This window comes from Nocardia sp. NPDC051750 (assembly GCF_044453135.1).
In the GTDB taxonomy this organism is placed as follows: Bacteria; Actinomycetota; Actinomycetes; order Mycobacteriales; family Mycobacteriaceae; genus Nocardia.
On sequence record NZ_JBITCK010000003.1, the window covers coordinates 1,085,854 to 1,142,790 of the forward strand.

The 56,937-nt window shown below is 67.4% G+C and carries 50 protein-coding genes, 1 tRNA gene and 4 pseudogenes (2 of these 55 cut by a window edge); 26 read left to right on the forward strand and 29 right to left on the reverse strand.

Going from position 1 to position 56,937, the window contains the following annotated elements:
- Positions 1-59 carry the 3' portion of an amidohydrolase family protein gene (locus ACIA75_RS18185; RefSeq protein WP_397105188.1) on the forward strand. 1,156 nt of this gene lie to the left of the window's left edge, so the window shows 59 of its 1,215 coding nt (coding positions 1,157-1,215); the start codon falls outside the window, past its left edge; it ends in the stop codon at positions 57-59.
- A 134-nt stretch (positions 60-193) separates the two neighbouring features.
- On the opposite strand, the gene ACIA75_RS18190 is transcribed toward ACIA75_RS18185, so the two are convergent.
- Positions 194-1,432 carry an amidohydrolase family protein gene (locus tag ACIA75_RS18190; RefSeq protein ID WP_397105190.1) on the reverse strand — a complete coding sequence of 413 codons (1,239 nt, stop codon included), beginning with the start codon at positions 1,430-1,432 and terminating at the stop codon, positions 194-196.
- 23 nt (positions 1,433-1,455) lie between these two features.
- Positions 1,456-1,848 carry a pyridoxamine 5'-phosphate oxidase family protein gene (locus ACIA75_RS18195; RefSeq protein ID WP_397105192.1) on the reverse strand — a complete coding sequence of 131 codons (393 nt, stop codon included), beginning with the start codon at positions 1,846-1,848 and terminating at the stop codon, positions 1,456-1,458.
- A gap of 114 nt (positions 1,849-1,962) precedes the next feature.
- Here ACIA75_RS18195 and ACIA75_RS18200 point away from each other — a divergent pair.
- Positions 1,963-2,290 (forward strand): annotated as a pseudogene (locus ACIA75_RS18200) (thiolase family protein); the annotation flags it as partial.
- A gap of 176 nt (positions 2,291-2,466) precedes the next feature.
- Here the strand turns inward: ACIA75_RS18200 and ACIA75_RS18205 are convergent.
- From ACIA75_RS18205 to ACIA75_RS18245, 9 genes and pseudogenes are all read right to left on the reverse strand, one after another.
- Positions 2,467-2,607: pseudogene (locus tag ACIA75_RS18205) on the reverse strand (SDR family oxidoreductase); the annotation flags it as partial.
- Between the two features lie 84 nt (positions 2,608-2,691).
- Positions 2,692-3,870 (reverse strand): acyl-CoA dehydrogenase family protein, encoded by a 1,179-nt coding sequence (locus ACIA75_RS18210; protein WP_397105194.1) that lies wholly within the window; start codon positions 3,868-3,870, stop codon positions 2,692-2,694.
- A 143-nt stretch (positions 3,871-4,013) separates the two neighbouring features.
- Positions 4,014-4,253, reverse strand: coding sequence for a hypothetical protein (locus ACIA75_RS18215; RefSeq protein ID WP_397105196.1), 240 nt, complete (start codon positions 4,251-4,253; stop codon positions 4,014-4,016).
- Entirely contained in the window at positions 4,250-5,833 is a 1,584-nt protein-coding gene (locus ACIA75_RS18220) for a class I adenylate-forming enzyme family protein (protein ID WP_397105198.1), read from the reverse strand. The genes ACIA75_RS18215 and ACIA75_RS18220 overlap by 4 nt, the downstream gene beginning before the upstream one ends.
- Complete coding sequence (locus tag ACIA75_RS18225; RefSeq protein ID WP_397105401.1) at positions 5,826-7,394, reverse strand: class I adenylate-forming enzyme family protein; 1,569 nt, start codon at positions 7,392-7,394, stop codon at positions 5,826-5,828. The genes ACIA75_RS18220 and ACIA75_RS18225 overlap by 8 nt, the downstream gene beginning before the upstream one ends.
- A gap of 222 nt (positions 7,395-7,616) precedes the next feature.
- Positions 7,617-9,071 (reverse strand): annotated as a pseudogene (locus tag ACIA75_RS18230) (class I adenylate-forming enzyme family protein); the annotation flags it as partial.
- A complete protein-coding gene (locus ACIA75_RS18235) occupies positions 9,071-9,892 on the reverse strand; it encodes an enoyl-CoA hydratase/isomerase family protein (protein WP_397105403.1) in 822 nt (273 codons plus the stop codon). The gene ACIA75_RS18235 and the pseudogene ACIA75_RS18230, both read right to left, overlap by 1 nt.
- Positions 9,893-9,918: 26 nt before the next feature.
- On the reverse strand, positions 9,919-10,722 hold the full coding sequence (locus ACIA75_RS18240) for an enoyl-CoA hydratase/isomerase family protein (protein ID WP_397105200.1): 804 nt from the start codon (positions 10,720-10,722) through the stop codon (positions 9,919-9,921).
- Positions 10,723-10,758: 36 nt separating this feature from the next.
- The gene (locus tag ACIA75_RS18245) at positions 10,759-11,589 is read right to left on the reverse strand and encodes an enoyl-CoA hydratase/isomerase family protein (protein WP_397105201.1); all 831 of its coding nucleotides are present in this window, start codon (positions 11,587-11,589) and stop codon (positions 10,759-10,761) included.
- 91 nt (positions 11,590-11,680) lie between these two features.
- On the opposite strand from ACIA75_RS18245, the gene ACIA75_RS18250 reads away from it, so the two are divergent.
- On the forward strand, positions 11,681-12,361 hold the full coding sequence (locus ACIA75_RS18250) for a hypothetical protein (protein ID WP_397105203.1): 681 nt from the start codon (positions 11,681-11,683) through the stop codon (positions 12,359-12,361).
- A complete protein-coding gene (locus ACIA75_RS18255; RefSeq protein ID WP_397105204.1) occupies positions 12,358-13,245 on the forward strand; it encodes an enoyl-CoA hydratase/isomerase family protein in 888 nt (295 codons plus the stop codon). The genes ACIA75_RS18250 and ACIA75_RS18255 overlap by 4 nt, the downstream gene beginning before the upstream one ends.
- A 76-nt stretch (positions 13,246-13,321) precedes the next feature.
- Here ACIA75_RS18255 and ACIA75_RS18260 read toward each other — a convergent pair whose 3' ends face one another.
- The 3 genes from ACIA75_RS18260 to ACIA75_RS18270 form a co-directional block, all read right to left on the reverse strand.
- Positions 13,322-14,143, reverse strand: a complete 822-nt coding sequence (locus tag ACIA75_RS18260; protein WP_397105206.1) for a TetR/AcrR family transcriptional regulator — start codon at positions 14,141-14,143, stop codon at positions 13,322-13,324.
- A gap of 205 nt (positions 14,144-14,348) precedes the next feature.
- The gene (locus ACIA75_RS18265) at positions 14,349-15,170 is read right to left on the reverse strand and encodes an enoyl-CoA hydratase/isomerase family protein (RefSeq protein WP_397105208.1); all 822 of its coding nucleotides are present in this window, start codon (positions 15,168-15,170) and stop codon (positions 14,349-14,351) included.
- Between the two features lie 62 nt (positions 15,171-15,232).
- Entirely contained in the window at positions 15,233-16,444 is a 1,212-nt protein-coding gene (locus ACIA75_RS18270) for a cytochrome P450 (protein ID WP_397105210.1), read from the reverse strand.
- Positions 16,445-16,679: 235 nt separating this feature from the next.
- Between ACIA75_RS18270 and ACIA75_RS18275 the strand changes: the two genes are divergently transcribed.
- From ACIA75_RS18275 to ACIA75_RS18310, 8 genes and pseudogenes are all read left to right on the forward strand, one after another.
- Positions 16,680-18,176, forward strand: coding sequence for an acyl-CoA carboxylase subunit beta (locus ACIA75_RS18275; protein ID WP_397105212.1), 1,497 nt, complete (start codon positions 16,680-16,682; stop codon positions 18,174-18,176).
- 201 nt (positions 18,177-18,377) lie between these two features.
- The gene (locus tag ACIA75_RS18280) at positions 18,378-20,012 is read left to right on the forward strand and encodes an AMP-binding protein (RefSeq protein ID WP_397105214.1); all 1,635 of its coding nucleotides are present in this window, start codon (positions 18,378-18,380) and stop codon (positions 20,010-20,012) included.
- Between the two features lie 3 nt (positions 20,013-20,015).
- On the forward strand, positions 20,016-20,852 hold the full coding sequence (locus tag ACIA75_RS18285; RefSeq protein WP_397105216.1) for an amidohydrolase family protein: 837 nt from the start codon (positions 20,016-20,018) through the stop codon (positions 20,850-20,852).
- A gap of 24 nt (positions 20,853-20,876) precedes the next feature.
- On the forward strand, positions 20,877-21,944 hold the full coding sequence (locus ACIA75_RS18290) for an acyl-CoA dehydrogenase family protein (RefSeq protein WP_397105218.1): 1,068 nt from the start codon (positions 20,877-20,879) through the stop codon (positions 21,942-21,944).
- Positions 21,945-21,958: 14 nt separating this feature from the next.
- The gene (locus ACIA75_RS18295; RefSeq protein ID WP_397105220.1) at positions 21,959-23,158 is read left to right on the forward strand and encodes an acyl-CoA dehydrogenase family protein; all 1,200 of its coding nucleotides are present in this window, start codon (positions 21,959-21,961) and stop codon (positions 23,156-23,158) included.
- A 72-nt stretch (positions 23,159-23,230) separates the two neighbouring features.
- Positions 23,231-24,232, forward strand: a complete 1,002-nt coding sequence (locus tag ACIA75_RS18300) for an aromatic ring-hydroxylating dioxygenase subunit alpha (RefSeq protein ID WP_397105222.1) — start codon at positions 23,231-23,233, stop codon at positions 24,230-24,232.
- Positions 24,187-24,593 (forward strand): annotated as a pseudogene (locus ACIA75_RS18305) (isochorismatase family protein); the annotation flags it as partial. The gene ACIA75_RS18300 and the pseudogene ACIA75_RS18305, both read left to right, overlap by 46 nt.
- A gap of 218 nt (positions 24,594-24,811) precedes the next feature.
- Positions 24,812-24,967 (forward strand): DUF6131 family protein, encoded by a 156-nt coding sequence (locus ACIA75_RS18310; protein ID WP_397105405.1) that lies wholly within the window; start codon positions 24,812-24,814, stop codon positions 24,965-24,967.
- A 492-nt stretch (positions 24,968-25,459) separates the two neighbouring features.
- Here the strand turns inward: ACIA75_RS18310 and ACIA75_RS18315 are convergent, their stop codons facing one another.
- The gene (locus ACIA75_RS18315; RefSeq protein WP_397105224.1) at positions 25,460-26,680 is read right to left on the reverse strand and encodes a CaiB/BaiF CoA transferase family protein; all 1,221 of its coding nucleotides are present in this window, start codon (positions 26,678-26,680) and stop codon (positions 25,460-25,462) included.
- Positions 26,681-26,885: 205 nt separating this feature from the next.
- On the opposite strand from ACIA75_RS18315, the gene ACIA75_RS18320 reads away from it, so the two are divergent.
- The 4 genes from ACIA75_RS18320 to ACIA75_RS18335 all read left to right on the forward strand — a co-directional run bounded on the left by ACIA75_RS18320 (position 26,886) and on the right by ACIA75_RS18335 (position 30,406).
- Complete coding sequence (locus ACIA75_RS18320; RefSeq protein ID WP_397105407.1) at positions 26,886-28,349, forward strand: aldehyde dehydrogenase family protein; 1,464 nt, start codon at positions 26,886-26,888, stop codon at positions 28,347-28,349.
- A gap of 46 nt (positions 28,350-28,395) precedes the next feature.
- Positions 28,396-28,611, forward strand: a complete 216-nt coding sequence (locus ACIA75_RS18325) for a hypothetical protein (protein WP_397105226.1) — start codon at positions 28,396-28,398, stop codon at positions 28,609-28,611.
- A 382-nt stretch (positions 28,612-28,993) separates the two neighbouring features.
- A complete protein-coding gene (locus ACIA75_RS18330) occupies positions 28,994-29,452 on the forward strand; it encodes a hypothetical protein (RefSeq protein ID WP_397105228.1) in 459 nt (152 codons plus the stop codon).
- An 880-nt stretch (positions 29,453-30,332) separates the two neighbouring features.
- Positions 30,333-30,406, forward strand: a tRNA-Pro gene (locus tag ACIA75_RS18335).
- A gap of 43 nt (positions 30,407-30,449) precedes the next feature.
- Here the strand turns inward: ACIA75_RS18335 and ACIA75_RS18340 are convergent.
- Positions 30,450-31,049 carry a tyrosine-type recombinase/integrase gene (locus ACIA75_RS18340; RefSeq protein WP_397105230.1) on the reverse strand — a complete coding sequence of 200 codons (600 nt, stop codon included), beginning with the start codon at positions 31,047-31,049 and terminating at the stop codon, positions 30,450-30,452.
- Positions 31,050-31,181: 132 nt separating this feature from the next.
- On the opposite strand from ACIA75_RS18340, the gene ACIA75_RS18345 reads away from it, so the two are divergent.
- The 3 genes from ACIA75_RS18345 to ACIA75_RS18355 all read left to right on the forward strand — a co-directional run bounded on the left by ACIA75_RS18345 (position 31,182) and on the right by ACIA75_RS18355 (position 33,656).
- Positions 31,182-32,021 (forward strand): IS3 family transposase, encoded by an 840-nt coding sequence (locus ACIA75_RS18345; protein ID WP_397105409.1) that lies wholly within the window; start codon positions 31,182-31,184, stop codon positions 32,019-32,021.
- A gap of 42 nt (positions 32,022-32,063) precedes the next feature.
- A complete protein-coding gene (locus ACIA75_RS18350) occupies positions 32,064-32,672 on the forward strand; it encodes an IS30 family transposase (RefSeq protein ID WP_397105411.1) in 609 nt (202 codons plus the stop codon).
- 333 nt (positions 32,673-33,005) lie between these two features.
- Complete coding sequence (locus ACIA75_RS18355) at positions 33,006-33,656, forward strand: hypothetical protein (RefSeq protein WP_397105232.1); 651 nt, start codon at positions 33,006-33,008, stop codon at positions 33,654-33,656.
- A 3-nt stretch (positions 33,657-33,659) separates the two neighbouring features.
- On the opposite strand, the gene ACIA75_RS18360 is transcribed toward ACIA75_RS18355, so the two are convergent.
- Positions 33,660-34,568 (reverse strand): LysR family transcriptional regulator, encoded by a 909-nt coding sequence (locus ACIA75_RS18360; protein WP_397105234.1) that lies wholly within the window; start codon positions 34,566-34,568, stop codon positions 33,660-33,662.
- Between the two features lie 145 nt (positions 34,569-34,713).
- On the opposite strand from ACIA75_RS18360, the gene ACIA75_RS18365 reads away from it, so the two are divergent.
- From ACIA75_RS18365 to ACIA75_RS18375, 3 genes are all read left to right on the forward strand, one after another.
- Complete coding sequence (locus ACIA75_RS18365; RefSeq protein ID WP_397105236.1) at positions 34,714-36,075, forward strand: MFS transporter; 1,362 nt, start codon at positions 34,714-34,716, stop codon at positions 36,073-36,075.
- Positions 35,961-37,697 carry an amidohydrolase gene (locus tag ACIA75_RS18370; protein WP_397105238.1) on the forward strand — a complete coding sequence of 579 codons (1,737 nt, stop codon included), beginning with the start codon at positions 35,961-35,963 and terminating at the stop codon, positions 37,695-37,697. The genes ACIA75_RS18365 and ACIA75_RS18370 overlap by 115 nt, the downstream gene beginning before the upstream one ends.
- A 310-nt stretch (positions 37,698-38,007) precedes the next feature.
- Positions 38,008-39,681 (forward strand): ABC transporter substrate-binding protein, encoded by a 1,674-nt coding sequence (locus ACIA75_RS18375; protein ID WP_397105240.1) that lies wholly within the window; start codon positions 38,008-38,010, stop codon positions 39,679-39,681.
- On the opposite strand, the gene ACIA75_RS18380 is transcribed toward ACIA75_RS18375, so the two are convergent.
- Genes ACIA75_RS18380 through ACIA75_RS18400 form a run of 5 tightly spaced genes read right to left on the reverse strand, consistent with a single transcriptional unit; the run spans position 39,674 to position 44,451 of the window.
- Positions 39,674-40,384, reverse strand: a complete 711-nt coding sequence (locus ACIA75_RS18380) for an SDR family NAD(P)-dependent oxidoreductase (RefSeq protein ID WP_397105242.1) — start codon at positions 40,382-40,384, stop codon at positions 39,674-39,676. The genes ACIA75_RS18375 and ACIA75_RS18380 overlap by 8 nt on opposite strands.
- A 2-nt stretch (positions 40,385-40,386) precedes the next feature.
- Complete coding sequence (locus tag ACIA75_RS18385; protein ID WP_397105244.1) at positions 40,387-41,223, reverse strand: polysaccharide deacetylase; 837 nt, start codon at positions 41,221-41,223, stop codon at positions 40,387-40,389.
- A complete protein-coding gene (locus ACIA75_RS18390) occupies positions 41,220-42,383 on the reverse strand; it encodes a C45 family autoproteolytic acyltransferase/hydolase (protein ID WP_397105246.1) in 1,164 nt (387 codons plus the stop codon). Before ACIA75_RS18390 ends, ACIA75_RS18385 begins: the two co-directional genes overlap by 4 nt.
- A gap of 11 nt (positions 42,384-42,394) precedes the next feature.
- Positions 42,395-43,696, reverse strand: coding sequence for an MFS transporter (locus tag ACIA75_RS18395; protein ID WP_397105248.1), 1,302 nt, complete (start codon positions 43,694-43,696; stop codon positions 42,395-42,397).
- Positions 43,697-43,728: 32 nt separating this feature from the next.
- Positions 43,729-44,451, reverse strand: coding sequence for an SDR family NAD(P)-dependent oxidoreductase (locus ACIA75_RS18400; protein ID WP_397105251.1), 723 nt, complete (start codon positions 44,449-44,451; stop codon positions 43,729-43,731).
- Positions 44,452-44,819: 368 nt separating this feature from the next.
- On the opposite strand from ACIA75_RS18400, the gene ACIA75_RS18405 reads away from it, so the two are divergent.
- A complete protein-coding gene (locus ACIA75_RS18405) occupies positions 44,820-45,167 on the forward strand; it encodes a transposase (protein ID WP_397105253.1) in 348 nt (115 codons plus the stop codon).
- A gap of 546 nt (positions 45,168-45,713) precedes the next feature.
- Here the strand turns inward: ACIA75_RS18405 and ACIA75_RS18410 are convergent.
- Together ACIA75_RS18410 and ACIA75_RS18415 are read right to left on the reverse strand one after the other, a co-directional pair.
- Positions 45,714-46,382 (reverse strand): MspA family porin, encoded by a 669-nt coding sequence (locus tag ACIA75_RS18410; RefSeq protein WP_397105254.1) that lies wholly within the window; start codon positions 46,380-46,382, stop codon positions 45,714-45,716.
- Between the two features lie 58 nt (positions 46,383-46,440).
- A complete protein-coding gene (locus ACIA75_RS18415) occupies positions 46,441-47,115 on the reverse strand; it encodes an MspA family porin (RefSeq protein WP_397105255.1) in 675 nt (224 codons plus the stop codon).
- Positions 47,116-47,408: 293 nt separating this feature from the next.
- On the opposite strand from ACIA75_RS18415, the gene ACIA75_RS18420 reads away from it, so the two are divergent.
- On the forward strand, positions 47,409-48,911 hold the full coding sequence (locus ACIA75_RS18420; RefSeq protein WP_397105257.1) for a PucR family transcriptional regulator: 1,503 nt from the start codon (positions 47,409-47,411) through the stop codon (positions 48,909-48,911).
- Between the two features lie 715 nt (positions 48,912-49,626).
- Positions 49,627-50,523 carry a dihydrodipicolinate synthase family protein gene (locus ACIA75_RS18425; protein ID WP_397105259.1) on the forward strand — a complete coding sequence of 299 codons (897 nt, stop codon included), beginning with the start codon at positions 49,627-49,629 and terminating at the stop codon, positions 50,521-50,523.
- Positions 50,524-50,787: 264 nt separating this feature from the next.
- Here ACIA75_RS18425 and ACIA75_RS18430 read toward each other — a convergent pair whose 3' ends face one another.
- From ACIA75_RS18430 to gabT, 5 genes are all read right to left on the reverse strand, one after another.
- Positions 50,788-51,639, reverse strand: a complete 852-nt coding sequence (locus ACIA75_RS18430; protein WP_397105413.1) for an HpcH/HpaI aldolase/citrate lyase family protein — start codon at positions 51,637-51,639, stop codon at positions 50,788-50,790.
- 171 nt (positions 51,640-51,810) lie between these two features.
- Complete coding sequence (locus ACIA75_RS18435; RefSeq protein WP_397105261.1) at positions 51,811-53,280, reverse strand: NAD-dependent succinate-semialdehyde dehydrogenase; 1,470 nt, start codon at positions 53,278-53,280, stop codon at positions 51,811-51,813.
- On the reverse strand, positions 53,277-53,441 hold the full coding sequence (locus ACIA75_RS18440; protein ID WP_397105263.1) for a hypothetical protein: 165 nt from the start codon (positions 53,439-53,441) through the stop codon (positions 53,277-53,279). Before ACIA75_RS18440 ends, ACIA75_RS18435 begins: the two co-directional genes overlap by 4 nt.
- The gene (locus tag ACIA75_RS18445; protein WP_397105265.1) at positions 53,438-54,691 is read right to left on the reverse strand and encodes a Glu/Leu/Phe/Val dehydrogenase; all 1,254 of its coding nucleotides are present in this window, start codon (positions 54,689-54,691) and stop codon (positions 53,438-53,440) included. The genes ACIA75_RS18440 and ACIA75_RS18445 overlap by 4 nt, the downstream gene beginning before the upstream one ends.
- Positions 54,688-56,010: a 4-aminobutyrate--2-oxoglutarate transaminase gene (gabT, locus tag ACIA75_RS18450; RefSeq protein WP_397105415.1), complete on the reverse strand. Its 1,323-nt coding sequence runs from the start codon at positions 56,008-56,010 to the stop codon at positions 54,688-54,690. Before gabT ends, ACIA75_RS18445 begins: the two co-directional genes overlap by 4 nt.
- A gap of 72 nt (positions 56,011-56,082) precedes the next feature.
- Here gabT and ACIA75_RS18455 point away from each other — a divergent pair, with 72 nt between their 5' ends.
- On the forward strand, positions 56,083-56,937 hold the 5' portion of the coding sequence (locus ACIA75_RS18455) for a LysR family transcriptional regulator (RefSeq protein ID WP_397105267.1). The gene runs 48 nt beyond the window's last position; 855 of the gene's 903 nt are visible here — the first part of the coding sequence; it begins with the start codon at positions 56,083-56,085; its stop codon lies off the right edge, out of view.

The window sequence follows — 56,937 nt, forward strand, 5'->3', positions numbered from 1 at the left end:
TGATGCGCGACAATGCCCTCGAACTGCTCGGCACCAAGGTACCGGCGCAGGCGCACTGATCAGCGAACTACGTCCGTCGGCCGGCGGATCCGGGCCCGCCGGCCAAATTCCGGCACCGGACTACCGTCGCCGCGCTGTTGCGAACACCACCCGCAGAGGGGTGGCGTAAGGAACCGGAAACCCGGTCCCGGCATCACGCCGGGGCCGACGCCGCCGGCGCCGGCGGGTTCTGGGCCGCCGGGTCGGGATTCCGGGTGGGCAGGCCCATGAACCGGCGGGCGTTGTCGCCCATGAAATCCCAGGTCCGGCGGGTGTCCATATCCTCGGCGTATTTCCAGAACCCTTTCGGTTCGGGCAGTCCTTCCGGGTGCGGGTAGTCGGATCCGAACATCACCTTGTCCCAGCCGACGGTTCCGACGACGTCGGCGACCGATCCCTCCCAGAACGGGCTTACCCAGATATTGCGCCGGAACACCTCGAGTGGATCCTCGGGGAAGTTCTGCGGCATCTTCTTGGTCAGGTCCGCCAGATCGCGGAAGAGCGGATGAATCCACGAACTGCCGTTCTCCACGCTGGCGATGCGCAGTTTCGGGAATCTGGTGAGGGTGCCGTGGCAGATGAGGCTGCCGATCATATCCGAGATCTCCCGGTGACCGAGTGCCAGCCAGCGGAAGGAACTCATGGCCATGAAGTTCGCGGTGGCCGGCGGTTCCCACTTGTTCACGTACTCGTCCAGCGGGGGCCGGCTCGCGTGCAGCACGATCGGCAGGCCGGCGTTCTCCACATCCCGCCAGAACGGATCGAATTCGGGCAGGGCGGGCGAGCGCCAGCCGTGCACGCCTTTCACCGGGGCCGGTTTGACGAGCGCCACCCTGGCGCCGTTCTCCAGGATGTAGTCGAGTTCGCGGCGGGCGCCGTCGACCTCCGCGCAGTTGATGATCGGGGTACTGAAAATGCGGTCCCGGTAGGCGTAGGTCCAGTGCTCGAGCATCCACCGGTTGAGTGCGTGGATGATCGCCAGGGTCAGCTGCGGATCGTCGGCCGCGGAATGCTCGACGAGACTGGCCAGGGTCGGATAGTTCAGCGTTTCGCGGACGCCCTGGCGGTCGAGTTCGATGATCCGGTCTTCCGGATTGCGCGTGGCGGCGGGCGCTTCGATGGCCTTGCCCTGCATCTCCCGCAGAGTCAGGCCCTCGGTGTTCTCGCCCGCGAAGAATTTCTCGTGCGCGCCCGGAGCGGCGACCCGGTCGAAGGTCGGGTTCGGGATGAAGTCGGTGATGTGGCCGTTGATGGCGATGCGCGTGCGGCGCCCGACCTCGACGTACTGGACGGCCTCCCGGTACTGCTCGGGCAGATATTTGGTCAGGGCGTCGGCCGTTTCGTACATATGCGAGTCGGCGTCGAAGATCGGAGCCTCGGGAAGCTGGGGCATGTCCGGGTTTTCCTCTCGGCGGGCTATTTGGCGACGAACCTGGTCGCGTCGAGAATCAGGACGACCCGATCATCGATATCGGCGGGCAGTCCGGCGTCGGTATCTCCGTAGCGCTCGTTCAGCTCGGACCAGAACGTCCCGTCCTGGTCGCCTTCCACGGTGACCAGCCACCCCCGCGTCTCCAGGCATCGCGACGGTGCGTCCGGATCGGTGACGAGGAAGGAGTAGTTCGGATTCGCCTGCAGGCTCGTGAATTTCTTGCGCGGGATCGTATGGCTCATGCGCAGGTGCGCGCCGTCCCAGGTGAAGCGCATCGGTGACTGGTCGGGGGAGCCGTCGGGGGCCACGGTCGCGAGGATTCCGACCAGCGGCCGGTGCAGGAGATCGGAGAGTCCGGCGGGAATTTTCGAGTTCACGACACCACCTCGTGGTAATTACCGTTGACCTTACCGTAAGGTACCATCCATCGTGCAGTGACGGTGTGCCGCGCGGTGCTCTACCGTGCCGATTCCGGTAGCGATCGTGTCGGTATGCACCCGTTCGGCCGATTCGAGGCAAAGACGGCGATGCAGATGGGAGCCGACGCCATCCGCGCCGCGCTCGCCGCCGCCGGACTGTGCTGGGCGGATATCCAGTTCGCGGTGGGAGGTGGCGAACCCGGACGCCATCGTGAGCCTCATGGGGCTCACCGGTATCCCGTTCACCAATGTCTTCAACGCCTGCGCCACCGCCGCGAGCGCGACCGAGGCCTGCGCCGACGCCATCCGGCTCGGCCGGCGCCACGATCATCACCACCTGAACCACCGCGGACCGGGGCCGTCGCGCGTCGGTGCTCCAGGGTGTCGGGCTGCCCGCGGGGCGGGCAATGCCGGGTGCCGGCGGTCTGCCGAAGTGCGTGGGCGAAACGGTGGAAGCCGAGGACGCGCATCCGCCCGGGCTCGTCGCGTCTTTCGCGGGTGACGGCGGCGGGTAGCGGGATCGCCGACCCATCGGGACACGAGTCCTCTCCCGGCGTCTCGTGTGTGGCCCGGGGGTCAAACAAAATCGGTCCCGCCGTCTACGTTCACGTCGGCTCCGGTCATATAGGAGTTGCGGCGCGAGGCGAGGAAGGCGGCGACCGGGCCTATCTCCTCGGGGAGCCCGGCGCGCGCGAGGTGAGAGGAATGTCCGTGCTCGGGGGCAGGGCAGCGCGGTCAGTGGCCCGGGGCTCCACAGCCCGTGACGTACGGCCTCGGTCGGCAGGTTCAGCACGGCACCGTTCAGCCGGACCTGCGGGCGGCGCGGACCAGTCCGCCGCCGATGATGAGCCGCTGGATTTCGCTGGTGCCCTCGTAGAGACGCAGCAGCCGCACATCGCGGTAGATGCGCTCCACCGCGACATCGCGCATATAGCCGGTGCCGCCGTGCACCTGCACCGCCAGATCGGCCACCGTGCCCGCCATCTCGGTGCAGTACAGCTTGGCCACCGAGGGCGCGGTACGCCTGTCCTCGTCCGAGACCCACAACCGGGCGGCATCACGGACCAGCGCCCGTCCGGCCATCACACCGGTCTGCATATCCGCGAGCATGGCTTGGACCAGCTGGAACTCCCCGATCGGGGTCCCGCCCTGGGTGGCGCTCGCGGCGTAGGCGACGGATTCGTCCAGCGCGCGCTGGGCGGTGCCGACGGCGAGCGCCGCGATATGGACCCGCCCGCGCGCGAGCGAACTCATGGCCGCCCGGTAACCGATGTCCTCGCTTTCGCCCACCAGAGCGTCGTCACCGACCCGCACGCCGGAGAACCGGACCTCGGCGGTCCAGGCGCCCTCCTGGCCCATCTTGCGGTCCTTCGGCCCGACCTGTACTCCGGGAGTATCGGCGGGGACCAGGAAGACGGCGATACCGGCTCCCTGCGCGTCGGCGGGCCGGGTCCGCGCGAACACCACGAAGAGATCCGCGACCGGCGCGTTGGTGATGAACCGTTTAGTGCCCTCGATCTCCCACGCCCCCTCGACGCGACGGGCCGTGGTGCGCAGCGAGGCCGGGTTCGAGCCCGCGCCTTCCTCGGTGAGAGCGAAGGACGCGATGACCCGGCCCGCCGCGATACCGTCCAGCCACCGGGCCTTCTGCTCCTCGGTACCGAAGCCGACCAGGACCTGCCCCGCGATGCCGTTGTTGGTGCCGAACATCGAGCGCAGCGACAGTGTGGTGTAACCGAACTCCATCGCGAGCTCGACATCGTGGACCAGGTTCAGGCCGAGTCCGCCCCACTCCTGTGGCAGGGCATAGCCGAAGAGTCCCATCTCCTTGGCCTGGTCGGCGATCCGGTCGGGCACGCGATCGGCCTCGGCGATCTCGCGTTCCCGGGGCACCACCACCTCCCGCACGAACTTCCGGGTCTGGGCGAGGATCTCGCGGAACTCGTCCTCGGTCACCGCGTCGCCGGCCGCACTCGTCATATCCGATCCTCTCGTCGAGGGCTTGCTGTAGGTACGGCGGCCGCGCCCGATCCATCAGGTTCGGACCGGTGAATCCGCCGCACCGGCCGGGCCGATGTGGGCGAAGTTCACGGTGGCGGTCGCGGCCGGCTCGTCCGCGGGCATCATACGGATGTCGACGGCGACCACGGTGGAACGCCGGCCGTCATCACCCCGCCGCCCGGCGGGCGCTGTTCGAGGGCGGCGGTGCCCGCCGCGATATCGACCAGCGTGGCGAGCAGGCCGCCGGTCAGGTTGACGGCGTGCGGTGCGACCGGCAGTTCCCGGACGACCCCGTCCGGGTCCGCGGTTTTCCGGAAACCGATCCGGTCGGGCAGATCGCCGATCCCTTCGATCGATGTCATGAGGTCGTCCTCGCTGGAGAAGCGGTGATGCCGCGCGCGGAGAGTAGGGCACGCAGCGCGGGAAGGTCGATCTTGCCGGTGCCGCCGCGCGGTATCGCATCGTCGGATTCGAGCAGGAGCCAGACCGTGGGAATCTTGAACGCGCTCAGTACCTCGCGGGCCGCGGCACGCAATGAGCCGGGCGTTGTATCCGGCGTGCAGATCACGGCCGCCGCGACGCGGGGCCCGTTGCCGCCGGGCAGATCGGTGACGAAGGCGTTGCGCACCCGGGGCAGCCCACGCAGCGCGCGTTCGACCTCGCTCGGATACACCGTCGCGCCGCCGACCTTGACCATATCGTCGGAACGGCCGTGGTAGAAGAGGAATCCAGCGGCGTCCAGATGCCCCAGATCGCCGGTGCGGTGGAAACCGCCGGTGGTGAACAGCTCCGTGCGGCCACGCCCGCACATACCGCGCAGGATATGCGGTCCGCGGAGCAGGATTTCGCCGATCTCCCCGGCCGGCAGCGGGGCGCCGTCGGCAGGATCGGCGATCCGGGTCTCGGTACCCGGGAACGGCCGGCCACAGCTGCCCCAGGCGGATCCCGGCATATCGGTATCGGCCGGGTAGCCGCAGTACGGGCCGAAGGATTCCGTCATCCCGAAGAGGTTGGCCCGCGCGCCGGGATGGGCGCGCAGCTCCGGTGGCAGCAGCGCCTCGAGGCTGCCGGGTTTCAGCGCCGAGAGGTCGGTTCCGGTTGCCGCGGCTTCCCGCGCCAGCGCCACGGCCTGGTCGGGCCAGCCCCGGAACAGGGTGACCCGCTCGCGTTCCAGCAACCGCAGCGTCTCGCGCGGGCGCGGGATCTCCTCGGTGACCAAAGTCGCGCCCGCCAGCAGCGCGGACAGCACGCCGCCGCCGAGCCCACCGACCCAGAAGAACGGCATCGGCAGATACAGGCGGGTATCGGCGGTGACGCAGCGATCGGCGAGGCCGGCGCGCACGGCGCCCAGAGCGCTGCCGTGCGAATGGAGCACTCCTTTGGGGGTGCCGCGGCTCCCGGAGGTGAACATGATGGTCAGCGGATCGGCGGGGGTCACGGTGGCGGCCAGGTTCGTGGCTACCGCGGCGGCGTTCGGGTCGCCGTGCAGTCCGGCGGCCTCCTCGGTCGTCCACACCGTGCGCAGCGCCGGGAGGTCCGGGATCCGTACGGGTGCATCTAGTGGGTCGCCGAGGGCTTCGCGGAGATCGTCGAGGTAGCGGTGCCCGCGGAACTCCGCAGCGGCGATCAGCACCTGTACGGCAGCGACACGCAGTTGTGTCAGTAGTTCCGGTGGGGTCAGCAGGGTGCTGAGCGGGACCAGTACCGCCCCGACCCGGGTGAGTGCGGCCGCCGTGCGGACCCAGCCGGTGTTGTTCGGTGCGAGCAACCCGACGCGGGTCCCCTTGCCGATCCCGGCCGCTACCAGACCTGCCGCGAGTCCCGCTGTCGCGGTATCGAGTTCGCCGTAGGTCAGGCGGCATTCGGGGTCTATCACCGCGAGCCGGTCCGGATGCGCGCGGGCATTCGCCGTGAGCAGTGCGTCCATGGTGTCGTCAGGCATCGAACAGCTCTCCGAGACGGTGGATATCGATCTTGCCGCTGGAACGCAGCGGAATATCGGCGGCGGGTACGGTGACGAACCGGCGCGGGATCTTGTAGGCCGACAGTTCGGTGCGCAACCGGTCGCGGAGCGCGGCCGCCGCCGGGACGGCCCGGTCGCCGGCCACCAGGACCGCCGCCACGATCTGCCCGCGTTCGGGGTCGGGCAATCCCAGGACATGTGCGGCGACCCCGCCGGTGACGGTCGCGATCGCCTTCTCCACCTCGGCGGGCGCCACATTGGCGCCACCGGTTTTGATCATCGAGCCACGCCGGCCCAGGAAATAGACGTATCCCTCGGCGTCGACCCGGGCCAGATCGCCGGTGCGCAGCCAGCCGTCGGGTTCGAAACTCTGCTCCCGGGAGCGCTTGTGGTAGCCGAGCATGAGATTCCGCCCGCGCACCCACAATTCGCCCGTCTCGCCGGCGGGCACAGCGGCGCCGGTCGCGGCTTCGGCGATCCGGATCTCGATACCGGGGGCCGGGCGCCCGAACGATCCGCGCCGGTGCTCGGGTTGATCGCTCTCGTCACCGCTGAGCAGGACGACACTGCCGGCTTCGGTCATCCCGAGCATGTTGTGCCGCAGTTCGCGGTCCTTCGGGCGCAGGCCGGGCGCCATGAGGGAGTACAGGTTGCCGCGCCGCAGGAAGGACAGGTCCCGGTCGCCGAAACTCGGGTGGCGGGCCAGATGCGCCACACCGGCGTCGAATCCGTTGGTGGTGGTCGGGCGGACCCGTTCGATCAGGTCGAGGGTCGCGCCCGCGTCCTCGGCATTCGAACACACCAGTGTCGACCCGGCGACCAGGGTGGCCAGCAGGGCATAGGCGAATCCGCCCACCCAGAAGAACGGCGAGTTGCAGAACAGCCGGTCCGCCGCGGTGAGCCCCCGTACCTCGTTGAGCCCGGATTGATGTGCCAGCAGCGCCTCGTGGGTGTGCAGCACGCCTTTGGGGGCTCCGGTGGACCCGGAGGTGTAGATCAGCGACAGGACGTCCGAACCGTACACATCGTCCTGTAGTGCGGCGAGCAGTTCCGGGCCCACGGTGTCGGTGAGCGGGTCGAGGCCGGTGCCGTCGAAGACGATATGACGCAGCTGCGGGACATCCGGGTTCAGCAGCGGCGTCGTGGGATCGGGGGCCGGGATGACGCCGAGGATCCCAGCGAGCCGTTCGCGGTAATCGTGGTGGCGGTAGCGACCGGCGGCGAGCAGGATCCGCACATCGGCATGCACCAGTTGCTCGCGCAGTTCCCGCGCGGTGGCGAAGGTGGAGAACGGGACCACCACCGCCCCGATCCGCGCGGCGGCCGCCGCCGCGACGACGAACTCCGCGCCATTGGGATACAGCAGCCCGATGTGGGTGCCCTTGCCCGCTCCGAGCGCGATCAGGGCCCGGGCCAGACGGGTCGAGCGTTCGGCGGCGGCGCTGTAGGTGAGCGTGTCGGCATCGCAGATCAACAGGGGGTGATCAGGTCGGCTGCGGGCCCGATCATCGAGTACCCGTCCGAGGACCTCATCGGACATGATCGGCTCCGGCCTGTGCCCGAGAACCGACCCGGAGCCGGCCGTAGGCTCGGGCTCGGCGGTCGGCTCGGACTCGTACTGCTGCTCGGCCGCGGGCTCGGTCTCCTGCTCGCGCTTGCCCGTCGGCTCGTGCTCGGGCTCGGCCGCCCGGTCGTGCTCCCGCCCGGACCGGCACTCCGGCCCGCGCTGGGACGCGGACTCCAGCTCGTGCTCGGACTCCGGCTCGGCGAAATACTGCCGCACCGCGCTCAGATCGGCTTTGCCGGAGGGTGTGCGCGGGATATCCGGTACGACCGCGATCTCGGTGGGCACCTCATAGCCGGCGAGCCGATCCCGCAGGAAGGCGGTGAGTTCGTCCGCGTCGGTGTGCGCGTGCGCGCGCAACTCCACCATCGCCACCGGGGTTTCGCCGAGCCGCCCGTGCGGGTGGGCGACCACGGCAGCGCCGCGCACCGCCGGATGACTCTCCAGCGCGTCGCGTACATCGTCGGGCATCACCTTGAAACCGCCGCGGATGATGGCCTGGTCGGCGCGGCCGAGGATCCAGAGGAAACCGTCCTCGTCGAGCCGGGCGAGGTCGGTGGTGCGCATCCAGTCGGCGCCGGGGCCGAGCTGTCCCGGCGCGACCTCGAGCAGCCCTGCCGCACCGGCCGGGGCCGGGCTGCCGTCCTCGCCGACCACCCGCAGCCGCGCCCCGCCCTGCGCGCGACCGACACTGCCGCGCTTGGCCTTCCAGAACTCGCGATGTTCCGCCAGGGTCCAGCCGGCCACACCACCACCGAATTCGGTCGCCGCGTAGGAGGTGAGCACCGGGATACCGAACTTCTCGTAGAAGGCGTCGGCGTCCGCGGCCGACAGCGGCGCGGTACCCGACGTGACGACCGCGACGCCCGCCAGATCGTCGCGGGTCAGCTCCGAGTGCAGCACCGTACGCAGCGCCGCCGGCACCAGCGATACCGCCCGCGGCCGGTGGGTGCGCACCGCGCGCGCCCAGGAGTCCAGTTCGAACCGGGGCAGCAGAACGAACGGCCGGGCTGCGGCGACGCACTGCAGCACTCGGAACACACCGCCGATATGGACGAGCGGCGCGTTGACGATCGCGACCCCGGTGCGGGGTTCGGCCGGCGCGGGAGCCCGGCGGAAGTCCGTGCCGATCACGCTGCGTGCCAGCATGTCGTAGGTGAGGTCGATCCGCTTCGGCGGGCCGGTGGTGCCGCTGGTGAGCATGCGGACCGCGACTCCGGGCACGAGCGGTTCCGCGGCGGGTGGCGGAGTGGGACCGGTGAACAATTCGCCCAGCGAAACTGTCCGGGTGCCGGCCGGCGCGAAGGCCGTGAGGTCCCCCGGCAGACCCAGCACCAGTGGTAGCCGTAGCCGGGCGAGGTCGGTCCGGGTGCGTTCTTCGCCACGGGCGGGATTCACCGCGACCACGGTGCCGCCCGCCCGCAGCACTCCGAGGAATGCGGTGACGTGGGCGGGTGTGTTGCGGAGCAGGATCCCGACAGGCGTCTGCCCGTGCACGGCGTGTGCCCGGGTGAGCGCGGCGATCCGGGCGGCCGGTCCCGTGAGTTCACCCCAGGTGTGCCAGCGCCCGTCGAACTCGATCGCGGGCGAGTCGGGACGTAACGCGAAGACTTCGGTGAGGCGCTGGATCAGGGGGTGGGTGGAGACGGTCATCAGCGGATCCTCGGTTCGGTGCGGGCGGGCCGGCCGCGCGCGGCGAGTTCGGCGGTGCCGAGCGGGTTGCCGAGCCGGGTGTAGATCAGGCCCTGGTCGAGGGCGGCGCGGTAGGGCTTGTCCAGCGACTCCCAGATGGCTTTGACGGTGCCCTGCGTGGCCGAGGGCGGTTTGGCGGCGATGCCGGCGGCGATCTCGTGCGCCCGTGCCCAGAGCTCTTCGGTGGGTACGACTTCGGTGACCAGCCCGATGCGCAGTGCGGTCGCGGCGCCGACGCGTTCGTCGTTGCCCAGCAGCGCCATACGCAGCGTTTCGCCCAGCCCGATCCGGCGCATCAGCCCGACCGGCTCGAGTGCCGAGACCAGCCCGGCCGAGACATGCGAGTCGAAGAAGGTGGCGTCTTCGGCGCACAGCACCACATCGGATTCGTTGACGAAGTAGAACGCCCCCGCGGTGCACATGCCCTGTACCGCGCACACCACCGGTTTCCACATCTTCTGCCATTTGGGGCTCAGTAGCTCGCCGGGATCCTCGTGATGCCAGATGCTTGCGGGCTGGCCGTAGCTGCTCTTGATATCGAGCCCGGCACTGAAGGCCCGGTCGCCCGCGGCCCGCAGTACCACCGCATGCACCTGGTCGTCGGTCCGCAGCAGCTGCCAGGCCCGCGCGACCTCTTCGCACATTCGGCGGTCGAAGGCGTTGAGTCGTTCGGGGCGGTTGAGAGTGAGGGTGGCGACCCGGTCGCGGGGGTCGATGTCGAGCAGGACGGTGGCGAAGTTTCCCGGTCTCGTCGGCTTTGCCGGCTCGGCGTCGGTACTCATCGGTTCCGTCGGGTCGGCGTCGGTACTCATCGGCATTGCCATTCCGGAGTTCGCTTCTCCGCGAAGGCATTCGGGCCCTCCAGGGCGTCCTCGGTACGGGTGACGCGTTCGCGGAACGATTCGGCCAGCATCTCGGCCTCGTGCAGTGGCAGGTCCAGGCCCTTCTGGATGGCCAGCCGGGTGCCGCGCACCGCCAGGGGAGCGTTGGAGTTCACAACGGCGGCGATCTCGTGGGCGCGCTCGAGCAGCCGGTCGTGATCGACGACCTCGCTGATCATGCCGAGGTCGTAGGCCCGCTGCGCGCTCATGCGCTCGTGTTTTCCCATCAATGCCATCCGCAAGGCGACCGCGCGCGGCAGCACCCGGGCCAGCCGTACCACCTCGCGTCCGGCGACCAGGCCGATGCTGACGTGCGGATCGAAGAATGTGGCCTGTTCGGAGGCGATGACGATATCGGAGGTGGTCACCCAGTCCAGCCCGGCGCCACAGCAGATCCCGTTGACCGCGGTCAGGATCGGTTTGGCCATGGTGCGGAACGGCGGGGTGCCTTCCTGCGGCGCCTCCCACTGCTCGTAGGTGGACAGGTAGGGCCGTTCGTGCACGACCTTGCCGTCGCCGGGTATCGCCTTCACATCGGCGCCGGTGCAGAAGGCGCGCCCGGTACCGGTGACGATCATCAGCCACACCGTGTCGTCGTTCTCGGCCTCGGCGTAGGCGGTGCGCAGTTCGGTGATCATGTCGGGGCTCAGCGCGTTGAGCGCCTCCGGTCGGTCGAGGGTGATCGTGGCCGTGTGTCCCTCGACCTCGTACCGGATGGAGTTGTACGGCATGAAGTTCCCTTCGTATCAGCGGTTTCCGGCGTCGCATCATCGGCCGTCGAATTCCGGAACTCGCCGTTCCCGGAAGGCCGTCAGGCCCTCCCGGAAATCGCGGGTGCGGCAGGCCAGTTCGAGGGCGTAGAGCTCGTTTGTCATCGCCTGCGGCAGTGTCGTATCCAGGTTCTGGGCCAGCGTCTGCTTGGCCAGGCCCAGCGCCACGGTGGGCGCGGACGCGAGCCGGGCCAGCAGAGCTTCGGCGGTCGCGTCGAGAGCGTCCCCGGGGCAGCACTCGTGGATCAGTCCCCACTGCTCGGCCCGGGTGCCGTCGATCTTCTCGCCGAGCAGCAGCATGCGGCGGGCGCGGGCCAGCCCGGTCAAGCGCGGTAGTAGCCAGGTGGAACCAGAGTCGGGGCTGAAACCTCTGTCCAGGAATGGTTCCCAGAAGACTGCCTCGCGTCCGGCCACGGTGAAATCGGCGGCGAGCGCGAGATTGCAGCCCAGGCCGGCGGCCCAGCCGCGCACCGTGCAGACCACCGGCAGGTGCACGGTATGCAGAAGTTCGACGACGCGGTGAGCGGTGTGCGGGACTCGGCGCAGCACATTGCCGGGACGTGGCTTGGTTCCGTCATTGTTGGCCGCCACCCAATCGACCCCACCGCAGAAGTGCTCGCCGGCACCGCGCAGGTGGATCGCCCGCAGCGCGTCATCGGTCGCCGCGGCGGTCAGCGCGCCGACCAGGGTGTCGACCATGGCCGGTGTCAAGGCGTTGCGGCGGGCGGGCCGGTCGAGCGTGAGGCGCAGGATCACGCCGTCTCGTTCGACCCGCACCGTCGCGGTCTCGTCCCCTTCGCTCACTGTCACCGGGTCCTTCCGGGTCATTCGGCCCCACCAGTTACCGATAGATATACAGTAGACAGTACCGTTGGTCTTCTGCCAAGGTGTTCCGTGCCCGGGAAGGACAAGAGATCCGATGCAGATCCGTTTCGGCGAACGCCCGCACCCCCAGACGGTCGCCGCCGCGGCCGCCCTACGGAGGCTCACCGGCCTGTTGCTCTCGCTCGAGCACCCGCACCCCACCGTCGACGGAATACTCGACCAGGTCACCGCATGGGTACGCGAGCTCACCCAGGCGGCACCACCGGACCCGGCGCCCCGTGTGGGAGAGCACGCGGCTGACGCGAACCGGCGGATCTATCTGGACCACGCCTTCGATATCGGGGCCTATAACCCGTGCTTTCCCGAGTACCGTTTCGACTCCCTCGACACGGACTCGGCGACCGGCCGGGTTACGTTCCCCCTGGTGTACGAAGGGCCGCCCGGCCTGGTGCACGGCGGGTTTCTCGGCGTGTTCTTCGATGCCGTGGTGCAGCACCACAGCTGTGCGGTGGGCGTGACCGGGAAAACGCGCTCGCTCACCGTGACCTACCGGCGCCCCACCCCGCTGGCCACCGAACTGTCCTTCGAGATCGTGCGCACGGCGGCGGAGCGGGGAATCGAATCCACCGCCGTGCTCCGGCAGGGCGAGGACGTGCTGTGCCGGGCGGAGGTCGCCACGGTCGCCGCATCTACCGAACGGCTCACCGGCACGCGCTACGGCCGGCGTGGCGCGCGGTCCCTCCCGGCCGCGCAGCAGAAAGAGGTATATCCATGACCAGCTCGAGCGCCGCCGACGGGCGCGTCCGGTACGAGGTCGACGACGACCACCGGATCGCGACCCTCACCCTGAACGACCCCGGCCGCAAGAATTCCTACGACGCCACGATGCGCGACGGTATGGCGCGCTTCCTGGACGAGGCCGCCGAGGACGACGACATCACCGTGGTGCTGCTACGCGGCGCGGGCGGGGTGTTCAGCACCGGCGCCGATATGAACAACGCCTACGCCTGGTACGGCGGTAAGGGTGACGGCGAGAACGGCACACGGAGTCGGCCTCCGAGCCAGCGGCGGCGGCTCACCGTGGACCGTAAATCCTTCGGCTTCTACCACGATTTCCTCGGCTATCCGAAGGTCACCGTGGGCGAGATCAGCGGATTCGCGCTCGGCGGTGGATTCGAGTTGGCACTGATGACCGATCTGGCCGTGGTGGCTCGCGATACCGGGCTCGGGATGCCCGCCACCCGGTTCCTCGGGCCGGCGCTGGGCAGTCTGCACATGTTCTTCCACCGGCTCGGTCCGGTCCTCGCCCGCCGGATGCTGCTGACCGGCGATATCGTCGCGGCCGGGGAGCTCGAACACCTCGGGGTGTTCACCGAGATCTGCGATCCCGCACAGGTGACGGCACGGGCTCGCTACTGGGCGGAGAAGGCGGCGAAGATGCCCGCCGACGGTGTGGTGATCGCGAAGGAAGCGTTCCGTCTGGTGGAACAGAGCCAGGTGTACCAGGGCGAGGAGGTGGCGAGCTATCTCTTCCACGCCTACGGGACGAACCTGCAGTTCTCCGACGGCGAATTCAACTTCGTGAAGACCCGGGCCGAACACGGTACGCGCGAGGCGTTCCGGCTCCGGGACGAACATTTCCACGTCCCGGAGCCATGATCGGTGGGGTCCACCGGCGCGTCCACGGTGCACCCGGGAATCGGGTGCACCGTGGACGGTGGTTTCGGAGGCGGATTCAGGACGCGGCAGCGGTGCGCCGTGTCCGCGGCGCTGCGGTCTTCTTGGCAGCGGTCTTCTTCGCCGGTGCCTTCTTCGCGGCGGTCTTCCGGGCCGGCGTGCGCGCCGGGGATTGTTGGTCGCCGGCGCCGATCAGCCGGCCCGCGTGGTCCAGGATGCACTCCAGGCCGTATTCGAAGTTGCGCTCGTCGGGAGCACCGCTGCGCCGTCCCTGCCGCATGGCCTCGGCGAGCAGCGGGGTGGTGTCGGAATTGATCGCGATATCGTCGTAATACGCGGTGGCGCCGGCATCGAGTTCTTTGTTCTTGTCGTAGAGCCGCTGCAGTACCACGGATCCGCGGACGTGCAGATTGATCGCGGAATACGTATCGAATGCGTCGTCGACGGACAAACCCGCTTTGACGAGGCTGGCGATCGCGCGTTCGATTCCATCGGCGCCCTGGCGCGCCGCATCCTGGCTCAGTGCCGAGCGAATCAGAATCAGGTCGCACAAAATGGGATTGCCGAGAAATGTTTCCCGCATGGTGCGCGCGTGATTACGCAATGTTTCGCGCCAGTCGTCGGCCTCGACGAACGGTGCGGCGAAGGCGTACTGACTCAGCGCACGATCGGTCATCGCATTGAGCAGATCGTCCTTTTTGCGGAAGTACCAGTAGATGCTGGTGACACCGACATCGAGATGCCGGGCCAGCACCGGCATGCTCAGACCGTCGATCGAGACCTCTTCGGCGAGTTCGAAAGCGCCCTGGATGATGTCCTCCGGATTGAGGGAACCGCGCTCGCGCCGCTGTCGCTTGGCGGGTGCTCCGCGTTTCGCCATCTACGAACTCACTTCCTATGAGGTGCTCGGGGTCCCGTTGTCTTCGCTATCGGGGAAATGCCGAAGAGAGCCGACTACTGGAATCGGCACAGTGGATCGTACCACGAGGGATACGGTCGTCACTTCGGTGCGTAATCGGGGACAACCGGTACCGCCAGGAAAGCGCGGTCCGAATATGTTTCGGATCATCGGATTCGAGGACGAATCATAATCCGCTGTGTTGCCCGGTGTGGTCCGTGACCCGTTCTCCGGTGAAGACGGCATCGCGTTTCTCCAGGAATGCGGCGAATGCCTCGAGCACATCCGGACGGGTGAGATTGACCGCCTGTGCGGCCGTCTCGGCGCGCAGTGCGCTGTCGAGATCGTGTTCGCTGCTGTTGTTGAGCAATTCTTTGGTCAGCGCGAGAGCGGTCGGCGGCCCGGCGGCGAGCCGGGCGGCGAGTTCCCCGGCGAATCCGTCGAGTTCGTCCTCCGGGCGCAGGTAGGTCACCAGGCCGAGGTCGCGGGCCTCGTGGGCGCTGATCGTATCGGCCAGCAGTGCCAGGCGTTTGGCCTGCTGCAGCCCCACCAGCCGGGGGAGCAGCCAGGACCCGCCGCAATCGGGCGACAGCGCCCGGCGGGTGAAGATCTGGCAGAACCGGGCCTCGGGTGCCGCCACCACCAGGTCGCATCCGAGTGCCAGGTTCCATCCGGCCCCTACGGCCGGGCCACGCACCTTGGCGACGGTCGGCACCGGGAGTTCGTGCAGCCGGCGGACGATCTCGTTGATGCCCCGCATCTCCGCGCCGGGGTCGCCGAACTCCTCGACTGCTGCCGCGCCGGACAGATCCGCTCCGGCGCAGAACGCGCCGCCCGCACCGGTCAGTACCACCGCGCGGGTCCGCTGTCCACGCGCGATATCGGCCAGGGCCGCACCCAGTGCGGCCCACATGGCCCGGTCCACCGCGTTCTTCCGGTGGGGCCTGTTCATCGTCAGCGTGCACACCGCGTCGTCGTGGGAGACGAGGAGCACAGGTTCGTCGGTCATCGGGACCCTTTCATCGTGCCGATCGGCGACGGCTCGGCCTGTCCGGAATTCGTCACGCCCGGTCAGGCGATCGCCTCGAAGGTCACGGGCAGCCGGTTGGGGGAGCGGAACGGCTGCCCGGCGATATGTGGATCGCCGTCGGTCTGCAGGGTGATATCGGTGACCCGGTCCAGCAGGCATTCCAGCGCGACGCGGGTCTCCATCCGGGCCAGATGCAGACCCAGGCAGGTGTGTGCCCCGGCGGTGAAACTGATGTGCGGGAGACGGGTGCGGAAGATATCGAACTCCTCCGGGCGTTCCCAGCGCTGCTCGTCGCGGTTGGCCGAGCCGAGGCAGATATCGAGTACCGCACCGCGCGGTATGGCCACGCCCTCGAGCTCGGTGTCCTCGGTGACCGTGCGCTGTACGAGGGTCAGCGGCGTCTCGTAGCGCAGGCCCTCTTCGATCGCGGGACCGACGAGCCTGCGGTCCTGCTGCAATGCCCGGAACTGCTCGGGATGGGTGAGCAGCAGATAGAGCAGGTTGCCCGAGGACCGGTAAGTGGTCTCCAGCCCGGCCGGTAGCAGTAACCGCAGGAACGAGTAGATGGCTTTGTCGGTCAGTTTCTCGCCGTCGATCTCCGCGGTGACCAGATCGCCGATGATGTCCTCGGTGGGATGGTTGCGGCGCCGGTCGATATGGCCCTGGAAATAGTCGCGCAGTGCTGTCGAGGCCTCGAACGCGCGCTGCGGATTGCCCGCGTAGCTGATGATCTGCACCGCGTGTTCGCGGAAGAACGGGAGATCCTGCTCCGGCAGGCCGAGTAGCCGGGCGATCACCCGGGTGGGGAATTCGAAGGTGAACTCGCGGACCAGGTCCGCGCTGCCCCGGCCGGCGAACTCGTCGATCAGGGCGTGGCAGATCGGGCGCACGATATCGGGTTCCCAGATCTGCAGGGATTGTGGTTTGAAGGCCGCGGTCACCAGATTGCGGTGCGCTCGGTGGCGGCCGCCTACCATGGCCAGAATGGTCGGGCCCATGAACACGCCGATGGTCGAATCGTAGAAATCGGAGCTGAAGGTCCGATTGTCCCGCAGTGCCGCGTTGGCGGCCGCGTAGGACATCGCCGACCACGAATCCCGGGGGCGGAACTCCGCCGACGTGCGCGAGTAGTCCATAACGGTCCCGTGGTAAACCCCGTTCTCGTGGCGCCGGGCGGCGAAGAACGGGTAGGGATCCCGGGTATCGAGGGTGGTCGCGGCCGGAGCCGTTCCGTCCCGGACAGGGTTGTTCACAGTTGACCTTTCCGGTGATCGCAGGCCCGCGGCGTGATCACTTCAGCGACCGCTGCGCGGGCCGCGGCGAAGGGGACAAATCCGCCGTCCGCATCGTTTCGAACCCATTACGGAATGCTTGACAGTAAACTTGACTATAAAGCACGCAGGAAGTCGGGACAACGAGACCGGAGCCGCCGTGCCGTGATCCGTTACACGCTGCGCCGAAGCCGGCAACGAGTAAGGACATTCATCGATGACACATGCGCAGGGCTGGAAGGAAACGCTCGAGGATCTCGAGCGTCGCCGGGAGCGGGTCGCGGCCATGGGCGGTGCGGAACGAGTGGCGAAACACCGCGCGAAGGGCAAACTCGACGCCCGGGCCCGGATCGCGCATCTGCTCGACCCCGGCTCGTTCCAGGAGTTCGGCACGCTGGTCGGTGGTGAGGTCGCCGCCGACGGAATCGTCACCGGCTCCGGTCTCGTCGCCGGGACGCCGGTGATGGTGGGCGCCGAGGATTTCACCACCCTGGCGGGCACCATCGCGCCGGGCAGCAACGCAAAACGGTACCGGCTGGCCGAACTGGCCGAACGGAACAAAGTGCCGCTCATCATGCTGCTGGAGGGCGCGGGGTTCCGGCCCACCGGCGACCACTACGGCCGCACGCCGACCGACCTGCTGGCCCAGGCCCGCTGCTCGGGAAAGGTGCCGATGGTCACGGCCGTACTCGGCGCGTCCGCCGGACACGGCGCGCTCATCGCCGGAGTCTCGGACTTCTCGATCATGAGCCGGCAGGGCGCGATCTTCACCGCAGGCCCGCCCGTGGTGCAGGAGTCCACCGGGGAGGTGATCACCAAGGAGGATCTCGGTGGTCCCGGGGTCGCGGTGCCCAGCGGCCTGATCCACAATGTCACCGATACCGACGAGGAGGCCCTCGGCGAGATCCGCCGGTATCTCTCGTATTTCCCGTCGAGCGCGTGGGGTTATCCGCCGGCCCTGCTCTCCGATGATTCGACCGAACCGCGGCCGACACCCGAACTGCTCGACCTGATCTCGCGGGACAACCGGAACACCTACGACATCCGCGATGTGCTCGACGTCGTCTTCGACACCCCCGATTGGTTCGAGGTGCAGCCGGAATACGGGACGGCGATGGTCTGCGCGCTGGCACATCTCGGCGGTCATCCGGTCGCGGTGGTCGCCAATCAGCCCGAGGTGCTGGCCGGATCCATCGACTCCGCCGCCGCGGAGAAAGCGGCGCATTTCATCTCGGTGGCCGATGCGTTCCACCTGCCGCTGGTGTTCCTGGCCGACAATCCCGGGATGCTGCCCGGTGGTGAATCCGAGCGCGCCGGGGTGCTGCGCAGCGGGGCGAAGATGTTCGTCGCCCAGACCACCGCGACCACGATCAAACTGCACGTCACGCTGCGCAAAGCCTACGGCTTCGGCTCGATGGTGATGTCGCTGATCGGATTCGACAATCAGACGGCGGCCTACGCGTACCCGGGTGCGACGATGGGTGCGATGAGCGCAGCAGCGCTGGGGCTGGCCTCGGGCGCCGGTGACGATGTGGCCGCCCGGCTCCGGGAGATGGAGTTACAGGCCTCCTATCACTCCGCCGAACATATGGGATTCGACGAACTCATCCGTCCCGAGCAGACCCGTGAGGCGCTGCTGATCTCGTTGCGGCGCGGCATCTTCGCCCGGCAGGAAGCTCCGGTGCCGGTGACACGCACCGCGATCGTGCCCTGAGGCCGGAAATGCCGGTCCGTTGCCGCTCTTCCGCCCTTGTGTGAACCCATACCGATAGATATACAGTAACTATATCTATTCCGGTTGTGGCAGCGTGTTCGGTAGCGCAAACGAAAGGACGCTGATGTCCGGTCTCGACTACGTGGCGATCACCCAATCCCCCCGAACAGCCCTGCGCCGGAGTCGTCGGGGAGGCCGGCCGTGACCGAATGGACGATCGGGCAGGTGCTGGATGCGGTGGCCTCCGCCGTGCCCGACAGGCTGATGACCATCTGTGGTGACCGCCGGCGCACCTTCGCCGAATCCGCGGAACGCGCCCGGCGCCTGGCCGGCAACCTCGCCGATCGCGGGCTCGGTATGCACACCCCGCGCGACGAACTCGACCGCTGGGAATGCGGGCAGGACCGGGTCGCGCTGGTGATGCGCAACGATCAGTACCTCGAGGTCATGATCGGCTGCCTCGAGGCGAGGACGGTACCGGTCAATGTCAACCCCAGCTACACCGCCCGGGAGATAGGTGAGCTGCTCGCCTATCTCCGGCCCCGGGCCGTGATCTACCACCGCTCGTTCGGACCCGTGATCGCGGAATCCGCACCCCATGGCGTCGAACTGTTCATCGCCGTGGAGGACGGGACCGACACGGCGGACCTCCCCGGCGCCGTTCCGTTCGAGGAGGCGATCCGCGCCGGTGACCCGGATCGGATCATCGAGACCTCGCCCGACGATCTGGCGATGTTGTGCACCGGCGGCACCACCGGACGCCCGAAAGGCGTGCAGTGGCGGCAATCCGATCTGTACGTCGCCTCGATGAACGGTGCCGACCACGAGTCGATCGAGGTCCTGCACGCATTCGCCCGCGCGACCGGCCAGGTCTGGTACGCGATGTCGCCGCTGTCGCACGCCGCCGGAATCATGACTGCCTGTTCGGGTCTGCTGGCCGGCCAGACGATCGTGCTCTACGACGACCGGCAGAAGTTCGACGCGCGGATCGCGCTGGAGACCGCGGAGCGGGAAAAGGCCGCCCTGATCACCATTGTGGGCGACGCCTACGCCGCGCCGCTGGTGGCGGAACTGCGCCGCCGGACGTACGACCTGTCGTCGCTGTACGGGATCGGCACCGGCGGTGCGGCCACCAACCCCGTGTACAAGCGGGAAATCCTCGAACTGCTCCCGAACGTGTTCATCGTCGAGGGCTACGGTTCCTCGGAGACCGGCGGAATGGGCTACGGGCGCAGCACCCGTGGCGCCGCCGTCGACACCTTCGCACCCATGCCGGGTGGTACGGCCATCTCGGCGGACCGCACCCGGCTACTGCGTCCCGGCGAGGACGAGGTGGGCTGGGCCGCCCGCGGTGGCCGGGTCCCGCTGGGTTACTTCGGTGACCGGGAGGCGACCCTGCGTACCTTCCCGGAGATCAATGGTCAGCGGATGGCCGTCCCCGGGGACCGGGTGACCGTGGATCCCGACGGCACCATCCGCCTGCTGGGTCGTGACTCCCTCGTCGTGAACACCGGTGGCGAGAAGGTGTTCGTCGAGGAAGTGGAGGAGATCCTGCGAGCGCATCCGGGGGTCGCGGACGCGCTGGTCGTCGGCCGCCCCAGCGCCCGGTGGGGCAGCGAAGTGGTCGCCCTGCTCTGCGCGGAGGCGGGCAGCGCCCTCGTCCCGGCGCTGCGCGCCGTCTGCAAGGAGCAACTGGCCGGCTTCAAGGTCCCGAAGGAGTTCCTCGTCGTGTCCGAGATCCGGCGTCTCGGTAACGGGAAGCCCGACTACCGGTGGGCGGCCGAACTGGTCCGGGTGGATGCCGCCGCCGGAGAACCGCGAGAAATCGGAGCCTGAACCGTGACCCGAGTTATCGACGGCCTGGTCAACGTGCACTTCGGTGAGACCGAGAAGCAGCCCGAATGGATGCTGAAGGTGCGCGACGACTACTTCAAGGGTCCGGCATCGATGTTCGCCCAGCCGGATCTGGACGAGCTGATCGACGAGATGGACGAGCAGGGCGTCGAGAAGGCGATCCTGATGTACAACATGGTGAAACCGTCGGCCACCGCACTGAAGTTCGCCGAGGCCCGGCCGGAACGTTTCGCCCTGGCCGTGAACGGCGTGAACCCGCTGCGTCCGGTGCCGTCGCTGCGCGAACTCGCGGCGCTCACCAGGGATCTGCCCGTCGCCTACACCGCGATCGGCGCCAGCTTCTGGGGCGACGGCCGGTACCCGCCCAGCGACGCCGTGTACTACCCGCTCTACTACAAATGCGCGGAACTGGGCCTGCCGCTGTGCATGAACACCGGTATCCCGGGCCCGCCGATCCCCGGCGAGGTCCAGAACCCCATCTACCTCGATATGGTCTGCGTGCGGTTCCCCGAGCTGAAACTGTGCATGATCCACGGCGCCGACCCGTGGTGGGACGTGGCCATCCGGCTGCTCATCAAGTACGCGAACCTGCGCCTGATGACCTCGGCATGGTCCCCGAAGCGGTTGCCGGACAGCCTGCTGCACTATATGCGCACCCGGGGCAAGCAGAAGATCATCTTCGGCTCCGACTGGCCGGTGCTGCCCATGCGGCGGGTCGTACCGGAGGCCCGGAATCTCGATCTTCCCGCCGAGGTCCTGGACAACTACCTCTACACCAACGCGCGGGAATTCTTCTTCGGCGACAAGCCCACGGACGCCTGAACAGTCCGGACACAGGAGTACATGATGGACCGCTATGAATTGCGCAGGCAGGACTACAGCCTGTCCGAGGACCAGACCGAACTGCAGGCCGTATACGCCAAGTTCTTCAAGGCCCGCTGCCCGATCGATACGGTGCGGGCGGCCGAGGCCACCGGTTTCGACAAGAGCCTGTGGGAACAGCTGTGCGCCACCGGTGCGACCGCGATGGCGCTGCCGGAATCGGCCGGCGGTGACGGCGCGGGCCTGGTCGAATTGGCGCTGGTCGCCGAAGAACTCGGCCGCGCGATCGCACCGGTGCCGTGGATCGAGCACAGCACCGCCGCCCGGCTGCTGGCCCGGCTCGACGCATTGCCCGGCGAGAACTCCGGCGATATCGCCGCCGGCCGCCGGATCGTCGCACTGGACCCGAATCCGGCGCCGCGCCCCGGCCCGCGGCTGATCCCGGCCGGGGCGGTCGCCGACGAGATCGTGCTGCGCGACGGCGACGAGATCGTCCGGCTCGCGTTCGAGAGCCGCCCCACCCGGGTGGAGAATATCGGCCGCCTCCCGATGGCGTGGGTCGATCCGGCCGGGGCCGGCGTCCGGTCGGCGCTCGCGTCCGGGCCCGACGCGGTGGCGGAATACGGCCGCGCGCTCGACGAATGGCGGGTGCTCACCGCGGCAGCGCTGATCGGGCTGCTCGACGAGACACTGCGCATCGCCGCGGAATTCGCCACCACCCGACACACCCTCGGGGTGCCGATCGGATCGCTGCAGGGCATCTCACATCCGCTCGCCGATATCGCGGTCGTCGTCCACGGCGGCCGCAACCTGGCCCGGCGCGCGGCCTGGTTCCAGGAGTACGAGCCGCAGGCCCAGCCCGAATTGCCCGCGGCGGCCTTCGTCTTCGTGACCGGAGAAGCACCGAAGGCCGCGACCATGGCCGTTCAGACACAAGGCGGGCTGGGTGTGTCGGCGGAATCCGCGGCCTCGGCCTACTTGGTGCGGGCCCGCGGATGGTCGCTGGCCGGCGGTGATCCGGCCGTCGCCGCCCGCGAGATCGCCGAGATCGTCGCCCGCCGCAGTACCGCACCGACGGCCGTCCCGGCCTAGAGGAGTACACAGATATGGATTTCTCACGCGTGGAGCTGTCCGAGGAGGACAGCCGGTTCCAGGCCGAGGCACGGGCTTTCCTCGACGAACACGTCACCGACGACGTCCGGCGCCGCGACCGCGAGACCGGTGACAACTTCGACGAAGGTGTGCACCTGGCCATGGGCGCGGCCGGTTGGCTGGCCGCCGAACTCGGGATGGCGGGCGGACCGGAACTGAACCGGTTGCGCCGCCGGCTCTGGGATCTGGAGAAGCGCCGGGCGGAGGTCCCGTGGGTGACCTGGGGAACCACCGCAATCGTGGTCCCCTCGGTGCGGCGGCACGGCTCGCCGGAGTTGCAGGAGGAGGTGCTGCCCGGCGTCCGCGAGGGCCGGATCCGGTTGTGCCTGGGTTACACCGAGCCCGAGGGCGGCTCCGATGTCGCCACCTGTAGGACCCGCGCCGTCCGCGACGGTGACCACTGGATCATCAACGGATCCAAGATGTTCACCACCGGTGCGCACAACTGCAGCTACGTCTTCCTCATCACCAACACCGACCCGGAGGCACCGAAGCACAAGAGCCTCACCATGTTCCTGGTGCCGCTGGACTCCCCGGGGATCGAGATCCAGGGCCTACGCACCGTCGACGGCGACCGCACCAACATCGTGTACTACAGCGATGTCCGGATCCCGGACCGCTACCGGCTGGGTGAGGTCAACGGCGGGTGGAGCGTACTGCTCGGCCCGCTCAACGAGGAGCACGGGGTGGTGGACGCGGCCGGGGACGGCCTGCAGGACGTATCGATCATGACCCATCAGGGCTCGACCATGGCGTCCACCACCGACCGGATCGCGGCGATCGCCGCCCGGCCCGGCCCGGACGGGCTGCGCCCGGTCGACGATGCGGCGGTGGCCTACCGCCTCGGCCGCAGTATCGCCCGGCTCGAGGCCGCGCTCAGCGCACCCCATATGTTCGGGCGGGTGGCGATCGCGCAGACCATGCGCGATATCTCGCCGGATCTCATGGATGTGCTCGGCTCCGCCGCGGCGCTACCCGCCGATACCGAGGGTGCCGCCGACGCGGGTGGCGCGAGCTACCTGTACCGGTGGGCGCCGCTGTGCGGTATCTACGGCGGCACCCTCGAGGTGTTCCGCAACATGATCGCCCAGCATGTGCTCGGGCTGGGCCGGCCGAGCTACGCACCGCCCAAAACCAACGGTAAAGGGTCGTGAACCCCCCCCGGACGAAGAAGATCGGCCCGGCGGAAGCCGCGCAACGGATTGGAACGGACCGGAGGTGTACGCGTGAAGGTTCCTTTCACCTGGAAGGTCACCGGCTGGTTCATGATCGGGTGGTCGGCGGAGTTCCCGCTCGGCGAAACACGTCCGCTGCGCTATTTCGGCGAGGATCTGGTGGCCTACCGCGACGAATCCGGTGAGATCCATGTCCTCACCGGGCACTGCAAACACCTGGGCGCCCATATCGGCCACGGCGGAAAGGTCGTCGGGGACTGTGTCGAATGCCCGTTCCACGGCTGGCGGTGGGGTCCGGACGGACGTAACACGGCGATCCCCGGCGAGAAACGGGTCAACCGTGGGCTGCGGCTGCGGGTGTATCCGGTGAACGAGCAGAACGGCTGTGTGTTCATGTGGCATCACCCCGAGGGCGCGCCGCCGAACTGGGCGATGCCCGATGTGCTCGGCCTGTTCCCGGAGCTGACCGTCGACCCCGGCTCCTTCTACCGCCCCTACCCGGAATTCTCCCGCAAAGCGGACGGGGAACCCGTGCATCCGCAGGTGGTCCTGGAGAACGGGCCGGACAGCGCGCATTTCCGCTATGTCCACCGGGCCACCGTGACGCCGCGGATGCTGGACTGGAACGAATCGGAACACAGCTGGACGTTTCTCACCGGCTGGCCCGATGTGCGCAGTGCGGATCCCGACGCCATGGCGATGCTCATCCACGCACATATGTTCGGGCTCGGCGGCTCCATCAGCGCCTTCGAAGGGTCGGCGAACCATCGGCTCATCTTCGCCGCCACCCCGGTCGACGACGAGACCTCGGATCTGTTCTATTCCATCTGGTGGCCCAAACTGCCCGGCGACGATTCCGACGTCCCGCCGCCCGCGGTTCGCGAACGGGTGGAGAAACAGTTCCTGATCACGGTCTGGGACGATCTGAGCATCTGGCGTTACCAGAAGTATGTCGAACATCCGGCGCTGTCGCCGCAGGACGCGAAACCGTATATGTCGCTGCGCCAATGGGCCACCCGGTTCTACGATGTACCCGCGGAGACACCGGCGTGAGCCGGCCGGGGCTCCCGGCGCTGGTCGCCCCGGCCCGTACCGCGCTCGTCACCCAGGAGTTGCAGGGGTCGGTGGTCGGGACCGAGGCCGGATCACCCGCTCTGGCCCGCGCGGCCCGGCGGGAGGCGCTGCCCGATATCGCCACCTTGCTCCCGGTCGCCCGGGCGGCCGGGGTGACGGTCGTGCACTGCCTGGTGCAGCGTCGCGCGGACGGCCGGGGTGCCAATCACAACGCGGCCCTTTCGCCCTCGGCCGGCGCGGTGTGGCGGTGACGCCGGGGAGCCCGGGGGCCGCCCTGCTCCCCGAGTTCGGTCCGGAACCGGACGACCTGCTGCTGACCCGGTGGCACGGACTGGGCCCTCGCCCCACTGACCACGGTGACCACGACGGCGGAGCTGGTCGAGGCTTGGTCCGCGGCGGCCCAGTGATTGACTTTGCCGGTGGCCGGGCGTGTACTGAAGATCTGTGACGTCGAAGTCGTCGCAGGTGGCGGTGGGTGTGATGCGTGACGTGGGTAGCCCTCACGCCGGTGATGTCATGGCTCGCCCCGCAATTCCCGACATCGAAATCAGGTCCCTCATGATCATTCTCGGGATCATCTTGCTCGTCCTCGGACTCCTGTTCGATCTCCAGGTCCTCTGGGTCATCGGAGTCATCCTCTTGATCATCGGGCTCGTGCTGCTGGCACTGGGGTCGATGGGCCGCGCGGTCGGCGGCCGACGCCACTACTACTGACGCGGCCCGGGGCGGCGGTGTAATGAGACCGTGCCCGCCTCCAGCCGGCGCACCGTCCACCGATGCCGTCGGTGGATCACAGTCGAGCCGAGGCCCGCGCAGCGGCGGACTCGGGCACCCTCGGCTCGCGGGAACCGGGCTGTGCTGGTGGGCGCCTTGCTGCTGACGGTTGCCGCCACCACCGCGATCGGTGTGCTGCCCACCTACGCGCAGGCCGGACTGGTCGCCCCCCCGGGAAAGTGCGCTGTGCGTCGCTTACAGGCAGCCGGGCGGCTTGTTCGGCGCCCGGCGAGGGTCCGTCGATCGCGAGGCTGCTCGGCCCGGGACCGGCAACGCGGCGCCGCGGTCGTCGACAGCGCGTTTGCGGTGCAGCGCCCCTCGGCGAGATCCGGATCAAGACCGGTGGGGGTCCCGGAATCGCGGAGATGTCGAGTGCGACCGTCGGCGCACCCGTGGACCGCAGCGCGTCGAGCGCGGCGGTCCGGCGCGGGTCTAGAGGACCGCGCCGGACTCCTTCGCTGCGATGATCCGGTCCCAGTCCATCCCCAGCTCCAGCAGGATCGCCTCGGTGTGTTCGCCGTATTCCGGTGCGCGCGTCGGGGGCGGGGGAGTTTCGTCGAACTGCACCGGGGCGCCGACGGTGCGATAGGTCTCGCCCGCGTCGTCGGTCAGGGTGAGCAGGTAGCCGTTCGCTTCCGCCTGCGGATCGTCGAGGACCTCCCGCGGGCTGGCGATCGTCGCCCAGACGCCCGGTTCGTCGGCGAGGGCCTTCTGCCAGTCGGCCAGATCGCGTTCGGCGAAAGTCCGGCGCAGTTCGGCCGTGGCGGCCTCCTGGTTCACCACCAGATTCGCCAACGGTACAAATCGCTCGTCGGTGCCCAGTTCGGGCCGCCCGATGCGTTCGCAGAAACCACGCCAGAAGCGATCCGCCTGCAGGAGCACCAGCTGGACCCAGCGTCCGTCGCGGGTGCGGTAGCGGTTGACCGCGGGGTTCGGGGCGGTGCCGGCGCCCCCCACCGGAATCCGGTCGATGCCGTAGTAGTCGGCGGCCGCGATATCCGGGGCGACGGCCCACATGCCCTGTGCCAGTAGTGAACTGTCCACGATCGGGGCGTGCCCGGTGCGCTCGCGATGGAAGAGCGCGGCCGCGACGCCGCCCGCGAGGGTGATACCGCCCTGGAGGTCGCCGAAGGCGGGAGTCTGCGTGACCGGGAATTCGGCGTCCCGCACAGTGAGTGCGTGGGCGACCCCGGCGCGCGCCAGGTAGCTCGCGGCATCGAAACCGCCGCGGTCCTTCTCCGGGCCGCGGCTGCCGTGCCCGCTGCCCCGGGCGATGATCACGTTCGGATTGAACTCGCGCAGCTGGGCCACGGTCAGGCCGACCCGCTCGAGGGCCCCGGGGAGCCAGTTGGTCAGGAAAACATCCGCCCGGGCGATCAATTCGCCCAGAATGCGCCGTCCTTCGGGATTCTTGATATCGAGGCCGATACTGCGCTTGCCGTGGTTGCCGAGCTCCATCATGAAATTGGCGCGCACCCGGGAATCGCCGGGGTCGAGCCCGCCGATGGTGAGGTAGCGGCAGGGGTCCCCGCCCTTGGTGTCTTCGATCTTGATCACCTCGGCGCCCCAATCGGCCAGCGCCGCACCGCCGCTCGGAACATAGGTCCACGAGGCGAGCTCGACCACCTTGATGCCGTTGAGCAGACCGGACATCGCCGCTCCCTTCCATGGCTCGGGCGGCTGACTTGTAGGACTATACGGTAAGAGTTACAGTTAGTCACCTCAGTCGGGTTGGGATCGCCGCATCGATCACCGCCCGCACGAATCCGATGCTCCGGGAGGCCCTGTGCGCGACATCGAGGCGACGGCCCCTGTTCTCGAGATCGGCCGACGTGCCGCCGCCCGCGCCGAGCACAGAATGCTGATCGGTGGTGAGCTGTGCACCGCGAAGGGCGGTGCCGAGTTCGACAACATCTCCCCGGCCACCGGCGCCGTGCTCGGCACGACCACCGCGGCCGGTGAGCCGGATATGGAGCGCGCGATCGCCGCGGCGCGGCATGCCTTCGACCACACCGATTGGTCCACGAACCGCGCGCTGAGGACACGGTGCCTCGAACAGTTGCAGGCGGCCCTCGACGCGGAGAGGGCCGACCTGGGCGAGGAGCTGGTGGCCGAAACAGGCTGTCCGGTCATGACACTGAGTAACGCCCAGCTGGACTGGCCGCTGGCCGCGGCGCTGCGCTACCCGATCCGGCTGATCGGCGAATTCCGCTGGGAACGCGTACTCGAACCCAGCGAGCTGTTCGGTCCCCGGAACACGCGCCGGGTGGTGCAGGTACCCGTCGGCGTGGTCGCCGCGATCTGCCCGTCGAACTTCCCCCTCGAAGTGGTGCTGAACAAGATCGGCCCGGCGCTGGCGGCGGGTAACACGGTTGTGCTGAAACCGGACCCGAACACCCCGTGGAACGCCACCCGGCTCGGCCGCCTCGTCGCCGAGCGCACCGATTTCCCGGCCGGTGTGCTCAATATCGTGACCACGCCGTCCAACGAGGTGGCGCGGCTGCTGACAACCGATCCCCGGGTGGACCTGGTTTCGTTCACCGGCTCCACCGCGGTCGGCAAAGCGATCATGCGTGCGGGCGCCGACACCATGAAACGCAGCTTTCTGGAGCTCGGCGGCAAATCGGCGTTGATCGTGCTCGACGACGCCGATCCGGGCGCGGCGGTGAACTCCGCGGTCGGCGTCTGCGTCCACGCCGGTCAGGCCTGCGCCGCTACGAGCCGAATGCTGTTGCCGCGCAAGAAGTTCGAGGATGTAATCGCGCAACTGGGTGCCGCATACGACATGGTGCCTGTGGGCGATCCGGGGCTGCCGGGCACGCTGGTCGGCCCCCTGGTCAGCGCCGCGCAGCAGCGGCGGGTGCTCGATTCCTGTACCCGCGGTGTCCGCGACGGCGCCCGGCTGGTGACCGGTGGCGGAATTGCCACGGACCTGCCGTCGCATCTGTCGGGCGGGTATTTCTTCCAGCCCACCGTCTTCGCCTGTGCGGACGAATCGATCGCGATCGCCCGCGCGGAGATCTTCGGCCCGGTGCTGGTGGTGCTGCCGCACGACGGTGACGACGACGCCGTCCGCATCGCCAACGACAGCCGTTACGGGCTGGCCGGCGCGGTCCTGTCGGGTTCGCTGGAACGCGGGATGGCGGTGGCGCAGCGTATCCGCACCGGCGCGATCGGGGTCAACGGCGGGATGTACTACGGCGCCGACGCACCGTTCGGGGGATTCAAGCACAGCGGCGTCGGCCGGCAGTGCGGACTCGAAGGTTTCCAGCAATACCTGGAGACCACGACCATCGCCGCCCGAGCGCCCAAGAGCTCGTGATCGGCCGGTCGGTGCGCGCCGACGACCGACAGCGAAAGGTGTAGCGATGGGAAAGCTCGACGGCAGAGTCACGGTTATCGCGGGAGCTGCCCGCGGGCAGGGGCATTCGTATCCGGTGAATCTCACCGCGGCGGGCCCGAACATCATCGCGCCGGACGTTTGCGCGGATCTGGAGCAATACGTATCCGCCCGCGCGGCCGGGGACCTGGAGGAGACGGTCCGCCTGTGCGTTGCGGGCGGCTACGTGAACACCAAGCCCTGAAAGGGATGAGGACGACGTATGCGCTGTACCGGCGCATGCTGTGCGGCCGCCGTAGTCGTGCGGTGCGGCCCGGCCCGACGCGGGCCACCATGCCGCGCATCCGGCGTCACAGCACCCGCGGGGATGATAGCGGCTCGGAACCACCGGCATTTCCTTTTCAGCATCGAGGACGGGACGAAACACGGAATAGTCTTCGATCGGGAACATCGTCATCGACTGGAATCCACCGGGAAGATCTTGAAATACTCTCTCGGCGACCGAGAAGGTTTCCTGAGCATGTTCATGCACCGGCCGGAGAATATTTACGATTCGGCTGTGCCGGCCCGCAGGACAGTGGCAATATCGACACGCGAATCCCTCAGCGGCGAAGGAACGATGTGGCGTGAACGAGGGCCTGAACGATCTCCGGAAAACGACGGTTGTCCAGCTGTTCGCCCCTGTCGATGGTCCGGCGGTTCCCGAGCCGGACGACCTACCGACGATCCAGCCGATATCGGCCGACCTGGTCGGCCGGACGGTCGCCGGACTGGCGATCGCCGGCCGGCTGCTCCGCCGGGAAACTGCGCGAACCGGGAAACGCGTGTCGACCTGCGACCCCGAGGAGACGACGAATCTGATCGTCGAATGGGGGATTTCGCTGGCCTGGTCGGACAATCCCGTGGTGGCGTACGTCGACGGTGCCCTGCTGGACAGCACCCTGCGCGCGCTCGCCGCCGCCGTCGCCTGTCTCGGCATAGGGGAAGAACCGGATGACCGGGCGGATCTCGCCGAACTGCATCACACGCTGGGGGATACGATCCTCGCGCTGCACACGCCGCTGTGGCGGCGCCCTGAGCTCTGATCCGACGATGGCTGTTGCGGCAGAGGAGGGTGTACTGAACGATCGTCCGCGATACCGAAGATTTTGTTCCTCGACGCGAAACCTCTTATTCGAGATGGGAAACAATCCCACGAGCGCAGGATTACCGCAAGCGAAATCGACGACGGCTTCGGATATCGCCGGTTCCGAACCAGCGCGAAATCGCAGCGGCCGAATCTGCTGCCGTCGCATGACTCCGCGAATTGTTTTCGAAGAGGTCAGCCCGTCGGTCGTTGTTCGCATTCTTCGAACGGTGCGACGGAGCTGAAGCAGTCGGCCAGCCCACTCTGCACATCACCGGAGGTGGGTGGTTCCCCGCAGATGATCCCGCATCGTTGGTAGCCCGGTACCTCCGAGCCGTCGGGGAAGCGACAGCCGTTCTCCGCGCAGCTGTAAGCGCGTTAATTGGGGTCATGGGCCCTGGGGGTCCGCGAATACGACCAGACGAAGGCGTCGGTACTCTCCACCTGCGTGCAGTAGGCGGTTCGGCCGCTGTCCAGGTGCCCGACAGCACCGGGCTCTGCGCAATAATCGTTCAGGCTGACCAGCGGCCCCGGCGGAGCAGCCGGCGCGGGTTCAGCGGGTGCGGCCGCCGCCGGTACAGCGAACGCCGCGGCAAGCGTAAAGACCCACACGACCGCTCCCGCGATCCGGACAACCATACGAGGGCCTTGTGCTGTTCTCTGCATCAGAAGTGCCCGTTCCGTCGAGTCCGATCCCCACCCCGATTCGACCCTGCCAACCCTATCGTTTCCGCCCGCACCACAGCAACGGCCCGACTCGCCGCACCCCCGCTGACCAGCCGATTAGCTCTCCCGAACCTCTGTGAGGTAATCTCATCGAGCACCCGATGAGGGTGTGACGGGCTGTGGCGCAGTTTGGTAGCGCACTTGACTGGGGGTCAAGTGGTCGCAGGTTCAAATCCTGTCAGCCCGACATAGGAAAATCCCCTCCGACCTGGGTCGGAGGGGATTTTCTCTTACTGGGCCGCTCGCAGAGTTGGGGCCGATCCGGGGCCAGACCCGCCCCGTAGGTGCCGTGACAACTGGTTTCCGTCTTCCTGCAATGCCGCGATATCGGGGTGCAGGTACCGCTGCGTGATTCTGGGATCGGTGTGCCCGGCGATCCGCTGAAGCCGATGTAGCGGGACCCCGGCATCGGCGAACCATGTCAATCCGGTATGCCGGAGATCGTGACGCCGCAGATGCTCATATCCGAGCTTCGTCACAACCTGGTCCCAATTGGTCGCATCTCGCAGTACGCCCGCCTGGATGCGACCTCCCCGAGGTCCGACGAACAACCGCGCATCCTGCAGCGCTTCCCTCCGCTGCTTCTCGCTAGACTCGTCGTGGTTGCGCTCCACGCGGGCACGGGCTGCGTTGATCCGGCGAAGGATGAGCGGACGGATCTCTTCGATCAAGGGAATAGGGCGCGATCGCTTTCCCTTCGTGCCCTTGTCCTTCAGTCCGCCCGGCCCCGGGGTCGTCTGCCGCCGCAATGTCCACACCCATTGTTCGGTGTCGATGTCGCGGACGCGGCACCCCGAAACTTCCCCGATCCGGGTCGCTGTGCAGGACAAAGATATCGCGTTCCTGAAGAAAGCTTCGGCGTACTTTGCCGCGATGCAGCAGAACCGGCCCGGTTCGAGCTGATGGCAGAGTGCGCCGCCCCCGATATGTTCACCGGCGGTGCCGGTGAAGACGTCGCTCGGATGGCGCGGCTACTGAATGTGTCGAGGTCCGGATACTACGAGTACCGGAAACGCTGCCGTTCGAGGTCGTTGACGCCTCGGGCGCAGCGCCGGGCGGACCTGGTAATCAAGATCGTGGCTCATCACCGGGAATCCGACGGCACCTACGGTGCCCCACGAATCACCGCTGATCTGCGCGAGGCCAGTGAGAAGGTCACCGAGAAGACCGTCGCCAAGATCATGGCCTCGATCGGGATCGAAGGGATCAGCCCCCGCACCTTCAAAGTCGCCACGACCGTGGTCGACCCGGGTGCGTCGTTCCCGCCGGATCTGGTCGGCCGCCGGTTCGACCAGGGCCGGCTCGACGCGGTCTGGACGAGCGATATCACCTACCCGACCTGCGGAGAAGCAGACATGTATTTGTGCGCGATCAAGGATGAGCACTGCAAACGGGTGCTGGGCTGGTCGGTGGCCGACCATATGCGTACCGAATTGGTCACCGACACCCTCGACAAGGCGATGGCTACCCGCGGCGGAGGCGGCCGCGGGGTCGTCCTACATGCCGACCGCGGCAGTCAATACACCGCTTCGGCTATGGCGGCGGCCTGTCATCGGCATGGCCTGCACCGGTCGATGGGCGCTACCGGGATCTGCTGGGACAACGCCGGCGCGGAATCGCTGTGGTCGACGTTCAAACATGAGCACTACTATCGGCATACCTACGTGATGAAGGCTGAACTCGTTGCCGCGGTTGACAAATGGATGCACCGGTACAACACTCGACGCCGTCACTCCACGATCGGGATGATCAGCCCGCTCGCCTACGAACATTCACTCTCCGCGGCAGCTACAGCCGCATAATCCCCTGTCCACCATTCGGGGTGAGCCTCAAAGTACACCGCAATACCTTATGGTCACGACCGCGGCCGCTACGACGCCGATCTCGCACATGCCAGGGCCGCTCACTGTGCTCGCCGTCGCCGCGCTGGCCGGCTGCTGACCGATCCTCGGTTGCGGGCGGTCGTCCAGGCCAAGCTGGAACTGGACTGGAGCCCGCAGCAGATCAGTGTCTGGCTGCGCCGTGAATATCTGGCGCAAGTGGGCTGGGATGTCAGCCATGAAACGATCTACCAGGCGCTCTACAACGCCGAAAAGTCCGGGTTGTCCAGGGCTTTGACCAAGCGTCTGCGGACTCGGCGCTCGCTGCGCCGCCGGCGTCTTCGTGCCGATGTCCGCTCGGTTCGTTTCATCACCCCGTCGAACCTCATCGAGTCGCGTCCCGCTGTTGTCGACCAACGCAGGCGCATTGGCGATTGGGAAGGCGACCTCATCGTTGGCGCCCGCAACGGTTCGGCGATCGCCACGCTGGTCGATCGCCGCAACCGATTCGTGCGCCTGGTCCACCTACCCGATGGCCGCAACGCAGAGACCTTCGCAGCCGCCGTGCTCGGAGTTCTGACCACCGTCCCCGCACAAGCCAAGACTGACCTTGACCTGGGACCAAGGCTCTGAGATGGCCCGCCATGACCTGCTGGCCGACCTGTTCGCCGAGGGAATCCAATTTCGCTCATCCTGAATCGCCTTGGATGCGCGCCACGAACGAGAACACGAGCGGACTCCTACGCCAGTACTTCCCGAAGACCACCGACCTGTCCCTGCACAGCGCCGACGACCTCCGGCAGGCCGAGGATTGAATCAATACCCGACCGCGCAGAGTCCTTGGTTGGCGAACGGCCGCAGAAGTCTTCGAAGCCGAACCGGTAGGATGAAATTCGTTCACGTGTTGCGACGATGGCTCGAAACCGCAATCCGGCATCGCGGACGGAGTGTCAGCCCGGTGAGCTTGTGCAGTGTGATCTGTGGTTTCCGCCAGCGGATTTTCTGCTGGGGTTCGGGCAGGTCGGGCGGCCGCCGGTGCTGGTGATGGTGACCGGTTACTCGCGGGTGTTGACCGCGGTGACGATCCCGACTCGTCAGAGCCTGGATTTGCTGGCGGGGCACTGGGCGTTGACCTCGGGGTGGGCTCGGGTCCCGAAGATGCTGGTTGGGGACAACGAAGCGGCGGTCGGTCGGTGGCGGGGCGGGAAACCGCAGTTGACCGAGACGATGAATGCGTTCCGCGGGTCGCTGGGCATCAAGGTGCTGCAGTGCCGGCTCCGGGATCCTGAGGCCAAAGGTTTGGTGGAACGGGCGAACGGCTATCTGGAGACGTCGTTTTCTGCCGGACCGGGCGTTCGCCGGGCCGGCGGATTTCAATGTCCAGCTCACCTATTGGCCGGTTCGAGCCAACCACCCTCATCATCGTCGGCGGGGTTGCTGTCCGGTGGATCGGTGGGACGCCCGGCAGCCAAGCCAAGCGTCCACCAACCAGATCCGCAGCCCGAACTCAGCCATTACCCCCGACCTGCGGTGCCGTTTTCGTGGGAGTGCTACCGGAATCTCGACTTATCGCCCTCTGTCGGCGGCTCCCGGCCGCGCGACCTGCTATCCGGTTAAGGCTCAGCCGAAGGGTTTCTCGTTGTAGAGGCTCATGGTGAGTGGGTTCGCATACGTGGCCGTCAGCCAGGTGGCCAGCCGCGTCGCGACGGCGTGGATCTCGGGTGCGGCGTAGTGTTCGAGCTCCCACGCGGCCCAGTTGGCGATGGTGATGGGGGTGCCGAGACTGGTCAGCGGGCGTCCCAGCAGGCCGAACCGCCGAGGTTCGCCGACGATGGCGATTCCTTGCCCGGCGGATGCAAGGGCCTGTGCGACGGTGCTGGAAGAAACTTCCTGGACGTAGGTCAGTGCCAGGCTTCTCGCTGCGGCGTGCTCGTCGACGACGTGGCGGATGGCGCTGCCCGGGGCACTGATGATCAAAGCCTCGCCGACCAGGTCGGCGAGGTCCAGCGGGTCGCTCCGGTCGCACAGCCGATTGCCTGGTGGGGCCTGGAGGCTCAGTGGCGGGGAGAGCAGCTGGAGCGAGGCGTACTGCCGGGGTGGGCGTGAGGTGCCGATCGCGAGGTCGGCGGCGTGCCGCGCCAGCTCGTCGTAGATCATGGCGGGCATTTGCGCCCGGATGTCGAGGATCGGGGTCGCCGTGGCGGCGATGAAGGCGGCCACCGCGTCGACCACGGTGGGCGGGCATGTCACGGTCATCGGTAGCTGGCCGGTGGTGGCGGCCTTCATCACCTGCGCGCTGCGCGTGACCCGGTGCTGGATGTCCCGCGCCATTGGATACAACCGTTGCCCGGCCGCGTTGAGCTTGAGGCCGCCGCTGGTCCGATGGAAGAGGTGCACACCGAGTTCCTGTTCGAGCCGGGCGATCTGCCGAGAGATCGCGGGTTGGGTCACGAACAATCGCTCGGAGGCGGCGCTCACCGAACCCAGATCTGCAACGGCGACGAAGTACTCGAGCTGACGAAGTTCCATTATGTTGCTTGAGCATAGCTCCTATGTCAATCGGGCACTGTTCCGGCATAACGGCAGCGGGCACACTGACAGCTCAACCCCGGCGATGTGGTTCCGCGTATGGGACAACGGTCCTCGGCCGGGTCGTCCAGGAAGCGTCATCGTCATGACCAGATCCGCCACGCCATCGGTGTCCCGGGGCCGCCGAGCCACCGCAGCCGCTTTCGTCGGGACCGCGATCGAGTGGTACGACTTCTACATTTTCGGTACCGCCGCGGCATTGGTGCTCGGCCAGGTTTTCTACCCGCATGCCGCGCCCGGCGCCGGTCTGCTCGCGTCGTTCGCGACGTTCTGGGTGGGTTTCCTGGCGCGGCCCGTCGGCGGCATGATCTTCAGCCACTTCGGTGACCGCTTCGGCAGGCGCACCACACTGATCACGACGCTGGTCATGATGGGGCTGGCGACGATGTGTATCGGGCTTCTACCGGGGTACGCCCAGATCGGCGTGGCCGCGCCGATTCTGCTGGTCGTCCTCCGCGCCGTACAGGGCCTCGCCGTGGGCGGCGAGTGGGGTGGCGCGGTGGTGCTCGCGACCGAAAACGCCGAAGCCGGGAAACGCGGCCTCGCCGGTACCTGGGTCCAGCAGGGTTCTCCTGCCGGATCGATCCTCGCGACGCTCAGCTTCCTCGGGGTCGGGTTGCTCGACGATGACTCGTTCCTGGCCTGGGGCTGGCGCATCCCGTTCCTAGCTTCCGCGGTACTGGTCGTATTCGCGCTGATCGTCCGTTTGAAGGTGGAGGAGTCCCAAGAGTTCACGAACGCCCGTGCGCACAACGAAGTCGTGAAAGCCCCACTCGCCGAGGTGTTCCGTTCCTCGAGGAGGGTCGTCTTCGCCGGCATCTTTGCCGCGGTGCTCGGTATTTCGATCGCGTACTTCACCAACACCTTCCTGCTGGCGTGGACTACCGAGAAATTCGACATCGACAGGCGCCTCATGCTCAACGTGCTCCTGGGCGTCGCCGTGCTCCAGTTCGTCGCGCAACCGTTGGCCGCGAGGATCGCCGAACGGGTTGGAGCCCGCCGGGTGATGATCGGCGGTCTCCTGTGGGTCATAGTGCTGGCCGCGCCGCTGTTCTTCGCGATCCAGGCCGGGAATGTCGGGTTGCTGGCGATCATGCTGGCGCTCACCACGCTGGGCGGTTCCGCCTACTACGCGCTGCTCGCCACGGCACTGGCCAACGCCTTTCCCGTGCATGTGCGCTACACCGGCGTCTCGATCGCTTACCAGTTCTGCGCCACGATCTTCGGCGGATCGACACCCCTGATCGCGCAGTGGGTGCTCAATGCGACCGGCAACGCTTGGGCCGTCATGACCGTCTACTTGGGAATCGCGGCTATCACCGTCGCGGGTGTGTGGTGGCTGGCGCGGCTCACCCCGTTACCGCCCCAGCCGAAACCGGACCGCACGGCGGCGATGTCCCGGCCGGCATTCCACGCCGAGACGACAGAAAGGCAGGCACCTGCATGAGAGTCGACGTCATCTTCGAGAACGGCCGCTTTTGGACGGGGGATTCCCGCCACCCCGAAGCCACGGCCGTCGCCGTGCACCACGGCAGGATCGCGGCGGTCGACGACGTCGGCGAGCTCGCGGCTACGCACCGGCACGATCTCGGCGGCGCGCGGGTCGTTCCAGGCCTTCACGACGCCCACCTTCACTTTGGGCTGACAGGCCAGCGGCTGGCGGACGTGAATTTGCGGCCGAGCCGGATCGGCACACTGGACGGCCTCTACGATGCTCTGGCCGAACGGGCCGCGGAGCTTCCCCCGGACGGCTGGGTGAAGGCGAGTGGCTACGATCAGAACTTCCTCGATGGCGTCCACCCGACCGCGGAAGCCATCGACAAGGCAGTTGGCGGACGTCCGTGCATTGTGGAACACGTCTCCGGACACATGGTCGTCGCCAGCACCGCGGCGTTCGCGCTCGCCGGCTACCCAGACCGCATAGCCTTCCCCGACATTCCCGGCGGGCGAGTATTCCGCGGCGAAGACGGCCGCGCGGAAGGGCTGCTTCAGGAAGCGGCGATGCATCCGATCCGCGAGGCCGCCGCCGGAGTGACCGACGCGGAGATCGCGCGCAACCTGGGGCTGGCCAATGCGCAAGCGCTGTCCTACGGACTCACCAGCATCACCGACCCTGGGGTCGTCGTCGATGGCAGTCTGCGTGGCGGGGTCGCGTTGCACCATCTCCTCACTGCGGTCGCGGCGAACACCATCCGGCCGCGGATGACGGTCATGCCGTTCCACACCGCCCTGCACGCGGTGCCAGGCGGACCCGCTGGCTGGCGAACCCTTGACTGGGGCGTCCGTACCGGCCTTGGCGATGACCGGCTGCGTATCGGACCGGTCAAGATCTTCTCCGACGGATCGCTCATCGGCCGATCGGCCGCGGTACACCAGTGCTACTGCGGGGAACCGGACAACCTGGGCGTACTGCAGCTGTCCCCGGACGAGCTGCACGACGCACTCATCGCGTACCACCTGGCGGGCTGGACCGTGGCGACACACGCGATCGGCGACCGGGCAATCGACCACGTCCTCGACGCGATCGAGGAGGCGCAGCGGCGTCGGCCACGGGAGGTGCGGCACCGCATCGAGCACTTCGCGATCGCCACCGGCGAACAGGTGGCGCGGTGCGCGCGGCTCGGGGTTGTTCCCGTCCCACAAGGTGTGTTCATCTCCGATTTCGGCGACGGGATCCTCGACGCCATCGGTCCGCAGCGGGCGGCGGGTACCTATCGCATGCGCTCCCTGCTCGACGCGGGCATGATCGTGCCCGGCTCGACGGATTCCCCGGTGTCCGATGCCAACCCGCTGGTCTCGATCCACGATCTGGTCAACCGGCTGACCAGCGGCGGGAAACCGTTCGCACCGCACGAGCGCGTGAGCGTGGAGGACGCCCTCACCGCCTACACGTACGGTTCGGCGTTTGCGGCGGGAAGGGAGAGCGAGGTCGGCCGGATCAGGCCTGGTCAGCTGGCGGACTTCACGGCGCTGAGCGACGACATCCTCGCAATCGACCCGGCCGGCATCAAAGAACTGCACGTGACGAAAACGGTGATCGGCGGAGAAGTCGTCTTCGAAGACAGGTGAACACTTCTCGTCGGGGGCGCCGGGCGGCTTCCGGGCTGCGGGTGTGAGGAATTGCATGCCCTGACACGTCGTGTCGGCGGAGGATGTTGCTGACGAACATCGGCCGACGCGTCTCTCGCTCGCCGTACTCGTACTCGTGCTCGAGGCGGCGCGGGGAGCGAGGTCCGCAACGTGATCGTCGTGGGTCGGGTCGAGCGCGTTGATCCATTAATAGAGTCTGGTCACCAATAGGAGTAGGAAACTTTCCTGCCGGGATACATCCGTCGACGTGGTAACGGCGACCGGGAGAGAGGTGTTGATGGCGGCATCGGTGGACGACATCATCCGGTTCGATGGTGTTCGGCGGTGGCTGCAACCGGAGTTCGGACGTGGGAGCGGCAGCGATGCGGCGTTCTTCGAGGCGCGGCCGGATCTGGTGCTCGTGGCGAAGCGTGCGGTACGCGCGTTGCGTGGCGGGTTGGTGCGCTACCTCGACATCTCCGAGAACATGGTGCGCCGCGTGATGGTCGACGTGCCGGACGCGGAGCGGCGGATCGCGCGACTCGACGTCGTCGCCGTCGAGGCCCCTTACGGACTGACCGTGCGCGAGCTTCAGGTCGCTACATGCGTTGCCAGCGGGCTGGGAAACCAGCAGATCGCCGACGCTCTCGGCTGCACGCGGCGCACGGTGGCCACGCATCTTGAACACGTGTTCACCAAGACCGGCGCCGCCTCCCGCGCGCTCGTGGCGACTCTGATCGCCGCGGAGGACGCCTACGCGGCGCCTTTGCCGAGCCCTGATCTGGTGCTTCCCAGACCGCTGCTAGCAGTGTTGCGCGGTCCCGTGACGGCATCTCGGGTGGCGGCGCGTGTTCCGCGGCCCCGGCCGGCGTTGCTCGGCGCGGTGTACCCGTCGGCAGGCGCCGAAGTCGTAGCGATGCGCCGCGGCGCGAAACTCGCGGTGCAGGAGCTCAACGCGCGCGGCGGAATCGCGGGCCGTCGCGTCGAGCAGGTGACCGTTGCCGCGACACCCGAAGGGCTGTTGGACGCGGTCACAGCGCTCAACGCGCGCGGCGTGGACGGCATCATGCTCGGCAACTTCCCGCTGCCGTTCGCGCGACCGGCGATCGCGGCCGCGGCAGCCGCTGGAGCGCCTGTGCTGCACAGCATGACCGGGGCAGCCCTCTCCGAAGACGTGCACGCGGACCCTGATGGCCTCGGTGCGGTGTTCCAGGTCTGCTCGACCGAGTCCGCCTACGTGCCGGGTTTGTTGCGGACGGTCCGGTACCTGGAGGCCAGCGGCTCGTTCCGGCCGAGGCGCCGGAGGCTGGCCGTGCTCCAGCGGGCGAGCACGTTCGACCCGGGCGTCTTCGAACGTGTGCAGCGCCGAGCGGAGGAGGCCGGTTGGAACCTCGTGTTCCTCGAATCGGTTCAGGACCACACCGCGAGCTTCACCGGCCTGGTCCGGCGGCTGGAACAGGCCGAGGTGGATGCAGTGTCACTGTCGATCTTTCCCGAGCCGACACTGCGCGCGTTCCTCTCTGCCGCCGCGGCGCTGCGTGAGGACACGCTGGTGCACGCGGCGTGGTCGCCGGCGGCCCCGGGCTTCACCAGGCGATTCGGTGAACTCAGCGAGGGCCTGGTGTGGTCCACGTTGATCGGCAACGTGAACAGTCCCGTGTGCGACAGGTTTGCACGACGGTTCCGCGCGACCTTCGGCGCTGATCCAGGACTCGCGGCTGCGGCGGTACACTTCGACGCGGTCAATGTCCTCGCCCAGGCGTGGAGCCGGGTCAGCAGGCCGTGGGACTTCGCGGCCGTACAAGAGCGATTGAGGTCGATGGCATCGTTCGGCGTGACCGGGGCACATGAGTTCGCGAGGCGTGGTCAACACGGGCTCAGCTACCCCGACGACACCGACGACCTCACGCGCGGGCATCCGCACTTGGCGTACCGAATCTCGGGCGGCACCAACCGGAGGCTGGTGCCGCCCATGCTCAGGTGAGCCATGTCGGGGCGGTCACCGAGCCGATGCCGTCGCCGCCATCGACGGGCACGGTGCACCCGCTGACCCAACAGGCATCCTCGCTGAGTAGCCATGCGATCACGGCGGCGATGTCGTCAGGACGGGCGATCCGTCCCTGGACGCTGGCCTTTCGGACGGCCTCCACATACGACCGCGGCACGGGATTGATGGCCGACTCAACGTTCACGAACCCGGGAGCCACGGCGCAGCACCGGATCCCGTCGCGGCCGTGCTCGAGTGCGAAGCCGCGTACCAATGCGTCGAGCGCGGCCTTGGACGCCGCGTAGACCGCGGTGCCCGGCCGTGCGCGGACGGCGGCACCGCTGCTGACGAATACCAATGTCCCCGGCCGACCCGCTGCCAGGCAGTTGCCGACGAACTGCGCTCCAGCGCTCAGCGCCGAGCGCGTGTTGACGGCCATGACTCGGTCGAACAGATCCTCGTCGCTCGCCGCCACCGGCGCGACTGGGAAGACGCCCGCCGCGTGAACGAGCGCGTCGAAACCACCGCGCTCGGCCCACAGCCGCGCCACGTGCGTCGCGACCACGTTGCGTTGGGCGAGGTCGAGTTCGGGCAAGTCCACGCCGGTGACCGAGCAGCCGGCCGCCTCCAGTCGACTTGTGACGGCGCGGCCGATGCCTCCCTGCGCTCCGATAACCAGGATCGAACGCTTCGCTGCCACTATCAGCCTCCCAGCAGAGCGGGCCGGACTCGCCGGGCGACGTCGATGCACCGCTCGAAGACGACGCCGAGCTCATGGCAGTCGGTGATGAATTGCTCGAGCGCGACCATTCGCGCACCTCGGCCGATGACCTGCGGGTGCAGCGTCACGGTTGTGACGCCTTCCGCGATGGTGTTCGCCATGTAGCGGACATCGCCGAGGAATCGGGCGAACATGGCCGCTGCGTCCTGGAGCCCCGGCAAAACGAACTGCGTGGTGCGCACGAATTCCAGGTGCGGGTAGTCGTCCAGCGTCCAGGAGACGGGTAGTTCAACCACCGGTGCGGTGTCGCCGAAGCGGAACGGGCCGTCGACCTCGCACCGGTCACCGGACCGCGCGAGGTAGGGCTCGAAGTCGGTGCCCATCAACGACGAGTCGTATTCGATGCCGAGCTCGGTGAGAATCGCGACCGTGTTGTCGGTAAAATCGAAGCTCGGGGTGCGGTGCCCTGCAGGCGGGAGCCCGGTCAGCTTTGCAATCAGCTCGGCCGAGCGCCGGTTCACTGCCATCTCCGCGTCTCTGTCCAAAGTTGTCACCGCCTCGTGCGCGTAGCCGTGCAGTGCGATCTCGTGTCCCGCCTCGGCGATGGCCGCGCACTGCGCTGGATAGGTCTCCAGCGTGTGCCCTGGGATGAAGAATGTGGTCGGGACCTCGGTGTGGCGCAGCAGTGCGAGGATGCGGTCGATTGCGTATGCGCCGAACTCTCCTCGGGAGATCGGACCAGGTGTGGTTTGGCCGCGCGCAATCCAGAGTGAGATGGCGTCGAAGTCGAAGGTCAGGCAGACAGTTCCACGGCTCATACGGGCAGCTCCTCGGGGGTGTACGGCGTGTCGGGCAGGAACTCCAGCGGCGCGTCGCATGGGTTGTCGAAGAGGGTGTCAAGGTGCCAGCGTGCGTATCCGTGGCTGCTCGGGGGACCGGGCGCGATCCACAGCACCCGGTCGGTCAGGTCCATGACCACGGAATGGACCGTGCTGATGCGTTCGGCGGCGGGGACTTCGGGATCCGCGTGGCGACAGATGCCGTCCGGATAGGACCACTCGTCGCGTAACGTCGCCACGATGTCCGCCACCTGCACCCGGCGTTCCTCGAGCGCGGGTTCGAGCAGGTGTCTGGCCCGGGCCGGACGGGACAGTGTGAGTGCGCTTGTCACGGATTTTCGGTCCTGCAGGGGTAACGGTGCCTGGAAGTGGTTGGAGTGGGTCAGCAGACCGCCTTCGGGAACCAGGGTGCCGAAGACTCCGGGCGCGAGCTCGAAATCGATGGATTCGCCGCCCGCGTCGGCGAGCAGCACGTTGCCGGAGGAGATCCTCTCGACGGGTAGCAGCATCTTGTGGGCGCTGGACATCGTCTTCGCCTGCAGCGCCCCGCGCAGCAGGTAGTGGTAGGGCACGCCGGCACCGCCGCGGTCCAGGTCGGAGACCAGCAGGTTGGCGCACACGCCGAGCCCTGCGGAGTTGAGGCCGCTCTTGGCGAGCATGCCCGCCTCGGTCAGCGAAAGCACGCTGAAACCGGTCTCGTCGCGGGTGGCCAGCAGGAACGTCACCTCTGCCTGTTCGGGATGCCAATCCCAGTTCTGGGCGAGCAGGGTGTGGCCGTTCTCCGTGTATCGGGGCAGGACGGACAGCGACGTGCACCCTTCGTCGCGGTAGCCTGCACCGTACAGCAATTCCGTGCGTGCGTTGAGCGCGGCGAGTCGGTGCGCGGGGTGTCCGGAACCCGCGGCCATGCCGTCGAGCATCGCGGCGATCTCGGGGGAGTAGGAGGCGGCGACGTCGAGGTACACCCGGCCCCAGCGGTCGATGTCCGCGTCGCTGAGTCCGGCGTCGTCGTGAAACCGGCCTACATAGGTGTCCAGGCTGCGCGCGATGAGATCGGCCGTGCGCGTGCCGAGGTCCTCGCCCATCTGCCGGTAGCTCCCCTGCACGACGATCAGTCGTGGATTGCTGTCTTTGCTCATGGTGGTCGGTCTCATTTCAGTTCGATTCGGTAGGTTTCCGGCATCGAGCACACCGTGACGAAGGTGATGACTGCCGCAGCTGTGGGGAGTGCGGCGACAACCAGTGCGTTGCCCGTGACGCCGATAAGTGCGGTAGCGATGAATCCCGCCGTGCCGCCGAAGGCCATGACGGAGAAGTTGTAGCCGATGCCCAGTGCCGAGTACCGGACGTTGGTGGGGAACAGTTCGGCGAGCGCGGCGGGGCCGGGACCGGAGAAAGCAGCGAGGACGAGCGCGATCAGCACCTGACCGAAGTACGCACCCGCGACGCTTCCGGTCTGGAACAGCCACATGACCGGAAAGCTGAGGAGCACGAACCCGCCGGAACCGATGAGCAGCAGCGGTTTTCGCCCGACCCGGTCGGAGAGGACGCCGAAACCGAAGATCGTGACCGTCAGCACAACGAGTCCCACGATGTTCGACGCCTCGACCGTGCTCGAATCCAAGCCGACCTGCGTGCGCAGATGGGTCGGCAGGTAGGTGAGGAAGAAAAAGTAGGCCACCGTCCAGCTCACGGTGAAGAAGAAGCCGCGTGCCATCGCGATCTTCTGGGTGCGGAAAGCCAGTCGAAGCGGGCTGTCGCTCGTGGTGCCCGCCGCCTCCTGCGACTGGTAGGCGGGCGTGTCCTCGAGGCCGAACCGCAGCAGCAGCGCGACGAACGCGGTCACGGCGCCGATCAGGAACGGCACCCGCCAGCCGAAGTCGAGCATGCCCTCCTCGCTCCAGAACAATGAGTTCAGGGCGACGACGGCAGTGGCGACCAGGAAGCCCGCCGCGGTGCTGACCTGGTTGAGGCTGCCGTAGCGGCCCCGCGACCGCGGGGCGGCGTATTCCACGAGCATGGCGGCGGACCCTGCCCACTCGCCGGCGACGGCGAACCCCTGGAGCAGTCGCAGCACCACCAGCAGCACGGGCGCGGCGACGCCGATCGTCTGATAGCCCGGTAGCAGTCCGATGAGGACAGTCGCCGTGCCCATGAGGACAACGCTGGCGAGAAGTGCGGGCCGCCGGCCCAGTTTGTCGCCGATGTGGCCGAACACGACGGTTCCGAGTGGCCGGGCGAGGAAGCCGACTGCGAATACCGCGAATGTGGACAGCAGGGTCGAAGTGGAGCCGCCCACGAAGAAATGGGCGCTCAGGTACACGGTCGAGTATGCGTAGACGAGGTTGTCGTACTGCTCGAGCAGGTTTCCGACACTGCCGGCGATGACCGCGCGGAGCTTGAGCCCGGGGCGGATGCCGGTTGCCGCAGGTCTGGTGTGTTGTGCCGTCATGGGATTCGCTTTTCGGGAGGGGCTGGTGGGGTTCAGGAAGCGGCCAGGTAGCCGCCGTCGACGGGCAGCAGGACACCGGTGACGAATGAGGACTCGGGACCGGAGAGGAACGCGAGTGCGTTCGCCAGCTCGTCCATCTCGCCTGGTCGCGACATCGGTGCGCCGGAGACCCGCGCGTCCAGTGCCGCCGACGGGAGCTGGTCGAGTAGGGGAGTGCGGAACACCCCGGGTAGCACCGCGTTCACGCGGATCCCGCGCGGTGCCAGTTCCACCGCAGCGATCTTGGTCAGCTGGTGCACCGCGGCCTTGCTCATCTGGTAGGCCACCGACGAGGGAATGGTCTCCGCGCCGATGGGTGGGGTCGTGACCCCGTAGATCGAGCCGACGTTGATCACCGCGCCGCGTGTGTGCGCGAGGTCGTCGGCAAAGGTTTTGATGCCCCGCCAGGGACCGAAGGCGTTCACGGCGAGCACGCGGGTGAAGTCCTCGTCGGTGGTGGTGAGCAGGTCCGCCCGAGCGCTGATTCCGGCGTTGTTCACCAGCAGGTCCACCGGCCCGAACCGCTCGTGTATCAGATCCCGCAGCCGGCCCCACGACGCGGGATCCGCCACGTCGAGATGCAGCTGGTCGTCGGTTTCGGTGCCGTAGTCGATGTCGACGCGCACCACGGTCGCGCCGAGCCCCGCCAGCCGGTCGGCGAACACGGCACCGATGCCTCCGGCCGCGCCGGTCACCACTGCGATCTTGCTGTTCACTGCGACTCCTCGTTCGTCTTGGTCGGCGACGGTGTCGAGAACAGTAGGGTCGGCCCAGCAGGTCGGACATCGGTCGTTCGACCGATGCGGAAGACCTGCCTACGAACACCCGCACATGGAGCTCGAAGTGGCGGGCGACTGGATTCTGCCCGCCGGAGGCGTACTCGGCGGTCTGGCCGTCGCAGCGATACCAATTGGGGTCCGGGCTGGTGAGCTCGCGTATTCAACTGTCGACTGATCTGTACGCCGCGGTTCCTGATCAGGGTTAGCTACCTGTAACGTCCCGCCGGAGACCGAGCGGTGAATGATGTGTGGTCGTGACGCGTAGGCATGAGCTGACCGAGAATCAGTGACGCACGATCGAGCCGTTGTTGCCGGTCTCGAGGGGGAAACGGCGTCCGCGGGTCGATAACCGGCGAGTGATCAACGCGATGCTCTACAAGGCCAAGACCGGGGTGGCATGGCGGGATCTGCCCGAACGGTACGGGCAGTGGAATACGGTCTACAACCGGTTTCTGGCGGTAGTTCCGCAACGGGACCTTGGCGATGCTGTCGCGAATGTGCGAGTCGTCGCGGAAGCGGTCGATGAACTCGACTGGGAGGTGTCGGTGGATTCCTCGTTGGCGAGGGTTCATCAGCACGCTGCGGGTGCTCGGACACGGGTGGTTCAGACAGGGGGACAACCGATCCGGGTGCAGGCACAGCGAACCAGTTGATCACATCATCGCACGCTCGCGTGGTGGTCCGACTACGAAAATCCATCTGGCGTGTGATGGCCGCGGTCGGCCGTTGACAATCGTGCTGACTGCGGGCAACGTTCAACGACTGCACTATGTCCACCCAGGTGATGGCCGGGATCTGGATGCCGAAACCTGGTGGAGGCCAATTCTGGAAGCGACCACGGCGAGGGCTGGCCGACAAAGGGAATTCGCCTCGTTCGATCCGCGCTCATCTGCGCAGTCGTGGGATTGCCGCGACGATCCCTGAACGCGTCGATCAGCAGGCAAGACCTACTCCGTGGCTCCACGTGCCGGAGTCCGGAGATGTCGACATCGACGCTGTGACGATTGGAGAGTGACCGCCCTGAATGGCCTGTGTCTCAGCCCTGTTCGAGGCTGGTCTTCACTGCGGTGCCGACGACCGTGCCTGACCGGTCCTTCAGCTGTCCAGCGAAGCTGAGCTGTACTGAGCCATGGTCGTAACCGGCCGGACCGACCAATCGGCCGGCCGGTTACGCTGCCGAAGCGCGGCGGTAATTCGAATCAGCCGAGGCTGAAGGGCTGGCCCCACAAGGTTATCCAGGTGGTCACGCTATCGGTGATCACCTCGACGGAGACGAAGGCGCGGGCCTGGGCGTAGCCACCGCAGCCGCTGAGGCCGATGGTTTCGTCGGACCAGGTCACCGATCCGGTGCTGCGAGAGAGCCAGTTGTAGGTCTTGTGTGACTCGTTGCCGTAGCCGTCGGGCCGCTCGAGGTCGAGAACGTAGAACGACTGCGCCTGGCCCGGGCCGAGGGAGAGGGACCCTCCGGAACTTGCGCTCGGGCTGACAGAGCCCTCGGTGTCGACGCTGGCGGCGGCGCCGCCATTGACGCCGCCGCCGGCGATGTTCGCCTGGCATCCGACGGTGTAGCCAGGGAAGATGCCGGCGCTGGCTCCTGTGTCGGCACCGGACAGTTCGATCTGCGCGGACCCGGAGACCCAAGCGTTGCGGTGCACCGGGGTGGCGCCCATGGACGAGCTTATAGTGGCCGACTCACCGGCCAGGCGGACGGTCACTACGGTGCCGTCGGACAGCGTCTTGACGATTTCGCCGCCCGGCAGTGGAACGAAGGTGTCAGCGTGGGCGGCGCCGGTGGAGAGCAGGCCCACGGCGATGGTAGCGGCGGCACCAGCGCCGGCCAGCCGTGCGAGATTCTTACCTGTGATCATGTCTTGCCTCTTGGGTGTTGTGTTCACATCACTGGGAACTGCCGACAAAAGCGGGTAATCAGCCGATGCTGAACGGCTGGCCGTACAGGGTGGTCTTGGAGTAGTGGTCACCGATGATCTCGACGACGGTGTAGGCGCGTGCCTGGGCGTAACCGGCGCAACCCTGGATCGCGATCTCGGCGTCCTGGTACTCCACCGAGTATTTGCCCGGTTCGGTGATGTCTTTGAAATCGATCTGGACGAACTTCACCTCGCCCGGACCCAAGTTCACCCCGACAGAACCGCCGACGTTCCCGCCGCTCATGTCGACACCCACCGACAGTCCTGCCGAGATGGCGTCATCACCGATGGCGACCTGGCAGCCCACGATGTATCCGGTGTTCAGTTGCGAGGCGCCATGGGTGGAGGAGTTGTTGGTGCCATCGGCTCCCGTCGGCCCGTTGTGCGGACCGACCTCCCCTTCCGGGGTGGCGGTGACGTCGGCTGTCGCATTGCCGGAAACCCACACGACGCGGCCCGCGCCATTGGCTGCGAGCGACGGAGAGATCAGAGCGCTCTCACTGGTTCGGGTGATGGTGACACCCGGGCCGAGCTTCTGGTCATCGGGCAGAGGTACAAAGGTGTCGGCATTGGCGGCACCGGTCGACAACAGGCCGACGGCAACCATTACGGCAGCGCCCGCGCCGGCACGAGCAGCGGCGGAACGAATCGCAGGATGTTGGGTCGCTTTCATATTTCCTCATCGCATTCTTTGCTGCAGCAGCGCATGGCAAACTGATCTGAGCCGAATTCCGCATGAGTGCTCACACGCGGCGACAGGCAGAGTTAGCGCAAGGGGCAGCCCGAGACAACGACGTGAGTTGGGGTGACTCGTCCACGTCGCGACGGTTGGGTGAAAGGGTGGGTAGTTGTTCACCGGTACTTTTCGAAACCGGTGCATCGAGTTTCCCTGTGAGCAATTCAGGGTGCCAGTGGCCGTACTGGACAACTTCGATGCATTATGGGCCAAGATGGCACAATCGAGTGGTGCCGATCACTGTTCGACAGCTTTGCAGCCTCCGAGACTTTCAGTTGATCCTCCGTGCCGGCGAGGACAATGACGATCGGGAACTCAGCTGGGCGCATGTATCGGAACTCGAGGATCCGACCGCGTTTCTCGCAGGTGGTGAACTGCTGCTCACGACAGGCCTGTCGTTACCCGACGACCCAGGGGAGATCGGACGACGCGTCAGGCGGCTGGTGGAGGAAGGTGTTGCTGCGGTCGGATTCGGCACTGGTCTCGGGCACGACACCATCCCGGACGCATATGTCCGAGCGGCCGAGCACGAGCAGCTACCGCTGCTCGAAGTACCGCTCGACGTTCCCTTCATCCATGTCGAGAAGGCCGTCGCGCAAGCGCTATCCTCCGATGATCACGCTCGACTGCAGCAGAGTTATCGCGACCAGCGCCGTTTGATCCACGCGACGTTGGTCGGTGAGGGCAGTGCGGCGCTGATTCGACGCACCTCTCAGCTCATTGGAGGACGAATCGCCCTCCTCGATGTCTCGGGTCAAATCATCGACGCGTCGCATCCAGGAGCGCGTCGCGCCGTCGAACAGACTGCTGCCGCACGCACCGCACGTCCCCGCGAGGTCGTCTTTGCCGCTGAAGGCGGCGAAGACTTCATCTCTCGGCCGCTCGCCGCCGCCGACGGCGATGTCCTCGGCCATCTGGTCGCGAGCCGCGAGGGGGTCGTCGGTTCGCTCGACCACGGTGTCATCACGGTGGCTGCAGCACTGCTCACCTCCCATATGCGCCGCGGCGACGAGGCCTGGCGGGCGCTTTCGGGAGCTCGTGGCGCCGTATTGCGGCTGATTCTCGATGGTGAAGTCGCGCCGGTTACCGAACTGGCCGCGGAGTTGTGGGGCGGCCTACCCACGCCGCCGGTTGTCGTCATCTGTGCACAGGGGGAGCCTGCAGCCACCCGTGCGGGCGCGCGTGCACTCCAACGATGTCAGCGAGGATCTGCCGCGTTCGCGCTGCTCGATGACGACCTATGCGTCGTCGCCGGTGCAGAAGCACTCGACATGCTGGTGCACCGGTTGAGTACAGTCCCTGACCTGCACGTCGGAATCTCTACGTCGGGGGGTTGGGACCAGATCGAGCGCGCGAGACGCGAGAGTCACCAGGCTGTCCGGGCGACGACTGCGCGCGGCAAGCCGATCTTCTTTACGGAAATCGGCGCGATGGGGTTGGTGGCATGCCTCGATCACGAGCTGGCTCGAGCGCACGCGGAGTCGCGGCTGGCTGCACTGATCGATGCCAAGAGTCGTGATCCACACTTGCTGCGTGAAACCTTGCAGGTATGGCTGGCCAACAATGGCGCCATCGATCCCGCGGCGACAGCACTGGGTGTCCACCGGCATACACTGCGCCGGAGGCTGGATCGGATCGGAAAACTGCTCGGCGTGGATCTCGACTCGCCCACCACACGAGCGGAGTTGTGGCTCGAACTCGAGCTGCTTGGTGGCGGCTCCGGGCGGCGGTAGAGGCCCGCTCGCCCTGGCTCGTGCAGGGGGTGCAGCACCCGGCCTGCCCCGGCCAGGAGGTCCCTTCGGCAGCAACCTCTTTCAGGAGCGGGCGGAACCTTTTCCGGTATCTGAGCCTGGGACAGATAGGCGGGCCGCGCGGCGCAGAGCCTCGTTCTCCTGCTCGGGCAACCGGATCCGGCGGCGAGGATCGCGCAACTCGGCGGACTCGCTACAGGTGGTTGCGGGCCTGTTCCCGTCATCGATGGCCGTAAGTGCGAATTCTGACATCACTTATCGGTGAATTTTGGCGTTACTCGGGGCCGATCCGGGGGAGGCCTATCCGTGAATTTCGGCGTCACCCCGGTCGGAGTGTCCGGACGCTGGGCGTGTCAGAAGTGCTCGGTGGGGAGGTCGTGGGCCGGGATCTCGAGGCTGTTGATCAGGGTGGCGAATTACGGAGGTACTGACACGCCCATTCGACCGAGACCCACCCTGATCGACCGCTCCATCACCCTCGTGGGACGCGCGGTATGGGGGCCGGGAACATCTGGGAGAAAAGTCACGGTAGCCCAAATGGGCCATGCGTTTTGACCGGTCGACTGGTGGTGGGTCGACTCGGGTCTCGGCGCGGGGCAGGTCGTCGGACCATGATGGTGGACATGGGCCGCATATAGTCGGACCGGTTCGTCCGGTCGCCGTCTCGACCGCACTGCGCGAAAGGGACCCCTCTGCCATGTTCACCGGCCTCAGCGCCTTCCCGCTCACCCCAACCAGCGAGTCCGGCATCGACGAACACGCCTACGCCCAGCTCGTCGGCTACCTCGCCCAGGCCGGGGTGGACTCCATCGGAGCACTCGGCTCCACCGGCGGCTACGCCTACCTCTCCCGCAACCAGCGTGCCCAGGCGGCGCGGATCGCCGTAGACGTCGCTGACGGGACACCGGTTATGGTCGGGATCGGCGCGCTGCGTACCTCCCAGATCCTCGCGCTTGCCGAGGATGCGCAGGCAGCGGGCGCGGCGGCCGTGCTGCTGGCACCGATGACCTACCAGCCCCTCACCGACGACGAAGTCTTCGACCTGTACGAGGCCGTCTCCCAGGAGCTGTCCGTGCCGCTGTGCGTCTACGACAACCCCGGCACCACCCACATCCACTTCACCGACGAACTCCACGCCCGCATCGCTCAACTGCCACAGGTCGCCTCCATCAAGATCCCGCCCCCGCCCGGCGACCCGGCCGCCGCCGAGCAGCGTGTCCAGGCACTACGGGCACGGGTCCCGGAGGCGGTGACCATCGGGATCAGCGGCGACTGGGCGGCGGCCACCGGACTGAACGCCGGATGCGATGTGTGGTACTCGGTCCTCGGCGGGCTGTTCCCCGAAACAGCGCTCGCCCTCACCCGCGCAGCACGCAACGGAGATGCCGGACGCGCCACGGCCCTGTCCGACCGTCTCGAACCATTGTGGGAACTGTTCCGCCGACACGGCAGCCTGCGCGTGATGTCCGCTGCCGCCTCCCACCTGCAACGCACGGCCGAGGTGAACCTGCCCCTGCCGCTGCGTGGCCTCGCCCCCGAGGCCCGCCGCGGACTCATCACTGTTCTCGAAGACCTGGGCCTGGGCGGGGCGTGAGCTCAAACAACATCGCGCCGTGGCGGCCAGGTTCGACAAATTCGCTGTCCGGCACCTCGCCGCACTGGACATCGCCACCATCAATCTATGGCTCTGTAGCAGTTGAGGGCTGGCTCACGCCCGCCCTCAACTGCTGCTCGACTTCGAGATACTGCTCAGACTTCTGCCGGCGTCGGTTTCGAGGGGCTACAGCGAAGGGGTATCGGCTCCAGTTGTTCGGTGGGCCGCACAAAGCTCGACTACCTCGACGTGTGCACGGGTCGGTCAGGGTGAAAATGTCTGGCTGAGGTCGACGATCTTGCGTGCACGGGCAAGTCGGGGCATGTCACTGCCGTCTTCGACTCCGGAACCATCGGGACCCAGTCGCTCCAATACTTCTTGCGCCCAGATGATCTCGTTGCGTGACGGAGCGAGGTTCTGGTTGACGACAGCTACCTGGTCGACGTGCATGCAGAGTTTTCCGGTCATGCCCATGTGGACTGTCGATTGTGCGGCCTCGGCGAGGGCGTCCTGGGCACGGTCCAGCGACGGTCCGTCGATCGGTCCCGGTAATCCCGCGATACGACTCGCAATGGTCAGCCTGCTGCGGGGGTATGCCATCGCGATGGCGAGGTCGGCGACGCCGGTGTCGCGGCGGTAGTCTCCGCTGCCGAATGCCAGCCGGAAGGTGCTCGCGGCGTCGGCGATCTCGATGGCGGTCTCGATTCCACGAGCGGACTCGAGCAAGGCGATGATCTTCGTGCCCGCTGCCAACTGAGCAGCAGTCGCTTCGACCTGCGCCGGGTTCTCAGTTTTTGCGAGCACCACTCCGTCGATCCCGGGTAGAGACGCCAGCAGTCTCACGTCCTCATCCCAGTAGGCGCTGGTCACATCGTTGATGCGCACCCAGGTCCGGTTGCCGGCTTCCACCCAGCGCGCGACCGCTTCGCGTGCCGCCGGCTTCGCGGCGGGCACGACAGCGTCCTCGAGATCGAGCACTACTGCGTCGGCTTCCGAGGCGGCGGCCTCGGCGAACAACTCCGGTTTGCTTGCGGGTACGAGCAGCCATGACCTGGCGTTGGCCGGTGGCGGCCGCCACCGCCTTTTGCCGGGGGGCGGGACGTTGGTCACGTCAATCGTCACGATGCGCCTTTCGCTGCGCTGATGGACTGCCGGGCACGAGGAAGCACGGTTCACAATTTTTGCGGCTGGGACATGATGCTGGAGGCCGGGCTCGAGGTGGCGCCCGGCCTTTGCGCACACGACTGGCACACACCCCGCGAGTACGCGGAGCGGGTTTATACCGTGTCAGCGAGGGTTTGCTATTCCGACGTAGGTGGTCTCGAGGTATTCCTCGATTCCTTCGCGTCCGCCTTCTCGCCCCAGACCGGACTGCTTGACTCCGCCGAACGGAGCTGCGGGGTTGGAGATGACACCGGCGTTGATTCCCAGCATTCCGGTCTCCAATTGCTCTGTGAGACGGAGCATGCGCGACAGATCGTTCGTATAGGCGTATGCCGCGAGTCCATAGGGGGTGGCGTTAGCCAGAGCGATAGCTTGTTCCTCGGTGCGGAACGTGGCGATCGGCGCGACCGGCCCGAAGATTTCTTCGTTCAGGATGCGCGCCCCCACGGGTACGTTCGTGAGCACGGTCGGCGGGTAGAACCAGCCCGGCCCGGGCAGGGGTGCTCCACCTGCGATCGCGGTCGCGCCTGAACGAAGCGCTTCCTCGACGAGCCCGTGCACTTTCGAGCGGCTGGTTTCGTCGATAAGAGGCCCGATTTCGATACCGTCCCCGGTGCCCCGACCAATCCGCTTCGCGGTGAACCGCTCGGCGAGTTTCGCAACGAAAGACTCGGCGATGTCTTCGTGAACGTAGAACCGGTTGGCAGCGGTGCACGCTTGACCGATATTTCGAAGTTTCGCTGCGAGAGCACCTTCGATCGCGGAATCGAGGTCGGCGTCTTCGAAGACCAGAAACGGTGCGTTTCCGCCGAGCTCCATCGAGGTGCGCAGAACAGTGGGTGCGGCCTGCGCAAGCAGCTTCTGACCGACTGCGGTCGAGCCGGTGAACGAGAGCTTCCGCAAACGCGGGTCGGCGATCACAGGGGCGACAGTGGTTGCGGCTGTTGATGTCGGGATGACGTTGACCACCCCTGCCGGGACGCCCGCCTCGATCATGATCTCGGCAAGTAGGAGCGTGGTCAGTGGCGTCAGGGGTGCCGGCTTGATGATGGAGGTGCATCCGGCGGCGATGGCGGGTGCGAGCTTGCGGGTGGCCATGGCCAGCGGGAAGTTCCACGGAGTGATCAACAAACATGGCCCGACAGGTTTCTTGGTGACGAGGAGACGGGCGTTGCCGTCAGGAGCGGGCGTGTATCGGCCCTCGGCGCGAACGGCTTCCTCGCTGAACCAACGGAAGAATTCAGCCCCATAATTCACTTCTGCACGGGCTTCAGCCAGCGTTTTGCCCATTTCCAGGGTTATCAACAGGGCAAAGTCATCGGCGTTGGCACGGACGAGTTCGAACGCACGACGCAAAATATCGGACCGATCGCGAGGCGCGGTCGCAGCCCAGGACGCTTGCGCGCCGGCCGCCGCGTCCATTGCCGCGCGGGCGTCGACCGCCGACGCATCGGCGACCGTCGTCAATTCAGCGCCTGTGGCGGGGTCGTCGACGGCGAATTTCAGACCGGACGCGCTGTCCTGCCACGCGCCGTTGATCAGAAGTCGGGTCGGGATTGATCCGAGCAGTCGTTGCTCGGTAGAACTGGTCACGATTGGTCTGCTTCCTCGAACAGGATGATCTGACGGATAGCGGATCCGTCCGCAAGGTGGTCCAGCGCCGAGTTGATATCAGTGGCCTCGGCGGGGCCGCCATCGGGGATACGGCCCACGGTCACTCCGGTTGCGGGGTCTTCGACAATGAACTCGCTCATGGATACAGCCCTCTCGTCTGATGAGCCTGGGCCACCCTTTCGACGGCCAGGCAGGTCGCGGCGGTGCGCAGGGTGATCCCGTGGGCGGCGGCGTGAGTCCGGACGTCGTGCCAGGCACGCCGCATCCGCTCCGCGAGCCTGGCCTCGACCTCCGCTTCGCTCCACCAGTAGGCCTGGTTGGCCTGCACCCACTCGAAGTACGAGACGATCACCCCGCCGGCGTTGGCGAGGATGTCGGGCACGACCATACAGCCGGCGTCGGTGAGCACCCGGTCTGCGTCGGGTGTGGTGGGCCCGTTCGCCCCTTCGACGATCACCCGTGCCCGCACGCGTGGCGCGTTGTCGGCCCGCAACACGCCTTCCACCGCAGCAGGGACGAGCACATCGACATCCAGTTCCAGCAACGCCGCACCGTCGATGGGTTCGGCGCCCGCGAACCCGACCACGGTCCCGGAAGTGTCCACATGCGACTCCAATGCGGCAACATCCAGCCCGCCGGGCGCGTACACGGCGCCATGCTGGTCACTCGCCGCGAGCAAGCCCACCCCGGACTCGGCCAGGAAACGCGCGGTGCCGCGACCCACCTTGCCGAACCCCTGCACGGCGGCGGTCGTCTGCTGCGCCTCCATCCCGAGGTACTCCAATGCGGCGAGAATGTTGTGTACCACACCGCGCGAGGTCGCCGAGGCACGGCCGAGCGAACCGCCGAGGCTGACCGGCTTGCCGGTGACGGCGCCGAGCACGGTGTGCCCCTGCGCAACCGAGACAGTGTCCATCATCCACGCCATCGTCTGCTCGTCCGTGCCGATATCAGGGGCCGGAATGTCGCGGTCGGGACCGAGCAGTGGGCTGATCTCACTGGTGTAGCGGCGAGTCACCCGCTCCAGCTCCGCCGTCGAGTAGCGGTGCGGATCGATTCGCACGCCTCCCTTGGCGCCGCCGTAGGGCACGTCGACGAGCGCGCATTTCCACGTCATCCACATCGCCAGGGCGCGGACCTCGTCCAGATCGACGTCCGGGCTGAACCGCACACCCCCTTTGGCGGGGCCACGCGAGAAGTTGTGCTGCACCCGGTGTCCCGTGAGCAGCTCCACCGACCCGTCGTCGCGGCGCAACGGCACGCTGACGGTGATCGCGCGTCGGGGTGTGGCGAGCAAGTCGTAGGTGCCCTGGTCGTAGCCGAGCAGTTTCACCGCATCGGCCAACTGCTCGCGCGCCCCGTCCAACGGGCCGACGGCCGGCGCGCTCATGAGTTCAGGCCGGCGCGGAAGGCGTCGGCCAGCATGTCGAGACCGTCGTGCAGCAGCTCATCGCTGATGGTCAGCGGGGGCAGTAGGCGCAGCACGTTGCCGTAGGTGCCGCAGGTCAGCACGATCACGCCCCGCGTGCGGGCGCCGGCCGATACCACTCGGGCGAGTTCGGCGTCGGGTTCGCCGGTGCCGGGGTGAACGAGTTCGAGCGCGATCATCGCGCCGCGGCCGCGCACGTCACCGATCCGCTTGTCCGCCTCTTGCAGGCGGATCAGCCGGCCGGTCACCAGCCGTTCGATCTGCCGGGCCCGGTCGAGCAACCCGTCGGCCTCGATCGTCTCGATCACCGCCAGCGCGGCGGCGCACGCGATCGGGTTTCCGCCATAGGTCCCGCCCAAGCCGCCGGCGTGCACCGCATCCATGATCTCGGCGCGGCCCGTGACGGCCGACAGTGGCAGACCGCCGGCGATCCCCTTCGCGGTGACCACCAGATCCGGCACCACATTTTCGTGCTCGCTGGCGAACCACTGCCCGGTACGGCCGAATCCGCTCTGCACCTCGTCGGCGACGAACACGACGCCGTTGGCTCGGCACCAGGCGGCGATCGCGGGCAGAAACCCGTGCGCGGGCACAATGAATCCGCCCTCACCCTGGATCGGCTCGATCACCACGGCGGCAGGGGTGCCGACCTGCTTCTCGATCACCTCGATCGCGCGGCGCGCCGCGGCCGCCCCGTCCAACCCGTCCCGGAACGGATACGACAACGGCGCGCGGTAGACCTCCGGTGCGAACGGACCGAATCCGTGCTTGTACGGCAACGACTTCGCGGTCAACGCCATCGTCAGGTTCGTCCGGCCGTGGTAGGCATGGTCGAAGGCCACCACCGCCTGCCGCCCGGTGAACGCGCGAGCGATCTTGACCGCGTTCTCCACCGCTTCCGCCCCGGAGTTCACCAGCACCGACCGCTTCTCGTGTGAGCCGGGGGTCAGCCGGGCGAGCTGCTCGGCAACCGCGACATAGCTCTCGTACGGCGTCACCATGAAACAGGTATGGGTGAACGCCTCGGCCTGCTCACGGACCGCCTCGATCACACGGGGGGCGCTCGCGCCCACCGTGGTCACCGCAATGCCGGAGCCGAAGTCGATCAGCACGTTGCCATCGACATCCTCGACCACCCCGCCTCCGGCACGCGTCGCGAACACGGGCATGGTCGTGCCCACCCCGCTTGCCACCGTGGCTGTCTTGCGAGCCATCAGCGCACGCGAGCGCGGGCCGGGAATCTCAGTTGCCAGGTGTCGCGCCTGGCGCAGGTCGGTCATCGTCGTCATGAGCCTATCGTCGGCGTCTGGGCCCATGCGGTCCAATGCCTATCTTCTTCCAAATGCATGCCGATGAGGCATACTGCCCGGGTGGAGCTACGCACCCTCCGGTACTTTGTCGCCGTCGCTGAACATGGCTCTGTCAGCGCCGCCGCTGAGGTCGTTCGCGTGACTCAGCCCGCGCTGTCGCGGCAGGTGCGGCAACTCGAACGCGAGCTCAAACTTGCCCTGTTCGCCCGTGGTGGCGGCCGGCTCGAACTCACTGCCGCGGGCCGTCAGTTCCTTCCGGTCGCCCGTGGGGTGCTGCGCCACGCCGACGACGCTCGGGCCGCCGCGGAGGACTTCGCCGCCGGCCGCCTCGTGCGCCTGACCATCGCCGCCCCCGTCACGACGCTCAATGATGTGATCGCGCCCTTCCTGGCCACGCTTGGACCGCACGACCCGCTTCCGACAGTGGTCGAGACCACTGATGCCGAGGCGTTGCGCCGCGGCGCCGATCTCGCCATCGTCACGCGTATTCCCGAGTCCTCCTGGCGACAGCGTTTGCTGGCCGTCCTGCCACTGTGGGCCTACGTGCCGCCCAGCCACAGATGGCACCGGCACGAGTCGATCAGCCTCCCGGACCTGCTCGGGGAGCGGCTTATAGTGCTCGACCCGGCACTACGGCCACGGCAAATCCTGGACGAGGCGCTGGAGGCCAACGGTCTGGGCGCGCCCGAGATCATCGAATGTGGCAACGCCCAAGTCGCGCAGGCACTGGCCGCGGCGGACCGCGGTACGGCGATCGTCTCGGACGACCCCCGATTCGGCTTGCACCCCCTCCACATCACCAGCGCCCATGGACCCTTGCGGATCACCCTCTACGCCGCCTGGGATCCCGCGCACCATGCCACGACGGCACTCGCTGACATCGCCGACCGGCTCCGC

Excerpts from the sequence above, each read along its gene's own strand:
- ACIA75_RS18190 (WP_397105190.1), bottom strand. The coding sequence starts at position 1,432 with ATGCCCCAGCTTCCCGAGGCTCCGATCTTCGACGCCGACTCGCATATG.
- ACIA75_RS18210 (WP_397105194.1), bottom strand. The coding sequence starts at position 3,870 with ATGACGAGTGCGGCCGGCGACGCGGTGACCGAGGACGAGTTCCGCGAG.
- ACIA75_RS18215 (WP_397105196.1), bottom strand. The coding sequence starts at position 4,253 with ATGACATCGATCGAAGGGATCGGCGATCTGCCCGACCGGATCGGTTTC.
- ACIA75_RS18220 (WP_397105198.1), bottom strand. The coding sequence starts at position 5,833 with ATGCCTGACGACACCATGGACGCACTGCTCACGGCGAATGCCCGCGCG.
- ACIA75_RS18225 (WP_397105401.1), bottom strand. The coding sequence starts at position 7,394 with ATGTCCGATGAGGTCCTCGGACGGGTACTCGATGATCGGGCCCGCAGC.
- ACIA75_RS18235 (WP_397105403.1), bottom strand. The coding sequence starts at position 9,892 with ATGAGTACCGACGCCGAGCCGGCAAAGCCGACGAGACCGGGAAACTTC.
- ACIA75_RS18240 (WP_397105200.1), bottom strand. The coding sequence starts at position 10,722 with ATGCCGTACAACTCCATCCGGTACGAGGTCGAGGGACACACGGCCACG.
- ACIA75_RS18245 (WP_397105201.1), bottom strand. The coding sequence starts at position 11,589 with ATGACCCGGAAGGACCCGGTGACAGTGAGCGAAGGGGACGAGACCGCG.
- ACIA75_RS18250 (WP_397105203.1), top strand. The coding sequence starts at position 11,681 with ATGCAGATCCGTTTCGGCGAACGCCCGCACCCCCAGACGGTCGCCGCC.
- ACIA75_RS18255 (WP_397105204.1), top strand. The coding sequence starts at position 12,358 with ATGACCAGCTCGAGCGCCGCCGACGGGCGCGTCCGGTACGAGGTCGAC.
- ACIA75_RS18260 (WP_397105206.1), bottom strand. The coding sequence starts at position 14,143 with ATGGCGAAACGCGGAGCACCCGCCAAGCGACAGCGGCGCGAGCGCGGT.
- ACIA75_RS18265 (WP_397105208.1), bottom strand. The coding sequence starts at position 15,170 with ATGACCGACGAACCTGTGCTCCTCGTCTCCCACGACGACGCGGTGTGC.
- ACIA75_RS18275 (WP_397105212.1), top strand. The coding sequence starts at position 16,680 with ATGACACATGCGCAGGGCTGGAAGGAAACGCTCGAGGATCTCGAGCGT.
- ACIA75_RS18290 (WP_397105218.1), top strand. The coding sequence starts at position 20,877 with ATGGACCGCTATGAATTGCGCAGGCAGGACTACAGCCTGTCCGAGGAC.
- ACIA75_RS18295 (WP_397105220.1), top strand. The coding sequence starts at position 21,959 with ATGGATTTCTCACGCGTGGAGCTGTCCGAGGAGGACAGCCGGTTCCAG.
- ACIA75_RS18310 (WP_397105405.1), top strand. The coding sequence starts at position 24,812 with ATGATCATTCTCGGGATCATCTTGCTCGTCCTCGGACTCCTGTTCGAT.
- ACIA75_RS18315 (WP_397105224.1), bottom strand. The coding sequence starts at position 26,680 with ATGTCCGGTCTGCTCAACGGCATCAAGGTGGTCGAGCTCGCCTCGTGG.
- ACIA75_RS18320 (WP_397105407.1), top strand. The coding sequence starts at position 26,886 with ATGCTGATCGGTGGTGAGCTGTGCACCGCGAAGGGCGGTGCCGAGTTC.
- ACIA75_RS18325 (WP_397105226.1), top strand. The coding sequence starts at position 28,396 with ATGGGAAAGCTCGACGGCAGAGTCACGGTTATCGCGGGAGCTGCCCGC.
- ACIA75_RS18345 (WP_397105409.1), top strand. The coding sequence starts at position 31,182 with ATGGCGCGGCTACTGAATGTGTCGAGGTCCGGATACTACGAGTACCGG.
- ACIA75_RS18360 (WP_397105234.1), bottom strand. The coding sequence starts at position 34,568 with ATGGAACTTCGTCAGCTCGAGTACTTCGTCGCCGTTGCAGATCTGGGT.
- ACIA75_RS18365 (WP_397105236.1), top strand. The coding sequence starts at position 34,714 with ATGACCAGATCCGCCACGCCATCGGTGTCCCGGGGCCGCCGAGCCACC.
- ACIA75_RS18385 (WP_397105244.1), bottom strand. The coding sequence starts at position 41,223 with ATGAGCCGTGGAACTGTCTGCCTGACCTTCGACTTCGACGCCATCTCA.
- ACIA75_RS18390 (WP_397105246.1), bottom strand. The coding sequence starts at position 42,383 with ATGAGCAAAGACAGCAATCCACGACTGATCGTCGTGCAGGGGAGCTAC.
- ACIA75_RS18395 (WP_397105248.1), bottom strand. The coding sequence starts at position 43,696 with ATGACGGCACAACACACCAGACCTGCGGCAACCGGCATCCGCCCCGGG.
- ACIA75_RS18410 (WP_397105254.1), bottom strand. The coding sequence starts at position 46,382 with ATGATCACAGGTAAGAATCTCGCACGGCTGGCCGGCGCTGGTGCCGCC.
- ACIA75_RS18415 (WP_397105255.1), bottom strand. The coding sequence starts at position 47,115 with ATGAAAGCGACCCAACATCCTGCGATTCGTTCCGCCGCTGCTCGTGCC.
- ACIA75_RS18425 (WP_397105259.1), top strand. The coding sequence starts at position 49,627 with ATGTTCACCGGCCTCAGCGCCTTCCCGCTCACCCCAACCAGCGAGTCC.
- ACIA75_RS18440 (WP_397105263.1), bottom strand. The coding sequence starts at position 53,441 with ATGAGCGAGTTCATTGTCGAAGACCCCGCAACCGGAGTGACCGTGGGC.
- ACIA75_RS18445 (WP_397105265.1), bottom strand. The coding sequence starts at position 54,691 with ATGAGCGCGCCGGCCGTCGGCCCGTTGGACGGGGCGCGCGAGCAGTTG.
- gabT (WP_397105415.1), bottom strand. The coding sequence starts at position 56,010 with ATGACCGACCTGCGCCAGGCGCGACACCTGGCAACTGAGATTCCCGGC.